At 40.5% G+C, this 57,671-nt stretch carries 46 protein-coding genes and 1 pseudogene (2 of these 47 cut by a window edge); 19 read left to right on the plus strand and 28 right to left on the minus strand.

Translation table 11 applies throughout. The features are described from left to right. Nucleotides 1–627: the 3' portion of a maleylacetoacetate isomerase gene (maiA, locus tag C2M33_RS00540; protein ID WP_105173381.1), read on the plus strand. It extends 3 nt beyond the left edge of the window; 627 of the gene's 630 nt are visible here — the last part of the coding sequence; the start codon falls outside the window, past its left edge; the stop codon is at nucleotides 625–627. Between the two features lie 53 nt (nucleotides 628–680). Here maiA and C2M33_RS00545 read toward each other — a convergent pair whose 3' ends face one another. Then, complete coding sequence (locus tag C2M33_RS00545; protein ID WP_063703665.1) at nucleotides 681–911, minus strand: TIGR02647 family protein; 231 nt, start codon at nucleotides 909–911, stop codon at nucleotides 681–683. A gap of 77 nt (nucleotides 912–988) precedes the next feature. On the opposite strand from C2M33_RS00545, the gene C2M33_RS00550 reads away from it, so the two are divergent. Next, nucleotides 989–1,288 carry a DUF1496 domain-containing protein gene (locus C2M33_RS00550; protein WP_105173382.1) on the plus strand — a complete coding sequence of 100 codons (300 nt, stop codon included), beginning with the start codon at nucleotides 989–991 and terminating at the stop codon, nucleotides 1,286–1,288. Nucleotides 1,289–1,344: 56 nt separating this feature from the next. Beyond that, a complete protein-coding gene (locus C2M33_RS00555) occupies nucleotides 1,345–1,611 on the plus strand; it encodes a VF530 family DNA-binding protein (protein ID WP_105173383.1) in 267 nt (88 codons plus the stop codon). Nucleotides 1,612–1,621: 10 nt separating this feature from the next. Here C2M33_RS00555 and C2M33_RS00560 read toward each other — a convergent pair whose 3' ends face one another. Next, on the minus strand, nucleotides 1,622–3,241 hold the full coding sequence (locus C2M33_RS00560) for a diacylglycerol kinase family protein (protein ID WP_105173384.1): 1,620 nt from the start codon (nucleotides 3,239–3,241) through the stop codon (nucleotides 1,622–1,624). A gap of 304 nt (nucleotides 3,242–3,545) precedes the next feature. Here C2M33_RS00560 and C2M33_RS00565 point away from each other — a divergent pair, with 304 nt between their 5' ends. After that, entirely contained in the window at nucleotides 3,546–4,235 is a 690-nt protein-coding gene (locus C2M33_RS00565; protein ID WP_105173385.1) for an anti-sigma factor, read from the plus strand. Between the two features lie 179 nt (nucleotides 4,236–4,414). Then, nucleotides 4,415–5,512, plus strand: a complete 1,098-nt coding sequence (locus tag C2M33_RS00570; protein ID WP_105173386.1) for a HupE/UreJ family protein — start codon at nucleotides 4,415–4,417, stop codon at nucleotides 5,510–5,512. A gap of 8 nt (nucleotides 5,513–5,520) precedes the next feature. Here the strand turns inward: C2M33_RS00570 and C2M33_RS00575 are convergent, their stop codons facing one another. From C2M33_RS00575 to C2M33_RS00605, 7 genes are all read right to left on the minus strand, one after another. Then, on the minus strand, nucleotides 5,521–6,138 hold the full coding sequence (locus C2M33_RS00575; RefSeq protein WP_105173387.1) for a TetR/AcrR family transcriptional regulator: 618 nt from the start codon (nucleotides 6,136–6,138) through the stop codon (nucleotides 5,521–5,523). Nucleotides 6,139–6,266: 128 nt separating this feature from the next. Further along, nucleotides 6,267–7,670, minus strand: a complete 1,404-nt coding sequence (locus tag C2M33_RS00580; RefSeq protein WP_105173388.1) for an efflux transporter outer membrane subunit — start codon at nucleotides 7,668–7,670, stop codon at nucleotides 6,267–6,269. After that, complete coding sequence (locus tag C2M33_RS00585) at nucleotides 7,670–10,801, minus strand: efflux RND transporter permease subunit (protein ID WP_105173389.1); 3,132 nt, start codon at nucleotides 10,799–10,801, stop codon at nucleotides 7,670–7,672. The genes C2M33_RS00580 and C2M33_RS00585 overlap by 1 nt, the downstream gene beginning before the upstream one ends. 12 nt (nucleotides 10,802–10,813) lie before the next feature. Further along, complete coding sequence (locus C2M33_RS00590) at nucleotides 10,814–11,977, minus strand: efflux RND transporter periplasmic adaptor subunit (RefSeq protein ID WP_105173390.1); 1,164 nt, start codon at nucleotides 11,975–11,977, stop codon at nucleotides 10,814–10,816. Between the two features lie 213 nt (nucleotides 11,978–12,190). Beyond that, entirely contained in the window at nucleotides 12,191–13,279 is a 1,089-nt protein-coding gene (locus C2M33_RS00595; RefSeq protein ID WP_105173391.1) for a 6-phosphofructokinase, read from the minus strand. A gap of 40 nt (nucleotides 13,280–13,319) precedes the next feature. Continuing rightward, nucleotides 13,320–13,763, minus strand: coding sequence for a hypothetical protein (locus C2M33_RS00600; RefSeq protein WP_105173392.1), 444 nt, complete (start codon nucleotides 13,761–13,763; stop codon nucleotides 13,320–13,322). 86 nt (nucleotides 13,764–13,849) lie between these two features. Then, nucleotides 13,850–15,544, minus strand: a complete 1,695-nt coding sequence (locus C2M33_RS00605; RefSeq protein WP_105173784.1) for a cyanophycinase — start codon at nucleotides 15,542–15,544, stop codon at nucleotides 13,850–13,852. Between the two features lie 342 nt (nucleotides 15,545–15,886). Here C2M33_RS00605 and C2M33_RS00610 point away from each other — a divergent pair, with 342 nt between their 5' ends. The 3 genes from C2M33_RS00610 to iadA all read left to right on the plus strand — a co-directional run bounded on the left by C2M33_RS00610 (nucleotide 15,887) and on the right by iadA (nucleotide 21,544). After that, a complete protein-coding gene (locus C2M33_RS00610) occupies nucleotides 15,887–18,814 on the plus strand; it encodes a TonB-dependent receptor domain-containing protein (protein WP_105173393.1) in 2,928 nt (975 codons plus the stop codon). 142 nt (nucleotides 18,815–18,956) lie between these two features. Next, on the plus strand, nucleotides 18,957–20,366 hold the full coding sequence (yfcC, locus tag C2M33_RS00615; protein WP_105173394.1) for a putative basic amino acid antiporter YfcC: 1,410 nt from the start codon (nucleotides 18,957–18,959) through the stop codon (nucleotides 20,364–20,366). 11 nt (nucleotides 20,367–20,377) lie between these two features. After that, nucleotides 20,378–21,544, plus strand: a complete 1,167-nt coding sequence (gene iadA, locus C2M33_RS00620) for a beta-aspartyl-peptidase (RefSeq protein WP_105173395.1) — start codon at nucleotides 20,378–20,380, stop codon at nucleotides 21,542–21,544. A 29-nt stretch (nucleotides 21,545–21,573) separates the two neighbouring features. Here the strand turns inward: iadA and C2M33_RS00625 are convergent, their stop codons facing one another. From C2M33_RS00625 to C2M33_RS00640, 4 genes are all read right to left on the minus strand, one after another. Next, the gene (locus C2M33_RS00625; protein ID WP_063703632.1) at nucleotides 21,574–22,860 is read right to left on the minus strand and encodes a hemolysin family protein; all 1,287 of its coding nucleotides are present in this window, start codon (nucleotides 22,858–22,860) and stop codon (nucleotides 21,574–21,576) included. Between the two features lie 139 nt (nucleotides 22,861–22,999). After that, complete coding sequence (locus C2M33_RS00630; RefSeq protein WP_063703630.1) at nucleotides 23,000–23,692, minus strand: substrate-binding periplasmic protein; 693 nt, start codon at nucleotides 23,690–23,692, stop codon at nucleotides 23,000–23,002. 124 nt (nucleotides 23,693–23,816) lie between these two features. Continuing rightward, nucleotides 23,817–24,926, minus strand: coding sequence for an arginase family protein (locus C2M33_RS00635; RefSeq protein WP_063703628.1), 1,110 nt, complete (start codon nucleotides 24,924–24,926; stop codon nucleotides 23,817–23,819). Nucleotides 24,927–25,215: 289 nt separating this feature from the next. Continuing rightward, nucleotides 25,216–25,995, minus strand: coding sequence for a DUF2189 domain-containing protein (locus C2M33_RS00640; protein ID WP_063703626.1), 780 nt, complete (start codon nucleotides 25,993–25,995; stop codon nucleotides 25,216–25,218). Between the two features lie 145 nt (nucleotides 25,996–26,140). Here C2M33_RS00640 and udp point away from each other — a divergent pair, with 145 nt between their 5' ends. Next, nucleotides 26,141–26,896 (plus strand): uridine phosphorylase, encoded by a 756-nt coding sequence (udp, locus tag C2M33_RS00645; protein ID WP_105173396.1) that lies wholly within the window; start codon nucleotides 26,141–26,143, stop codon nucleotides 26,894–26,896. Here udp and cdd read toward each other — a convergent pair. Both cdd and C2M33_RS00655 read right to left on the minus strand, forming a co-directional pair. Continuing rightward, on the minus strand, nucleotides 26,893–27,825 hold the full coding sequence (cdd, locus tag C2M33_RS00650) for a cytidine deaminase (protein ID WP_063703622.1): 933 nt from the start codon (nucleotides 27,823–27,825) through the stop codon (nucleotides 26,893–26,895). The genes udp and cdd overlap by 4 nt on opposite strands. A 165-nt stretch (nucleotides 27,826–27,990) precedes the next feature. Then, complete coding sequence (locus C2M33_RS00655; RefSeq protein ID WP_063703620.1) at nucleotides 27,991–28,359, minus strand: hypothetical protein; 369 nt, start codon at nucleotides 28,357–28,359, stop codon at nucleotides 27,991–27,993. Nucleotides 28,360–28,699: 340 nt separating this feature from the next. On the opposite strand from C2M33_RS00655, the gene C2M33_RS00660 reads away from it, so the two are divergent. Then, nucleotides 28,700–30,739: an ATP-binding protein gene (locus C2M33_RS00660; protein ID WP_158685543.1), complete on the plus strand. Its 2,040-nt coding sequence runs from the start codon at nucleotides 28,700–28,702 to the stop codon at nucleotides 30,737–30,739. Here C2M33_RS00660 and ppc read toward each other — a convergent pair. Continuing rightward, nucleotides 30,736–33,381, minus strand: coding sequence for a phosphoenolpyruvate carboxylase (ppc, locus tag C2M33_RS00665; protein WP_063703615.1), 2,646 nt, complete (start codon nucleotides 33,379–33,381; stop codon nucleotides 30,736–30,738). The two genes, C2M33_RS00660 and ppc, sit on opposite strands and share 4 nt — an antisense overlap. A gap of 424 nt (nucleotides 33,382–33,805) precedes the next feature. On the opposite strand from ppc, the gene C2M33_RS00670 reads away from it, so the two are divergent. Both C2M33_RS00670 and C2M33_RS00675 read left to right on the plus strand, forming a co-directional pair. Next, nucleotides 33,806–34,552 carry an SDR family NAD(P)-dependent oxidoreductase gene (locus C2M33_RS00670; RefSeq protein WP_105173398.1) on the plus strand — a complete coding sequence of 249 codons (747 nt, stop codon included), beginning with the start codon at nucleotides 33,806–33,808 and terminating at the stop codon, nucleotides 34,550–34,552. A gap of 10 nt (nucleotides 34,553–34,562) precedes the next feature. Further along, a complete protein-coding gene (locus tag C2M33_RS00675; RefSeq protein WP_105173399.1) occupies nucleotides 34,563–35,171 on the plus strand; it encodes a flavin reductase family protein in 609 nt (202 codons plus the stop codon). Nucleotides 35,172–35,186: 15 nt separating this feature from the next. On the opposite strand, the gene C2M33_RS00680 is transcribed toward C2M33_RS00675, so the two are convergent. Next, nucleotides 35,187–36,266 carry a M24 family metallopeptidase gene (locus C2M33_RS00680; protein ID WP_105173400.1) on the minus strand — a complete coding sequence of 360 codons (1,080 nt, stop codon included), beginning with the start codon at nucleotides 36,264–36,266 and terminating at the stop codon, nucleotides 35,187–35,189. 129 nt (nucleotides 36,267–36,395) lie between these two features. Between C2M33_RS00680 and C2M33_RS00685 the strand changes: the two genes are divergently transcribed. The 5 genes from C2M33_RS00685 to C2M33_RS00715 all read left to right on the plus strand — a co-directional run bounded on the left by C2M33_RS00685 (nucleotide 36,396) and on the right by C2M33_RS00715 (nucleotide 42,733). Next, a complete protein-coding gene (locus C2M33_RS00685; protein ID WP_105173785.1) occupies nucleotides 36,396–37,616 on the plus strand; it encodes a M24 family metallopeptidase in 1,221 nt (406 codons plus the stop codon). A 1,802-nt stretch (nucleotides 37,617–39,418) separates the two neighbouring features. Further along, nucleotides 39,419–39,733 carry a hypothetical protein gene (locus C2M33_RS00700; RefSeq protein WP_105173403.1) on the plus strand — a complete coding sequence of 105 codons (315 nt, stop codon included), beginning with the start codon at nucleotides 39,419–39,421 and terminating at the stop codon, nucleotides 39,731–39,733. Nucleotides 39,734–39,854: 121 nt separating this feature from the next. Next, complete coding sequence (locus C2M33_RS00705) at nucleotides 39,855–40,469, plus strand: type II secretion system protein GspG (protein ID WP_158679657.1); 615 nt, start codon at nucleotides 39,855–39,857, stop codon at nucleotides 40,467–40,469. Nucleotides 40,470–41,476: 1,007 nt separating this feature from the next. After that, nucleotides 41,477–42,058, plus strand: coding sequence for a hypothetical protein (locus C2M33_RS00710; RefSeq protein ID WP_105173405.1), 582 nt, complete (start codon nucleotides 41,477–41,479; stop codon nucleotides 42,056–42,058). Between the two features lie 117 nt (nucleotides 42,059–42,175). Continuing rightward, a complete protein-coding gene (locus tag C2M33_RS00715; protein ID WP_105173406.1) occupies nucleotides 42,176–42,733 on the plus strand; it encodes a GNAT family N-acetyltransferase in 558 nt (185 codons plus the stop codon). A 159-nt stretch (nucleotides 42,734–42,892) separates the two neighbouring features. On the opposite strand, the gene ppiC is transcribed toward C2M33_RS00715, so the two are convergent. From ppiC to C2M33_RS00750, 7 genes and pseudogenes are all read right to left on the minus strand, one after another. Further along, nucleotides 42,893–43,171: a peptidylprolyl isomerase PpiC gene (gene ppiC / locus C2M33_RS00720; protein WP_054552145.1), complete on the minus strand. Its 279-nt coding sequence runs from the start codon at nucleotides 43,169–43,171 to the stop codon at nucleotides 42,893–42,895. Between the two features lie 63 nt (nucleotides 43,172–43,234). Next, nucleotides 43,235–43,867 (minus strand): lysoplasmalogenase, encoded by a 633-nt coding sequence (locus tag C2M33_RS00725; protein ID WP_105173407.1) that lies wholly within the window; start codon nucleotides 43,865–43,867, stop codon nucleotides 43,235–43,237. Nucleotides 43,868–43,925: 58 nt separating this feature from the next. Further along, on the minus strand, nucleotides 43,926–44,324 hold the full coding sequence (locus C2M33_RS00730) for a thiol-disulfide oxidoreductase DCC family protein (RefSeq protein WP_158685544.1): 399 nt from the start codon (nucleotides 44,322–44,324) through the stop codon (nucleotides 43,926–43,928). A gap of 2 nt (nucleotides 44,325–44,326) precedes the next feature. Next, a complete protein-coding gene (locus tag C2M33_RS00735; RefSeq protein ID WP_063703587.1) occupies nucleotides 44,327–45,349 on the minus strand; it encodes a zinc-binding dehydrogenase in 1,023 nt (340 codons plus the stop codon). Nucleotides 45,350–45,362: 13 nt separating this feature from the next. Then, nucleotides 45,363–46,769, minus strand: a complete 1,407-nt coding sequence (locus tag C2M33_RS00740) for a TolC family protein (RefSeq protein WP_105173409.1) — start codon at nucleotides 46,767–46,769, stop codon at nucleotides 45,363–45,365. Then, a pseudogene (locus tag C2M33_RS00745) lies at nucleotides 46,762–49,907 on the minus strand (efflux RND transporter permease subunit). Before C2M33_RS00745 ends, C2M33_RS00740 begins: the two are co-directional and overlap by 8 nt. A gap of 6 nt (nucleotides 49,908–49,913) precedes the next feature. Then, on the minus strand, nucleotides 49,914–51,080 hold the full coding sequence (locus C2M33_RS00750) for an efflux RND transporter periplasmic adaptor subunit (protein ID WP_063703581.1): 1,167 nt from the start codon (nucleotides 51,078–51,080) through the stop codon (nucleotides 49,914–49,916). 118 nt (nucleotides 51,081–51,198) lie between these two features. Here C2M33_RS00750 and C2M33_RS00755 point away from each other — a divergent pair, with 118 nt between their 5' ends. Next, nucleotides 51,199–52,143, plus strand: coding sequence for a LysR family transcriptional regulator (locus C2M33_RS00755; RefSeq protein WP_105173410.1), 945 nt, complete (start codon nucleotides 51,199–51,201; stop codon nucleotides 52,141–52,143). Nucleotides 52,144–52,161: 18 nt separating this feature from the next. Here the strand turns inward: C2M33_RS00755 and C2M33_RS00760 are convergent, their stop codons facing one another. Next, nucleotides 52,162–53,193 carry a GGDEF domain-containing protein gene (locus C2M33_RS00760; RefSeq protein WP_063703574.1) on the minus strand — a complete coding sequence of 344 codons (1,032 nt, stop codon included), beginning with the start codon at nucleotides 53,191–53,193 and terminating at the stop codon, nucleotides 52,162–52,164. A gap of 224 nt (nucleotides 53,194–53,417) precedes the next feature. Continuing rightward, nucleotides 53,418–54,266, minus strand: coding sequence for a DUF6279 family lipoprotein (locus tag C2M33_RS00765; RefSeq protein WP_105173411.1), 849 nt, complete (start codon nucleotides 54,264–54,266; stop codon nucleotides 53,418–53,420). Nucleotides 54,267–54,812: 546 nt separating this feature from the next. Here C2M33_RS00765 and C2M33_RS00770 point away from each other — a divergent pair. Then, a complete protein-coding gene (locus C2M33_RS00770; protein ID WP_105173412.1) occupies nucleotides 54,813–55,535 on the plus strand; it encodes a tetratricopeptide repeat protein in 723 nt (240 codons plus the stop codon). Nucleotides 55,536–55,554: 19 nt separating this feature from the next. Here C2M33_RS00770 and C2M33_RS00775 read toward each other — a convergent pair whose 3' ends face one another. Continuing rightward, nucleotides 55,555–56,967, minus strand: a complete 1,413-nt coding sequence (locus C2M33_RS00775; protein WP_105173413.1) for a coniferyl aldehyde dehydrogenase — start codon at nucleotides 56,965–56,967, stop codon at nucleotides 55,555–55,557. 134 nt (nucleotides 56,968–57,101) lie between these two features. After that, a protein-coding gene (locus C2M33_RS00780; RefSeq protein ID WP_233999097.1) for an SLC13 family permease crosses the window boundary here: on the minus strand, nucleotides 57,102–57,671 show its final stretch. It continues 861 nt past the right edge of the window; 570 of the gene's 1,431 nt are visible here — the last part of the coding sequence; its start codon lies beyond the right edge, outside the window — the gene reads right to left on this strand; its stop codon occupies nucleotides 57,102–57,104.

Here is a 57,671-nt window from a genome sequence, read left to right on the forward strand (position 1 = left end):
AAACTTTATAGCTATTTTCGTTCATCAGCTGCATACCGAGTACGCATTGCGCTTAATTTAAAGAATATTGATCACGAATTAGTGACAGTTAATTTATTAAAATCAGAACAGCAAAGTGAAGAGTACCTAGCAAAGAACCCGCAAGGATTATTACCAGCACTTGAAACTGAGCAAGGTGTACTTGCACAATCGTTAGCTATTTTAGAGTGGCTCGAAGAAACCCACCCAGAAACACCGTTACTAACGGGTGATGCGTGGCAAAAAGCTCAGATCCGTAATTTATGTTATGCCGTAGCGTGCGATATTCACCCTATCGATAATTTACGCGTATTAAAGTACTTAGCTAATGATCTTGGTGTTGATGAAGAAGCAAAAACGACCTGGTATAAGCATTGGGTAGAAGTTGGTTTTGAAAGTATCGAAAAGCTACTTGATGAAGCGAACACTTTTTGTGTGGGCAACAAACCAACGCTTGCAGATGTGTGCCTCGTGCCGCAAGTATTTAATGCCTTACGCTTTAAAGTTGATATGAGTAAATACCCTAAAATTGCTGCAGTTTATGAGCAATGTAATAAGCTTGATGCCTTTATTGATGCTGCACCGCAGAATCAACCAGATGCGATTTAAGTGTTACTATGATTAATGTAAAAGGCCCGAATAATTCGGGCCTTTTTTATTTGTTATCTTAGCGCTGAGTTAATCACACTCACATGATTAATTAAATCGAGTCCCAAGTCGGTTAAGTAGCCCCCATCAGGACTATCCGTGATGCCTTTATCATAAAGACGTTTTGCTGCATCTCTGATAGAGCTTTCGGCATCTGAGTGAATTTTAATTCCCTGCATTTGAGAATCGCGGGGAAATTTTGCAAGGAGGGTTAATTCGTCAATCATATTTTTATCAAATTGCATGTGTTCACCTTTTTATTATTTATTCCTTGTCATAAGCTTAGTGTAGTTATGCAAATCTGCCCAACGGGAGACGTAATTTGTTAAAGAAAATTTTAATTCTAACTACATTGGTTATTTTACTATTTTTGAATAAATCAATGGCGAAAGAAAAACCCCTCGTTGTGATTGATGGTCAAGAAACGCTGAACAATCACAGAGTATGCTGGTACGAAAATAAGCGCTATACCGAAGGTGCGTATATCGTCGTTGGCGAGATGACGTTAATTTGCAGCGCCAAACAGCCTAATTTTTCAAACAGTGATTTGGCATGGCTAAGACTCAATGCAAATGGTGAAATTATTTATCCCAAACAGGCTAAAACGATTCATGTCAATTAGCTTAACGTTCACAGATAGGTTACTATTGCGCGGTTGCAAATAACCTAAGATTTATCATGGACAATCAACCTAATAATCCGTTGCATGGCATTAAGCTAGCTGACATCGTTACTAAACTTGAAAAAAAGCTTGGTTGGGATGGTATGGCAGCGCATGTCGATGTACGCTGCTTTCAAAATGATCCGAGTGTAAAATCGAGCCTAAAATTTTTACGAAAAACACCATGGGCGCGCGAAAAAGTTGAACAGTTATATATTGATACTTTTATCAATAACAACGCGGCTGATGACGGCTCGTTCCAATGGAAAAGCATTAAGAAATAACGCAAAAGCGCTATCCTTCAGCGTCAATCACCGAAAGCGATTTCGGTGATATCTCTACTTCAATTTTTTCCGCCGTTTTCACCTCACCATCTATTACATAACTTAAGCCAGCATCTGCACTCACTGTTACTCGTTTTGCGTTTGTGTGGTGGCTATTAATTGCAAAACTAGTTTGCGTAATACTCGAAAACACTAACTCAGCAATACTGAGTGTACTCGCTTTAGAGTCCGCACTGGGTGTTAACCAATTTACATCAAGTAAACCATCTTGATGATCTGGCTGCCCTGCAGATTGAGCAAGTAAGGTAGTAAATGGCGCAGCGTTGGCAATGATTAAACTTGCGGTATTAATTGTTTGCGGTTCGTTATCATCAAGCGTAACCAGATAATCTTGCGCCTCATGCTCACCTAATGCTTGCCAAAACCCTTGTAAATACGCAAGTTGCCCTGATTCATTTTTTGCATCACGATGGGCTTTTTCAATCATCTTTTGTTCAAAACCAATGCCTGCAAGTAATAACATACGCTCACCATTGCACACAGCGGTATCTATTCGACTCGCCTGCCCTTCAATTATCAGTTCACACGCTTGTTCAACAGGAATAAGTTTCGATTTAATCCCCATTAGCACATGCGCCAGTGCATTGGCGGTACCAAGGGGAATAATCCCCAGCTTACAGTCTGTATTAACAAGTACACTTGCAACCTCTGTTACTGTGCCATCACCACCACAAGCAATGACTACATTAGGGTTCAATTCAAGTGCTTCTTTGGCTAACTCAGTACCATTTACCTGTTCCGACGTTGTATAAACAGTTAAATCATAATACTCAGATAAGCGGGATGTAATTTGCTTACGTTTTGCTTCCCACAGTTTTGTGCCAGAAACCGGATTAGCAATAAGCACCGCTTTATTCTTTATTAATAAGTCACCACGGCGATGACGTTTCACAAGATGACGCAGCTGACGTTTATTTAAATTTGCAGTTTCACGTGTCTCTTTAATTTGCGCCAGTACTTGGTGCACATCGGCATCTTTGTTTTGGCTAAGTAAGTAAGCAGCCATCACAAAGACAGAGCGCCCTCGACCAAGGGCACAATGCACAACCACCCTTCTATCTTCTTTAACTTGGTGATCAATCCAATTAATTGCTTGGTGTAATTGCGCGCTTGTTGGCACACTATGATCAAGTACAGGGATATTTAAATAGCGAATATTCTCTTGGGTAGAAGACCACTCAAGACCATCAAATTCACACGTCACATCTAAAATAGCCGTGATACCCATCTCTTTCATGGTGTCTATATCTGAAGGAAATAAACGACAAGCTAAAAATAAATGCTCATTAATTTGTTGCAGTGGTGGCACTTTGTCATTTTTTCTTGACCACGCATTATAAAGTTGCGCGCCAAGTAAAAAGGGAATGAATGCCCACCGTATGTAAATGGGGATGACACCATTTTCTCGTTTTCTAAAAATACGTGCGATATTAAAAAAGTATGCGCCACTGACTAACAGTAACGACAATGCAGTCCAATAAAAGAACAGCGCAAAATACACTGTTTCAACCCGAATAGCTGCAATTATAAATACAATCGCTAGTGCTAAGTAACTAAATGCTGCCCACATAATCACTCCTTGTTATTCTAATTGCATAGTACGTTGCAAATTTCACTCCAGTAAAACTGGCTTATTTAACCTTGCTGGCTATTTAAAATCAGTAACTTAGCGTTCATTTAAAAACCTATACTTTAAGTTTAGGACATTTTTTCACAACTTTATGAATAACTTACAATTATTTACACAAGGCACGATTGATAAATTTGCCAAGCTGTTTTTCCCTGCTAGTCTAAATTAAAAGCAAAAACTAAGAATCACAGAGTTTGAGTGTCGCTTTTGTCAAAAACTTAAATCAATTCGAGCCTAATTCGTTATGAAATACGATGACCAAACGCTACTTAATTTACTTGCAGCAGAATACGTTCTAGGCACATTACATGGCCATGCCCGTGATAGATTTAGCCGCTTAATGCGCACCTCTCCTCGAGCCCGATACGCAACATCATTATGGCAAAGGCATATAAAAAATTTAGAAAACGCGATTGAATCTAACCCACCCGATCAACAAGTGTGGGATAAAATCACAAAACGAATTGACCCCATATTTTTACCAACACAGAAGAAAGCAAAAGACCCTAACTATGGAATTGTTAAGGCTTGGGGTGCAATTGCCACAGCAGTCTGTATTGTATTGGTGTTAATTACTTGGCAACCGCAAGAGTCATTTAGCGATAAAATCACTCATTCAGTGACATTTTATGATTCATCTAATAAGCCACTTTGGAATTTAGATATAAGCGATCACAGTATTTTACTAAAAGCAGCTAGTGATAGGATTATAGAAACTAATTATGACTACCAGTTATGGATCCGTTTAAAAGGCTACCCTAGCGCCATCCCTATTGCTTTATTACCTAAAACAGACAGTAAAGAAATTGCCCGAAATGCATTATTTAAACCGCAAAATATTGCGTTACTGGCGATAAGTCGAGAACCGATTGGCGGTTCACAATCAGTCTCCCCAAGTGAAATTCTTTATACAGCTGAACTTAACGTCAACTAACCTTACAAAGCCAAAACACTCATTATTAAAACACGAGCAAAGCCACTATTTCTAAGACAGATGACCTAGCCGTTAAACCTGTGTACTTGCTATAGTAACAGCCCCTTTTTACTTATCTTAAAAGAAATGCGGTCATTCGAGCATAAGACTTGCCCGCCTGTATTATCTTAGGAATAAACATGAAAAAGTCGTTGTTGTTTACGCTATTTCTATTGATTTTTAGTTTTACCAGTTATGCCCACCAGCAAAGTACCGCTTACCTTACTTTAGAACAACAAACGAGTCATACACTTTCACTCACTGGCTCTTGGCAAGCCTCTGTGACTGACCTCGATAAAGCGATTAACTTCGATAAAAATCAAGATAATGTAATTACATGGCATGAAATTACCTCTCAGCAGCAAGCAATTTTTAACTACCTAAATAGCCATTTTAATGTTTTACAGCAAGAACTAAGCTGCAAGGTTGCTTTTAAAGGTGAGCTCAGCGTGAATAACCACTTTAATCAGTCGTATATCCATGTGCCACTACAAGTTGATTGTCCATCTGATAGTTCTATAACAGTTAATTACACAGCCCTATTTGATATAGATGAGCATCATCAAGCAATTGCCGCCATTGCTAAATCAAGCCGCGTATTTGAACAAAATACGGCAAAACAAGTTATCAACTTTAAAGAGCAAAGCTTCACCACAACGTTTATTGAATATGTACATCAAGGCATATTACATATTTGGATGGGCACAGATCATATTTTGTTCTTAATCGCGCTATTGCTGGGCTGTGTGTTAGTACGTAAGCAAGGCGAGTGGCAACGTGTCGAGTCTAAAAAACAAATCCTTGTTGATACTGCGTGGATCATCACCGCTTTTACGCTTGCTCACTCAATGACCCTCACAGCAACTGCAATGAATATCATATCGCCAAACACCCGATGGGTAGAATTAGGTATTGCGCTTTCAGTATTATTTGCTGCAATAAATAATATTTGGCCAATGATTGTCCGTTTAGGTTGGATCACCTTCTGCTTTGGTCTATTGCACGGTATGGGATTTGCGAGTGTGTTAGGTGAGCTTGGCTTATCAAATGAATACCAGCTAATGAGTATTTTAGCGTTTAATTTAGGGGTTGAGATTGGTCAACTGGTTATTTTAGCTATTTGTTTACCGCTACTAATGCTCCTTAGAAATAACCCCTGGTACAAAAAAGCCATTATGCCAGCAGGCTCAGTGCTAATTGCAATTATGGCAATCCAATGGTCTATAGAGCGCTTTTAACAAGCGCTTTATTCAAACGGTAACAACAAGGTTTTCATTGCCGGACGCAACGCTTTATGTAACTCATTGATATTAAGATCTGGGTTTAACATCTTACGCAACAAGAGCCCCCCCATGACAGAAAACATCACTTCAATACGAGCATTTACTTCTTCAAGTGCCGTTCCTTGTAACGGCCCTCTTTCACCTACTAATAATTCGCGCATTGAATCACGGGCATGGGTATCTGAGCCACGTAGTAAGTTAGCTACTTTTTCATTACGCGCAGCTTCGGCCAACATTTCTAAATCAAGTGCACCTTGATTTAAATCGGTATGGCGCTCAACACCTCTGTCAAGACCATCAAGCAACACAGTAACGCGGTCGCCTGGTTTATCAGCAAACTCTTTAAAAATTGAGAACATTTCTTCCATATCACGTTCTACAATCGATTCTATAATTGCTTCTTTACTGGCAAAGTAATTATAAATATGGCCAGCGCTCATGCCTGCAGTTTTAGAAATTTCAGCCATTCCTGCGCCATGATAGCCTTTACGTCGAAAACAATCCGCTGCGGCACAAAGCACTTGATTACGTCTTGCCTCAGCAAGCGCAGGATCATTGTGTCTTTTCGTTTTTTGCGTCATGGTTTCTCCAAGCTTTACTGACTAGGGTTAACTTTAATTTAAACAAGGTTTACAGGATCTTAATCTTTGAGGAGAGTCAAAACAACTAAGAACCTGCAAAACCTTAAATAAATTATGCTTTTGCTGATTTATTGCACAGATTTTTGTGCATTCCAGCCGCCACCCAGTGCTTTATACAAATTAATTTGGCTCGCCAGATACGCTTGCTTACCCAAAATTAACTGTTGTCCTGCACTGTACCAATTTCGTTGTGCATCCAATACTTGCAAGTAGCTGTCGGCACCCTTTTGAAAACGCGCATCCGATAAAGTAAAAGATAGCTCATTACTTTGATACAAGTCATTCAGGGCATCTAGCTGATGCATATAACCTTCACGATCAGCAAGGGCATCAGAGACTTCTTTGAATGCCTGTTGAATGGTTTGCTCGTAACTGGTTATAGCCATTTCTTGCTGAGCTTTTGCAACATCGAGATTAGCTTGATTACGACCCATGTTAAAAATGGGCAAGTTTACCGAAGGCACAAAGCTCCAAGTTCCAGAACCTGAATCAAAAAGATTACTCAAGTCAGCTGAAGCTGTCCCCGCATTCGCGGTTAAACTGATGCTTGGATAGAATGCCGCTTTTGCCACACCAATGTTTGCATTGGCAGCCAATAAATCATGCTCTGCAGCTTTGATATCAGGTCGCTGAGTCAATAGCTCAGACGGTAACCCTACTGGCACATCAGGCAAACTAAGTACATCATCAATACTTTCACTTGGTAATAAATCTGCAGTGACGGTTTTACCTACTAGAAAATCGAGGGCATTTTTATCGCGCTTAAGTAAACGCTGATAGTTTGCAATATCGACCTTAGCGGTTGCTACTGTGCTTTCAAGTTGCGATAGCGTTAACTGAGAAGCTGCACCGAGGGCAAATGTTTTACGGGTTAGCTCTAAAGACTCCTGCTGAGACTTTAAAGTCTCGTTTGCAAGTGCCAAAAGCTCTTTGTCCGTCGCATAGTTAAGCCATGCATTCACTAATTCGGAGATCAAACTAATGCGCACACTGGTTAAACTGTACTCGGCCGAATATAGGTTTTGTAATGCTTGCTCTGATTGGTTGCGTACTTTGCCCCAAAGATCAATTTCGTAAGCGGTTAAGCCAACAGTCGCTGAATAATTTTCAGAGATATTTGCTTGACCAGTACCAGATAAATCTGCCGGAAGACGCTGACGAGTACCCGATGCATTTAGGTCTATGCTTGGGTAAAGCGCTGAATCTTCAATCTGATACATTGCTCTAACCTGCTGCACATTCAGTGCAGCAGTTTTAATATCTTTGTTGTTTTCCAGTGTGAGCGCAATCAGCTGTTGCAGCTGCGCATTACTGAAAAATGACTGCCAATTCAGCGCATTGATATCGCCCGCTGTACCTTGGATATCATAGTTTTGAGCAACGGGTAATTCACGTTGCTCCATATCTGGCGCCATATTACATGCAGATAACATAAGTGCAGCAACAGACACTGAGATTAGTTTAGCTTTCATTATGCCTGCTCCTCATTAGTTGATTTTGTTTTGCCTGGGAATACTCGGCGCACCAGTACAAAGAACAGCGGCACAAAAATTACTACGATGGTCGATGACGCAAGAGTACCGCCAATAACAGCAATACCTAGTGCGTTTTGTGCACCTGAGCCTGCACTTGATGCAATTGCCAGTGGTAGTACACCACACACAAATGCCATTGATGTCATAAAGATTGGACGTAAACGTAGACGAATAGCTGCTACCGCGGCATCGACAAGTTTCATACCTTCATCCATTTTATGAATAGCAAACTCTACAATTAAGATGGCATTTTTTGATGCCAGACCTATGGTGGTTAATAGACCCACTTGGAGATAAATATCGTTTGATAAATTAAATACAAATGACGCAATCGACGCACCAAATACACCAAGCGGTACAATTAGCATAACTGCAGCAGGAACTGACCAGCTTTCATATAACGCCGCTAAACATAGGAATACAACCAACAATGAAAGTGCATAAAGTAATGGCGCTTGACCACCACTTAAACGTTCTTCATATGAAATTCCTGTCCATTCGAACGATACGCCCGGTGGTAATTTCTTAACCATTTTCTCAACTTCAGCCATCGCTTGACCAGTACTGTAGCCTGGAGCAGCAGCACCTTGGATTTCCATCGCTGAAAAGCCGTTATAACGCTCAAGACGCGGTGAGCCATAAGTCCAATAAGAATGAGCAAAGGCAGTAAATGGCACCATGTCACCATTGGCGTTACGTACATACCACTCATCTAAGTCTTCTGGTACCATGCGTGATTCTGGCGTACCTTGTAAGTACACTTTTTTCACACGACCACGGTCAATAAAGTCATTTACATAGCTACTACCCCAAGCCGTTGATAACGTATTATTGATATCTGCTTGAGTTAGGCCTAATGCTTCGGCTTTTGCTAAATCAATATCTAGCTCTAGCTCAGGTTTATCTTCTTGACCATTCGGGCGCACACCTGATAACACCGGGTTTTGTGCAGCCATGCCTAAAAACATGTTGCGTGCTTCAAGTAGTTTTTCGTGACCTAGACCAACCCTATCTTGTAAGAACAAGGTGAAACCGTTTGCAGTACCAAGCTCAACAACCGCAGGAGGTGGGAAAGCAAACACGAACGCTTCTTTAATCGTTGAGAAGTACCCCATGGCTTTACCCGCAACCGCACCGACAGTTAAATCAGGACGCTGACGTTCATCCCAGTGTTTTAAACCCACAAAGCCGATTGCCGCGTTTTGACCAGAACCTGCAAAGCTGAAACCTGTTACCGTAAAGATAGACTTAACCGCTTCTGATTGTTCTTCTAAGAAGTGATGTTCCATCTTTTCAACAACTTTTAAAGTTTGCTCTGTTGTTGCACCGGCAGGTAAGCTTACTTGGTTAAACAAAATACCTTGGTCTTCATCTGGTAAGAATGCCGATGGTAATTGTGAGAAAATAAACACCATGCCACCGACGATTAAACCGTAAATAAGTAAATAGCGTTTACTGTGCTTGATCATGCGAGACACAAAACCTTGTGTACCCGAGTTCGTTCTGTCAAAACCACGGTTAAAGCCAAGGAAGAAACGACCAAATAAAGATTTATCGTTATGTACATGACTTGGTTTTAGCATCGTCGCACACAAAGCTGGTGTTAAAATCAATGCAACAAGTACTGATAAACTCATCGCAGTTACCAAGGTAATTGAGAACTGGCGATAAATAACCCCTGTTGAGCCAGGGAAGAACGCCATAGGCACGAATACTGCCGACAGCACCATCGCGATACCAACAAGGGCACCTTTGATTTCATCCATTGATTTACGTGTTGCCTCAAGAGGAGATAAGTTCTCTTCAGTCATGACACGTTCAACGTTTTCAACCACGACGATTGCATCATCTACAAGTAGACCAATGGCAAGTACCATCGCAAACATGGTTAAGGTATTAATTGAGAAGCCAAACACTTGCAAGATAGCAAACGTACCAAGCAATACAACAGGTACTGCAATAGTCGGAATAAGTGTTGCTCTGAAGTTCTGTAAGAATAAGTACATTACCAAGAACACCAGCACAACAGCTTCGATTAGAGTGCTGACAACTTTTTCAATTGAAAGCGAGACGAATGGCGTCGTATCGTAAGGAACAACCGTTGTTAAACCTTCAGGGAAGAAAGGCTCAAGCTCACCAAGGGCCGCTTTTACGCCATCAGCTGTATCAAGTGCATTAGCACCACTGGCAAGCTTAACACCTAAACCTGATGCCGGTTTGCCGTTAAAACGCGCAACAACACCGTAGTTTTCACCACCTAATTCAACATCAGCAACGTCACTTAAACGAACAACTGAACCATCAGCATTGGTTTTTACAAATATATTTCGAAATTGCTCAGGTGTTTGTAAGCGGCTTTGTGCAGTTACCGTTGCATTTAATTGTTGGCCACTTACTGCTGGCAACGCACCTAATTGACCTGCTGAAACTTGCGCATTTTGAGCACTGATTGCAGCACTAATATCAGCAGGAGTTAATGAGTACTTCAGTAATTTAGCTGGGTCTAACCAAATACGCATTGCATATTGAGAGCCAAACAGCTGCACTTCACCTACACCGTTTACACGAGAAATAATATCAAGCACGTTTGATGAAACATAATCACCAATATCGATGTTGTTCATACTGCCGTCTTCAGATACAAAGCCTACAACCATTAAGAAGTTACGAGCCGATTTTGCAACCGAGACACCTTGACGTTGTACTTCTTCTGGTAATAACGGTGTTGCAAGCGACAATTTGTTTTGTACTTGAACCTGTGCAATATCAGGGTCTGTATCTGCACTAAAGGTTAAGGTTAACGTCGCTGAGCCGTTAGACTCTGAGGTTGACGACATGTAGAGCAAGCCATCTAGCCCTTTCATTTTTTGTTCAATAACCTGTGTAACCGTATCTTCTAGAGTACGGGCCGACGCACCAGGGTATGTGGCTTGAATACTAATTGCAGGTGGTGCAATTGATGGATACTGCGCAACCGGCAAACTTCTAATTGCTAAGATACCTGCCAGCATAACAACGATAGCAAGCACCCATGCAAATATGGGCCGATCAATAAAAAATCGTGACATTAAGTTTCTCCGTTACTGGCTGTTAGCTGCTGATTCTGCAGGCATTGCATTGACTGGTGCACCTGGGCGGATTTTCTGTAAACCTTCAACAATTAACTTATCGCCATTGTTTAGGCCGTCTGTCACTAACCAGTTTGAACCAACAGTACGATCAGTTTTAAGCACACGTGCTTCTACGGTATTGTCTTTGCTTACTACCATGGCAGTAGGCTCACCTTTTGTGTTTCTGCTTACGCCACGTTGCGGTGCTAAAATCGCATCACTTTTCACACCTTCAACAATCACTGCACGAACATACATACCAGGCAGCAGTAATTTTTCAGGGTTAGGAAATTCAGCACGTAAGGTTACTGAGCCTGTGCTTGGATCAACAGTCACTTCAGAGAATTGCAATGTACCTTTATGTTGATAAGTACTGCCGTCTTCCATCTTTAATTCAACTTTTGAATGTAAAGCGGCATCTTTATCAAGATCACCCGCAGCAATGGCTTTTTTCAAACGTGTTAATTCACTGCTTGACTGGGTTAAATCAACATAGATTGGGTCTAATTGAGTAATGGTTGCTAATGCTGTTGCTTGATTAGCACTCACAAGGGCACCGGCAGTGACATCTGATTTACCAATTTGACCACTAATTGGCGCTAACACTTTGCTGTAGTTTAAATTGATTTCAGCGGTTTTAAGCTGCGCTTGAGCTGTCAGTAAGTCAGCTTTTGCACCTTTGTATGCTGCATCTGCTTCGTCGTAATCTTGTTGGCTTACTGCTTTGATACTCAATAGTTCTTTATAGCGTTCAGCTTTTGCTTTTGCATTAGCAATACTTGCTTGTGCTTTTGTGATAGCCGCTTTGCTAGTCGCTACTTCAGCTTCAAAAGTAGATGGATCGATTTGATATAAGGCTTGGCCCTTTTCTACTTCAGCACCTTCAACGAACATACGTGATTGAATAATACCGTTAACCTGTGGGCGAATTTGCGCGATACGTGAAGCAGCCACACGGCCTGGCAATTCTTTAGTTAACGTAAGAGGTTTGCTTTGCATCTCAATAACGCCAACAGGTACAGCTTGTGCTGCCTGCGTTTGCCCTTGAGCCGATTCAGATTGGCCGCAGCCTGATAATAAAACAGCACCAGCCAAAGCTGACAGTGCAAAAAATGGAATGCGAGAGCGCTGCATGTGTAGTTCCTTAGTTTAGAGTGAACGATCATTCTAAACTAAAAAAGGCACAGATCAACCATCTTTAAAGAACTTTACATTAAATAAAAAGCTTGCTTTAACGCATGAATTTTGTGCAATACATAAATTGCTAATTGAATTATTGCGAAGATTACTGAGAAAGTTGTTTTAAAACTATTAGTTATGCGAATTGAAAGTATATCAATTCGCAGATTATTCGCCTAAACACATGCCCATAGCGCGGGCACTTGTTATTAAAGAATGATCTAAAGGAATGACGCGATATTCTGAAGTAGCTTCTTTTAAACTGATTGGTTTAATTTCACCGTCTTTACTGACAGGGATAAAACCAAACTGACCTTTCTTTACTAGCTCGAATGCCTGAACACCAAACTCTGCTGCAAGTACCCTATCGAACGCATTCGGTGTACCACCCCGCTGAATATGCCCTAACACAGTGACTCTTACATCAAGATCAAGCGCAACACGTATCTGCGAAGCAAGTTGCTCAGCAATGCCACCTAGTACAGGGTTTTCGTAGCCACGTTCATTTGATTGTTTACTAACAACACCACCAGCAATAGGTTTAGCTCCTTCTGAAATGACGATATTGGCAAATCCATGACCTTTATCAAAACGTGACGTTAATTTGGTTTTAATCGCTTCAATATCGTAAGGAATTTCTGGAATAAGTGCGACCTCAGCACCGGCAGCAATAGCAGAGTGCAAACAAATCCAACCGGCATCGCGCCCCATTACTTCTGTCACAATCACCCGATTATGACTTTGCGCTGTTGGTATTAACCGATCAATGGCTTCGGTAGCTGTATCGACGGCAGTCTGAAAACCAATTGTGTAATCAGTGCCATATAAATCATTATCAATGGTTTTTGGTACGCCTACGATATTTAAGCCATGCTCAAATAAATGCTGAGACACTCTGTGCGAACCATCACCACCTATATTTATTACCGCATCAAAACCAAGTTGCTTTATCGTACTGATCAGCTCATCAGAGCGGTCAATAAACACTTGTTCGCCAGCTATTTCAGCAGGAAATGCGGTAGGATTCCCTTTATTAACAGTTTCCAGAATTGTTCCACCACGAACATGAATACCAGCCACCACTTCACTGGTTAAGTGTATAATATCGTTTGGCTTTTCAAGCACACCACAGTAAGCTCTTCGGCTACCATACACCTGCCAATTACCATCATGCTCGGCTGCTTTAACCACCGCTCTGATCACCCCATTAAGCCCAGGGCAATCACCCCCACTTGTTAATAGCAGTAATTTTTTCATTGTGTTACCAACTTCGTTCACTGATTAATTAGAGATTAGCTTATATGTTGAACTTTCGCGTATGACTTACATCAACTAAAACTGGTTTTTTATGCGTAGAAAAAAGCGCAACAAATAGCACTAGTAATACATACTTAGGCAGACTAGTCAGTAAAGTGGTGTTATTAATATTTGCAGAAAAGGTGTTAACAGCAAAATATAAATGCAGCGCTAAAAATGGTGTCAGCAATATAAAATATGAATACGCTTTGTCTTTGAGATACAGCGACTTACTTATTAATAAAAACACCAAAAGTAACGCTAATAAAGGAAGACCTAAAGTAACGATATCAACCATTGATAAAGCAAAGTTAGGTGACAATCCATAAAGCGGGGAAAGTACTACTGTAGGTATCGCTATAGCTGCACCATAACCTATGACTGGTATAGATAAATAGGCAAATAAACAGCCAAAAATAAATAAAAGTAGTACGTTATATTTCATAACTCCATTCCATGGTTTGTTCATTATTAGTTTTACGCTAACTAATAATGAACAAATAATCCACTACTTTTTCAGTACCTTAACTGCTAAAAGGTCTTAACTTTAAAAGCTAGGTTTTCTACTGCACAGCCTGTACTACTCGTATTTACACGGTAATAATGAGTATTGTCAGTGGCATTTAAATCCAATAAAAACTCATCATGCTGGGCTACTGCCTGTTGCTCTTGGGTTAAACACATAGCTTGTACAAGCGAACGTAATTTAGCATCTGAAAAAATAGTGCCAAAACGCTGCATCGGCAGTGGCGGAATTTTAATATTAGGGAGTGCATTATCAACAGTTCGTTTAGCGAGATTAAAGCCATCCTTTGTTACATCAATAACTGCACCTGCAGGCCAATAACTAATTGCTCCGCTATTTTTAGTGTCTGATTGAACATGCACGACACCGCTTTTACCAATCACCGTCATTAATGAGGTTTTACCTGCTCGAATTGATACAAGGGCTGTGGTTTCATCAATGCCAAAACCATTCTTTTGCTTTGTATCTGCCAGTAATCTAGCCAAACGCATTGTTCTGTTACGCTCGCTAAAGTGTGTATCAAGAACACCGTACGTAAAACTGCCTAGTCCACCTTGTTTTTCATAAGTGAGTGAATCTGCTGAAAGCTTATCACCACATTCATTATCACAGCGTTCACTTGGCGGTGATACCGCAAACGCACCTTCTCTCATTGCAGCTAAACTTGTGCCGTTTGTGATCATTGGTACTGAACCATAGGCATTTTTACCACCACTTTGCACCGCAGTGCCTGCGCTAGTGCCTACAAGTAATGGCCTTTGTAAAATTGCATGAGTCCAAGGGTATTGCTTACCCTCTTCATCAAAAAGAACTTTTCTGGTTAAACTTTGATCGCCCCCGTTAAACATAATCCCCGTGGCATTTTCAATTAGCTCAACTAAATGATCTACCCCTTTATCACAAAGCGCTTTTTCGGCCTTAGTTCGATCAGGGTAAATTGTCTCACGATTAAAAACGCCCATGGAGTCACTACGTAAAGAATCCAAACTCTCACATTGCTTACTGGTTATCGCTTTTGCTAAGGCAGGAGTAAGAGGTAACCAGCTTGATTCAACACCATTAAAGTTTAATAACCCTTCATAAAAGTCAGCTGATTCATATGGGTCTCTGCTTGAAGCCGTAACCGCTAAAATTGTTGGTGATTCGGTGGTTGTTTTTAATGAAGCAACAACAAAGTCTAAAATATCATTGGCTGCACGTTCGTTATTATCACTAGTACTAACCTGCTCTTTTTGGCGGGTAGAATCTATATTTAATACAGCGACTTCAAGTGAGTCTACGACAAAGTTGTATTCTGAATCAGTGAGTTCGTTTAGTAACTTGTTATCTAAATCACGCCATGCCCATAAAATATCACTTTTAGTGATCAAACCTGACTTTTCACGTGCAATCTGTGCTAATACCTTAAGCGTTTGCTGACGATTTTTTTTATTCTTGGTTGGCCAATTTGTCTTTATTGTAGATAAAGCATCATTATTCAATCGATATTGATTATTCTGTTTACCACTAATCTGTTTACTCGAAAGACAGTTTCTAGGGATCATACTTGAGCAGGTGGTCAAAGCACCGCCGACTAAGACCAGCGTTTGCTGTTGTTCATTTGCATAGACTTTGCTGCCAAATGATGCGAAAAACAAACCAAATACCAAAGAAAAAGCTGAAGTTTGATATTTAGTCTTTTGCTCCTTAAGGATGTTCATATTGTTACACTCTTGTAAAAAAATATTAGAAAATTGCTTGCGCAGCTTTTTGTTGCTTGCTATAAAAAAAAGGAACATTTAAAAACGCGAGTAAGCTAGCACTGTATCGCTAGCTTTGTCAAAAGACCTTACGGATTGGAATTATGTTGAAAACGCATTATCGCTTTGCACATATTTCTACTCTCCACACTACCTTTCGGAGTGGTTTGACGAGTAGCCACACCTCACTTCCTGTGAGGGGCTAGTTGTGTCTATAACCCACTGCCCTGTCTAAAAAATTATAACAATTATTCAAAACGTCACGGTTTTGCCGTGTGTTTTTTAAGACAAAGGTAAATCAATATGTTTCGTCAGTTATCAATTGCTGTAGCAATCAGTGCTGTGCTGAGCCCAGTACAAGCTGTGTATGCTCAAAACGACCAACAATCAGAAAAAATTGAACGAGTAGAAGTAACAGGATCACGAATTAAAGGGGTTGATTTAGAAGGAACCATCCCGCTTACAGTGCTTGACCAAGATGCAATCAAGCGCTCAGGAGCGAACACTATTCATGAATTATTAAAAGATTTATCCGTTTTTAAAGGCGGATCCGGTACCTTTTCAACATCTGAAAGTGGTGGTACATCAACCTCAACGCCAGCGGGTCAATCCGCTGCGAGCCTTAGAGGTATGGGTCCTTCTGCAACATTAACGCTGATTAATGGCCGCCGAGTTGCACCAAGCTCGTTCGCAGCAGGCACTGAAAACTTTGTCGATGTGAACTCAATTCCACTTGCTGCAATCGAGCGCATTGATATTTTAGCCACTGGCGCATCAGCAATTTATGGTGCTGATGCTGTCGCTGGTGTTATTAACTATATTCTCAAAGATGACTATCAAGGAGCTGAAGTAAACACTTCTTACACCAATAGTTTTGACAGTCATGACGAAGGTAAGAAGCAACTTAACTTAGTCTACGGAACCAATATCGGTGAAAGTAACTTAACGGTATTTGCTGATATTTACGACCGCAATGCCTTTAAAGCGACCGACAGAAGTTATACCGCAACACCTAATCTAGTGAATGGTTACTCATATTTACCGAAACTTGAGAACTCACCAAACATTTATTATTACAGCAGCCGAGATGGCAATGAATTACCAGCGCCAAACTGTAAAACAGAGCTAGTCACGACTGAGTATGGTGAGCAAATTTGTGCTTATTATGCTAACCAAGATGATTACCTAGAAACCCCATTTGAAAGCCTTTCAACTGGCTTTATGTTTAACAGCACCTTAGGTGATTTAGATTGGCATACCGATTTCTTCTATAGCCAAACTAAATCAAAAGCCTATTCATCACCTGCACCAATCAATCAAATAAACGATGATGATGGTCCGTTTATCATAGAAGATGCGCTATTCATTTATGATAACGCTGATGGCAGTAACGACCTTATGGACCAGCTTTATATTGATCCATTTACCACTCAAGCAGGTCGAGATGTTTATGGCTTTGCATTTGATGCACGTTTTAATTCACCGCGTACTGTTAAAGTTGAAACTAAAAACTTTCGCTTAGTCAGTAGCCTAGCTGGTTACATTGGTGATTGGAGTTGGGAGTCAGGTGTAACATTTTCTCGTTCTAAGTCAGAGCAAGAAGCGATTGATGGTATTTACAACCGCTACCAATTTCATGCTGCAATCACTGGTGAATTATGCTCTGACGGTTCAACGGCTACATACGATGGAACACAGCTCAATTGTGCGCAAGGTCAGTTAATGCCATTCTACAACCCTTTTTTACAGGGTGATGCTAATAATGATACGGTGCTTGAGCTTGCAAAAGCAAACCCTAGTAGAAGTGGTGAAAGTACAGTTTACGGATGGGATTTAAACTTTAATGGCGACTTATTTACATTTAATGAGTTACCCATTTATGCTGCATTTGGTATTGAGGCTCGCCGAGAAGAGTTAAAAGATATTCCGTCTTTAGACTCTCAAGCGCGTGCTGAAAATGGTTATTTAGTTGATGTTTTTGGTTTTGGCTCGAGCTTATCAGAAGCAGACCGTACGCAATACGCTGCATTTGTAGAGTTGAATATGCCAGTTACTGAGCAGCTAGAACTGCAAGTTGCTGGTCGTTACGATCATTACGATGACTTTGGTGGAACGTTTAACCCTAAAGTGGGTTTAAGCTACCGCCCTTCAGATTCTCTAATTATTAGGAGCTCTTGGTCAACGTCGTTTAGAGCACCTTCATTAACTCAAGCTGGCGTAAAATTACGTACCACACAATCAAGCTTTGATTGCGGCGCAAATCAGGCAGTTGCAGACTTATACTGTATGGGTGATGGTACAGAAGTCAGTGTTAACAGCCTAGAACTTGGGAACCAAGCACTCAAAGCCGAGGAATCTGAAGCGCTCAGCATTGGCTTTGTGTGGAGCCCATCTGTAAATACCAACCTCACTGTCGATTATTGGCATTTTGATCATGAGCAAGTCATCGATACCAATATGACTGCCGTACTAGATAGAGCAATTACGGATGCTTCTCTTCGTCACTGTGGCTTAGTACCACAAGGACAACAAGGTATTTCGTACGAGCAGCAGCTGTGTGAAGTAACCGATAATGCTGGCCTTAATATCGAAAGTGATGGCGCAAATCTTTCAGAGATCCTAACAAACTATATTAGTGAGTTTAACCCGCGCGAAGATGAGCTATTCCTGCCACTATTTAGAGACCATGTTATTCCACTGGAAAATACCGGCACACAAACCTTAGCGGGTATCGACTTTAAATTCGATCATCGTTTTCTTTTTGCAACAGGCAACTTAACACTCGCTTTCGATGGTACACACTATTTAGAGTTTGAGCGAAACAAACCCGGTTCAGATGCAATCGAAAAGCTAATCGGCACTTATCGCTACCCTGAAAATGTAGGCAGATTCTCTATCGATTGGGATGCCGAGAGTTATTATTTAAACCTAGGCGCCAATTATACCAGTAGCTATGAGGATGATATTGAAGGGCTGCGTGGCCGTGAAATAGATGAGTTAGAAGAACTTGGCGAGCTTAATGATGAATTAAAACGCGATGTTGATGACTGGCTAGTATGGGATTTATCTGCCGGATATTTTATAAATGATGCATTATCAATCCGTGCTCGTATCGATAATATCTTCGATAAAGAACCCCCTAAACTGTATGGTTCAAGTCGAGGTTTTGATTCTATAAACCATAATGCTTATGGCAGTCGCTATACGTTAAGTTTGAGCTATCGCTTTTAGCAAGGTATGGGCGGCTTAATAGTCGCCCACACTTTTGAGCTTACGTTATCTTAAACTGACGACTCTCAGTATTAATCTTTCTTAGCAAGGGCTACAATACCTTGCTTATCTTATAAACGTCGAATGACATTTAAGTGACTTTATGAAAAACAAACAGTTTGCGATGCCAGATGCGAGCATCATTTTGTTGTGCGTCGCAGTTATCGCCTATTTTGCCAGCCTATTTATAACCCCCGGTGTGTTTAATGCCGAAAAAGATAGCCATAGCGTTGAATTATCACAATATCAAACAGCCTCAGATCATACCCCGCCAGCATTTTTTGCAGAAGGTGGTGAAATTGGCCTAGCTAATGTGTTATTTGAAGGGTTAGTCTCAGGTGATAAGTACGGCGCAGCGATTGGTGTAATGGCGTTTATTTTAATCACTGGCGGTGCGTTTGGGATTATCTTAAAAACCGGTGCGATAAATAACGGCATAATGGCACTCATTAATAAAACACAACATATAGAGTGGGTATTCATTCCTCTCTTGTTCGTGCTTTTCTCTTTAGGTGGTGCAGTTTTCGGCATGGGTGAAGAAGCCATCGCCTTTTGTATTGTGTTATTCCCGATTATGAAACAGCTTGGCTATGATGCAAAAGTTACCGTGTTAACAACCTATGTTGCCACACAAATCGGTTTTGCAACGTCGTGGATGAACCCCTTTAGCATCGCTATTGCCCAATCCATTGCAGAGATACCTGTCTTTTCTGGCGCTGGCTTCAGAATGGTTGCTTGGCTTGTTTTTACTTCATTTGGCCTTGTATTTACTATTCGCTATGCCAACTCTATCAGAGCAACTAAACATCAATCTAACCAACACAAAGACAGTGCAATAAATTTAGATAACGCAGATAAACTAATCTTACTTACTTTTATTGCTGGCATTATTTGGGTTATTTGGGGCGTGATGGCTCGGCAGTATTATATTCCTGAATTAGCAGCGCAATTCTTTTGCCTTGGTATTGCTTGCGCTGTAATCGCTAGCCTATTCAAAAAACAAACTGCCAATGAAAGCGCAAACGCATTTAAAGAAGGTGCCCAAGAGCTCTTACCTGCAGCGCTTTTGGTTGCTTTGGCAAAAGGCGTTATTTTAATACTTGGCGGTAGCGATTTAACGTCGCCTTCGACCCTTAATACCTTGCTATACTATAGCGCAAGCAGTATTTCGGTTGTGCCCGATTATATCGCTGCATGGGGCATGCTATTATTTCAAAGTATTTTTAATTTCTTTGTTTCGTCAGGTTCTGGTCAAGCAGCCATAACAATGCCGCTAATGTCGCCGCTCGGTGATTTGTTAAATATCTCACGTCAAATTGTGGTGTTGGCATTTCAGTTGGGTGATGGTTTAACGAATATTTTTATTCCTACTTCTGCTAGTCTCATTGGCTGTTTAGGTATTGTTAAATTAGATTGGAGTGAATGGGCACGTTTTATTTGGCGCTTCACTTTGGCTTTGTTTGGCCTTGCCAGTGGTTTTATTTTTCTCGCACACTTTATTAACTATCAGTAAAAGATTTAATTATGTTAACACTTATAAAAGGCGCAGACGTTTTCGCCCCCTCACCTTTAGGCATTCAAGATGTTCTTATTGCTGGCACAAAAATAGTTGATATACAGCCTGAAATAACTATCGATACCTATCAGGGGATTACCACGGTCGATGGCACTCATTGTATTTTGGCCCCGGGGTTTGTGGATTCACTCGTTCATATAACTGGCGGAGGCGGCGAAGCTGGCTTTGCAAGTAGAACACCAGAAATGAACCTTACTGATGCAACACTGCATGGTACAACTACTGTTATTGCAGCTCTTGGCACTGACTCAAGTAGCCGAACTCATAGTAATCTTATTGCTAAAGCAAAGGCATTGAAAGAGCATGGACTCAATGTTTATTGCCATACAGGTTCCTATCATTTACCTGCTAAAACACTCACAGATTCAATCACCAGCGACTTAATGTATATAGATGAGTTTATTGGTGTGGGAGAAGTGGCCATATCTGATCATCGCAGTAGTCAACCCACAGTACAACAGCTGGCAGAGCTGGCTGCAGAGGCAAAAGTGGCTGGCATGTTAAGTGGTAAAAAAGGCACTGTCAGCATCCATGTTGGCCCTGTTGAAACGCATTTATCGTTACTACACGAAGTTGATAAGCTTACCGATATTTCGCTGGCACAATTTTATCCAACACACATGAATCGTAATATTGATTTGCTAAATGCAGGCATACAATTTTGCAAAGCCGGTGGCACTATCGATTTTACAACAAGTACAACTGAGTATGATCTTGCCCATGGTGAATACTCTGCCGCACATGCACTAGCCTATTGCCTTGAGAATAAAGTCGACCCAACAAAACTAACCATGAGCTCTGATGGCCATGCAAGCCTTCCTATTTTTGACAAAAGCTTTAATCTGCTTGGCCTTGAAGTCGGAAAAGAGTCTACATTGCATGGCTCATTTGTAGAAGCGGTGCAAAAATTTAACGTTTCGATTGAACACGCTTTAATGGCGATTACATCAAACCCTGCTCAGGTACTGGGTATTAATAAAGGTGTAATTAAGCAAAATGCAGACGCCGATCTTGTGTTACTTGATAAAACAACGCTTGCGCCAACAGAATGCTGGTCAAAGGGTGTTCATATGGTGAGTAAAGGCAAAGCAATTGTTAAAGGGGCATTTGAATAAGGCCGCAATATGCGGCCTTAAACACTAACCTAAACAGATTCAGAAATACGAGTAACGAGTAGTTGCTCGACTTTCACTCCTTCAACATCGACCACTTCAAACTTATAGCCACCGTAATTAATAAACTCAGCACGTTTTGGCAGGCGTTTCATGGTGTAAATTAAAAACCCGGCGACTGTTTCATAATGAGATTGATCTGGGAACTCTTCAATTTCGAGTACCTTGGCAAGCTCAACAACTGGGGTTAAACCGTCAACTAACCACGATGAATTGTCACGTTTAATGATTAATTCTTCACCCTGATGGGTAATTAAATCACCCATAAATCCTTTCATTAAATCTTTAACAGTAACAATACCCACCATAAGCGCATATTCATTAACCACTACGGCAAACGGCTCTGCCGCTTTTTTAAAGGTGTTTAACGCTTCAGAAAGGCTTAATGTTTCTGGCAAATAAAAGATGTCACGGCTGATCAATTCGTTATCTATTTCAGCGGTTTGCCCTTTTAGCACCTTGCGAAGGATATCTTTTGATTCAACAGAGCCAATCAGTTTATCTAAGCTACCATCACACACTAAAAAGTGGTTATGAGGGTGCTCAATAATCTTAGTCGCCACTTCTTGTGCATCGGCTTTTACGTCAAAAAACACAATTTGATCACGAGGCGTCATCACACTTGATAAGAAACGCGCTTCTAAGTCGAACACATTACCAATTAATTCATATTCTTGTTGCTGTAAGCTGCCGTATTCTGCCCCTGCATCCATCATCGCGACAATATCTTCTGTCGTAACAATGTCTTCTCGCTCTGCGGGTACTTTAAATGCTCTAAGTACCAAATTGGTAATGCCATTAAAAAAGACCACAAAAGGAGTTAACGCAAAGGTCACCCAACGCATAATAGACACCACGTTAACTGCAACAGCTTCTGGCATTATCATCGCTAACCGTTTTGGCAATAAATCAGCAAATAAGATAAATAACGAAGTAATACTAAAAAACGAAATTAGAAAACTGATTTGACTCAGTAACGGGCCTTGATAAATCATCCCTAGGATCTGTTCAATATAAGGCGATAATGCCTGCTCACCGACAATACCACCCAAAATGGCAATTGCGTTGAGGGCAATTTGAATCATGGCAAAAAAAGCCCCAGGCTGTTCTTGCAATGTCAGCACCGCTTGGGCTTTTTTATTGCCCTCGTCCACCATCACTCGTAATTTGATCTTACGTGATGCCGCTATGGCTATTTCACTCATAGCAAACAACGCACTAATCAAAATTAAAATCATAATAATGAGTAAGTCACTCATTGTAGCTCCTAAAAATTAACCGCATTCAGAGTGTTGAATGCAAACAACTTTTTGCTCGTTTAGGCTGGCTAGAGTTTGGCGAGAATGGACAAAAAGCAGCTGATTATAGCCGCTTTATAACATTCAACAAGTGCTATTTTTAATCGTTATCAGCAAAGCCTTTGATTAACTTTTCAAGGATAGCGGGATTAATGTTTTTATTACACGCAAAGTATAACTGTGGTGTCCCAACGGGCAGTTTTAATATAGGTTTTAAATCTTCAAGCGTTTTATCGCCATCACGTTCATGTTTAAACTGTTCATCACTGAGGATGACTAAATCAATGCTTGAGCGTCTGCTTTTAAGTACATCGTAAATGTTGTCAAAGCTATCAAGTAAGATCAGCTGATTACGCTCATCAAAGCCATTGTCTTTTAAATAGATGTGTGAATAGTTATTTTTTAAAACTGCAATTCGGTATTTTTTAGCTTCATCTAAGTTAGCTATTTTTACTTGATCAGATTTAAATGAATAGAATGACGCCGAAAAACCACCAATTTGCGCTACCCAAGAGAATTTATCCTCGCGCGCAGGAAGCCTTGCCATAGAAAAGATACAAGTACTGCTGTCTCTTAATGCTGCGTTGTACGAAATTGACCAAGTGTTTACTGAAATCTCATATTCCACGCCACTTTTAGCTAAACCTGATTTTACTTTATCAACCACAGTGCCGGTTAATACACCGTTTTCATCTAGGTATTGAAAATTAGGGAAGTTTTCGGTCACTACAGTAATTGCTGCAAAACATGGATGCAGAAAAAGCAGCAATGACAGGGCTAAAATTGTGCGCATAGTGAGCGATACCAAATAAATTATAATTATTTTTTATAATAATATAGCTCGAAGTTGTGGATATTGAAATATTATTTAGTGAAAAGGAATGAGCGAAAACGGGCTGTTTCCGCTCTACAGTCAATTACTTATTCATTGCATTAATTAAAAACGCTGAGATTTTAGCACCTTCTCTTAGCGTTGTTTCAGAACTTGTTTGACCAATTAATGAACTGTCCGTAAATGGCGCAATTTCCATCATATCAGCACCTGTAATTGGGAACTCGTCAGCCAATGCAACTAAAATGTCTAAGGCATGCTCTGGTGTTAAACCTCCTGCTTCTGGTGTGCCTGTCGCTGAAGCAAAGCTTTCATCAAGTGCATCAATGTCAAAGCTCACATAAAGCTCATCAACGTTATCAGCTTTAAGCTGTGCAATGACTTCTTCGGCAACCGCTTTAGCACCACGCTCGATAATTTCGTGTGCCCAATGTTGCTTAACACCAAAGGTATCTTCCCAATGTTGCTTTGGTTTGCCACTTGAGCGGATACCAAATTGAATCAAGTTACGTGGTGCTGGTAAGTATTCAAGAATATGTGTACACCACGAACCAAAGCATAAATCGATACCTAAACGCTCTACTAATAAATCGGTATGAGCATCAAAATGAATGATGGCTGTGCGTTTGCCCGCATCACGCTTTGCTTTTAAGTAGGCTTTAGTCAGCGGGTAGCTTATTGAATGGTCACCACCAATGCCGAAAATGCCCTTTTCTGGGTAATTTGCATAAAAGCCATCACATACATCTTCAGTGATAGACAAAGGCGATACATGGTATTCGCTGTTTTCATCAGCATAGAGTGCTTTTTGACAGTTTGTGATGGTCGCATCGTTAAGGTATTTATCATGCAGTAAATGTGGGATCACACGTACATCGCCTAAATCAAAGGCACGCGCTTGTGGCTGCTGATCAATTAAAGTAGAGCGTAAAAATAGTGGGCCCCAGTTAGCACCACGTAAAATACCACCACCACAGTCAGAGCTAATACCTAAAATCACCGCTTTGTGCTCAGAGTCAGCCAGTGTTTTGAGAGACTCTTTCCACAGCACATCAACATTATCTGTTTGACCATATAATTTAGTACGTAATGCATCTTTACGCTCTTTTGCTGTATTTACAGTAAATACGCCATCTCCTGGAGGACAAAGACACTGACTTAGTTTTTCGTGGAATGCTTTTTGTGTGTTACTCATCTCTACTCCGCTGATCATTGTCTGCATATTCATGCGTAAGCAAAAAACTTACGCAATCAGGATTGTATTGTGTTTAGTTCGTTGTGTCTCAATAAACACCTAACAAACAAAACATATAACATACTGATATTAAAGAGTTATAATTTTAATGCAGAAGAATTTAAACTGCTCTAGTTAAATAAGAGCGCTGTATTTTGGCAGGTATAACATGCGCGAAAAGAAAGTCAAATTTTACGGCAACCCACTCGGTTGCCGCATTAGATTTATATTCAGACAGAGTGAATACTCATTATTCGTAGCCTCTTGGCTTCTTAGTTTTGATCACCGCAATATAGGCATGCCAACTGGCATAACTAAGTAACGGCATGATTACGATAAATCCGGCAGTGCCTGTAATAAAGCCGACAAACACCAAACACAAAATCAAGCCAGCCCAAACTATCATGGCACCCGCATTTGTTTTAACGGCATTAATAGACGATATTACCGCAGTCATAATATCAACACGGCGCTCCATCATAATTTGCGGTGTGAAAGCAGAGATAGCAAATACAGCCACCAGTAAGATACCCCCTACAATACTACCGAGTGTTAAAAACGCCGATAGCTGCTCAAAACTGGGATTAACAACATTTGGATATAACGCATGAATAAGCGCTGCTAAGCGCATCCAGACGATCATAATCACCATTAATAACACGGCAAAGCCCCACTCACCTGCAGGATTCCTAAACATTGATTTCAAACTGTGCATTAATGTTGGTTTATGGCCTTTCTCAAGTTCCCAGGCAACATCGTATAGGCCGGCAGCAAAGGCAGGGCCAATGAGCGCAAAACCAACCACCGCAGGCAAAATAACTAAGTGTGTATCAAACTGATAAACAAAATACATTATCGTTGCAGGTATCAGCGTAAAAATTAATCCGTAGACTAAACTAAGTATGGGCGCATTCGCGATATCTTTAAATGCAAGTGCTAACCAATGAAAAGGCGCACTCATTGAAATGTGTGAGCTTTCTAAACAACGTGCAAACTCATGATGTTTACTCATAGAAGATGAAGCAGGCATAATATATCCTCTTTTATCGTGACATCTTTAGGTTTAGGTTATCTGTGCAATTCTTGCAACATTCGTAATCTAATAGGACATCTGTCCTGTACTTTGAACACATATGATTAAAGTATTACGCTTTAGACAAAAATAAGGTTTAATAATGGAAAAGGTATTTCACTTAGGGCTTACTCGTCAGGACTTAAACGGCGCAACCCTTGCGATTGTCCCAGGCGATCCTGACCGCTCAGCACGCATTTCAACTCTTCTCGATAACCCAGAATGCTTAGCGAAGACCCGTGAATTTCATGTATACCGTGGTGAACTTAATGGCCACAGCGTTGTTGTTTGTTCAACTGGTATTGGTGGTCCATCAACCTCTATCGCTGTTGAAGAGCTTGCACAGCTAGGTATTGATACCTTTTTGCGTATTGGCACGACCGGTGCAATTCAGCCACACATTAACGAAGGCGACATTTTAATTAGCCAAGCCTCTGTACGTTTAGATGGTGCAAGCCAGCACTTCGCTCCTCTGAGCTTCCCTGCAGTGTCTGATTTCTTTGCCACTCAAGCGATGGTCAATGCGTGTGATAAATTAGGCATTAACTTCCATATTGGTATTACTGCATCAAGTGACACCTTCTACCCAGGTCAAGAGCGTTACGATACCTATTCAGGTTATGTACCACGAGCTTTCCAAGGTAGCTGCGAAGAATGGCAAAAGTTAGGTGTGATGAACTATGAAATGGAATCAGCGACTCTGTTTACTATGTGCGCGGCACTCGGTTTGCGTGCAGCGTGTGTTGCAGGTGTATTAGTAAATCGTACTAAACAAGAAATCCCTAATGTTGACCACGGCGAGATTGAGAAAAAATCAGTCGCCGTCGTCATCGAAGCTGCAAAACTATTACTTAATTAAACGTTACTTAGTTTCGCAATATAGTGCTCAAATGCTGGTGGGTTTGCAAAGCTTGCCAGCACACTTTTAGCCACCTCATACTGATTTTCTGCGCCTTGCGTTTCGAGTAAGGTAATCGCTTTTACACACTTATCATCAAAAGTTAAGCCCGCAAGGTAAAACTGACTCAATGCACTTTGTAGTGGAGATAGGCTTGGACTATACGCTGCATTTTCGGCATAGCTGCCGTAAAAGTCACCTTCATCAAAAGTCGTTAATTTCACCGCACTAAAATTACCTGTGTATGGCACGTATGCATTGAGTGCCAATGCAACAAGTTTAGGGTCATCAATCGTAAGATCAGTAAATTGTTTATCACTTTGCTTATGTGAGAATAAACACGCTTCATTACCTAAATCTTTTGGGCCAAATGAATAAGGGAGTAACTCGTGCAAATTAAAATCACGCTCTGGTAATAAAATTTCCAATGAATCTGCGGTGCTCAATTCATTCATAAATTGGCGGCAGTAACCACAGGGTGCATCACTGATTGCGATCCTTTGCACTGCTTGCGCACCATTAAGCCACGCATTATTAATCGCTGATTGCTCAGCATGAACGACTAAACTTAATGCTTGATGAGAAAACTCAACATTCGCACCAAAATAGAAATTTGTTTCGCCTTGCTTGTTTAACCCTACTGCAATCGCGCCCACATAAAACTTTGAAATTGGTGCGACAGAAAATAAACTTGCGACGGGTACGCAGGCTTTTAGTAACTCAAGTTGACTCACTTGAAACTGCTGACAAAGAGAAGAAATATCTGTTTGAGATAAGATGCCACGTTGCTTTTTAAGCTGGGCAAATAGCGTGTTTTTTTGTTGTTCATTGAAGCTAAACGTCTCTGATTTTAGAGCGTTTTCGCTTGCATCAATCCTAGTTGCTGTCATAACAAATTATAATTATTAATTGGCTAAACAGTTTAAAAGGTTACGTGGTGAATTACTAGGTTTTGCGCTTAATCGTCTCGATAATTAGCACAGCAAAAGCTGATAAATCACCGTATTTGTAAGCTCAGATATACACAAAATTATGAGCCATGCTAGTTCGACGATTTATTGACGAACTAGCCAGTTTTTTGCCTTGTTAAAACATTCAAAGTTTTCTGCTTGCAGGTTATAGCGCTTTGCTTTTTGCACAAATAAGTCGTGCATAAAACCATCAAAGCTAACTACAATAGCTAAAACCGCTTGTTTTAATGAATTAGCGATCACAGGCATGATGGTAAACAAATCAGCCGGTGCAAAATCATGAGTCAATTCAGACACATCAACAAGAATTTTTTCTGACCCATATAATACAGAATATTGGTGGGCAATTTGATAAAAATTAATCACATCCTGTGCACTTGCAGTCCCTCTTAACGTCATCATAACGAGTGACGTCGATGCATCATATGTAATGCAAGTAGACACGTTTGGCATAAGTTACTCTAAAAAAGCGTGGGTATTGATTTTTGGCTTAACAGTAGCTGAATCAAAAAGCTGGGCTATTTTATTGATATCGCCCCCCTAGTCAATACCTAGCAAAAAAATAGGTATGACCAGTCATTAATTTCAGATTTTAGGATTAGTTTTAGTTTAATTACTTGTTAGCTGAATTCATCTTTCGTTTACTTTATACACAAGTATGAGTTTTCCTTTCCTAGATTAAGCTTTTTCAGATAAACCTCTATTTAGTTAAAATTTATAATATTTAGCGTTATTTAGGCAGCAAAATGGGTGAGTGTTTTTTGCACTCATTTATGAAATGGATTGGTGTGTCATGAAAACGCGTTTGGTTTTACTATTTAGCTTTATGCTGTTGATTTTTATAAATACAACAGAATGTAATGCAATGCCGACAGATGAATTTGAGGAGCTCAGAAACTCTATCAGACTCAGCTATGCAGACTCACCTCTTGACGGGCTAAAGTTTGTCAATGCACTGATTGAGACCACCGACCTTACATTAGAACAAAAGATTATTGTTACTAATTACAAAGCGTGGTTTTTACTTGAAACAGAGCAATTAGAATCCGCCATGGAAACCATTGTTAAGTATATGAATATGGTTTCACAATCCAATGAAAAAGACTTGATGTATGGCTATTTCAATATTTCTGGGGGCATTTATGCGCGCCTTGGCCTGTATGAAGAGGCCTTAGCCTATTACCGCGATGCGATGCCGTTTGCACAATCTCGTGATGAACGTTTGATCTACCAAACCGAAAACAATATTGCACTGATTAAACTCAACCTAAAGCGATATGCTGAGGCTGCAATTGCATTTGAAAAGTATCGTGACTATGCACATAACAATAAGCAAACACTCAATGAATCGTTTGCAAGTAATAACTTAGCCCTTGCTTTGATTGGCCTAAAACAATACCCAGAAGCACTTAACATTATCAATCAAGCTATGCGTTTACAAACTCAGTTTGATTACACAACGCATCTAGCGGCAAGCTTAATCTTAAAAGGAAAAGTATTACGTTTTCAGGGCTTATTAGCCGAGTCTGAGAGTGTGCTTAATGATGCGTTTAAGCTTATTGAAACGAAACAACTTGAGAGTGAACAGCTCAATATTATTCTTTGCTTAGCGCAAACTTACGAAGCGCAAGGCAACACTGATAAAGCGCTCGATATACTCGCCTCTGTCGAATCATACACGCTCAACCACGCTCACTTTGAAACCCAATTATCCATCGCAAAATTAACAGCTGAGCTTTATGAGCAAAAACAAAGCTATGCTGAAGCACTAAGTGCTTATAAACAATACTCTTTGATCAATGAAGCTATTTTAACGAGGCAAGCAAAAGTTAATTTAGCCAAAGCACTAGCTGAAGCTGATGTGGCGAGTAAAGAAGTTCGAATCTCAGAATTAACCCGTGCTGAGCAAATTAAAGCAACTAAAGCAGATGCATTTAAAGACCTCACCATAGTTGTAAGCATATGTTTAGTCGTAATTTTATCTGGCTCTTTCATCGCTATTAATAGTATCGATAAGCAAAAACAAACCCTTGCAAAAACCTTAGAACAACTAAGCGATACGCAAAATCACGTCATCGAAATTGAGAAAATAGCGTCTCTCACCGCACTTGTATCCGGTATGGCGCACCAGTTAAATACACCTATCGGCACTATCGTCACTGCCAGTTCATTAATTGATGATTATATGGAAGGTTTAGAAGAAAAGTTTAAAGCGCGTGAACTATCCAGTAAACATTTTCATAAATTCATTACCGATACCAATAGTGCAAAAGAATTGGTGATAAGCAGTATTAACCGCTTAGCCGGGATTGTTGAAGAGTTTAAAGCGTTGAATGTATCAATACATCTCGATAAACCAATGAGTAAAATTCAATTGCCTAGCTATTTAAAACACCGCTTAGCCCCCTATAGTAAGCACTTAGGGAAACAAATCGAGTTTAAAATTCATGGCGATGAAGTGGCCATTACCTCCTACCCAACTATCTTGAGTGATGTATTAAAAACTTTAGTGATTAACTCCTGTGAGCATGGCTTTATTCATTCAGATCAGGGGGTGGTCGAAGTAACTATAAAAGCCTTTACGCATGTGGTTGAAATTACCTATCAAGATAACGGTGTGGGTATCAATGATGAGATCTTGCATGAAATATTTACGCCATTTTATACAACAAATCTGGGTGGTAACCATCTAGGGCTGGGCTTAAACGTGGTATTTAATGCGGTTAAATATAATCTTAGAGGGAAAATAAGCGCCGAGTCATGTAAACACGGCGCTCGTTTTGTGATTAGCTTGCCAATCGATGCAAGGTTAATCGATGACACTAGCTATTAGCCGGTATTACGCATACCCGCAGCAATACCTGTCATAGTGATCATTAATGCATTATCAATATCACCTGCTGAGCTTTCGTCTGCTTCACGTGAACGACGCAGCAACTCAACTTGTAATAAGTTAAGTGGATCTGTGTACGGGTTTCGAAGCGCAATTGACTCTTTGATCCAAGGTTGATCAGCAAGTAAGCTCTTCTGTGGGCTTAGTGATTGAACAAGCTCAATCGCTTCGCTGAGCTCTTGACGTAGTTTTACACCAAGTGGCTTATATTGCTCTGTTACCAATGCATCATCGTAATGCGCACTTAACCAACTATCGGCTTTACTGAATACCATTTCTAGCATCTCTAAACGAGCACGGAAGAATGGCCATTTTAGGCTCATTTCGTGAAGTGTCTCGATGCCATACTTATCTAGCGCAGCTTTAAGACCGGTTAACGCACCTAACCAAGCAGGTAGCATTAAACGGTTTTGGCTCCATGCAAAAATCCATGGAATAGCACGTAGGCTCTCTACGCCACCGTTCGGATTACGCTTCGCAGGGCGAGAGCCTAGTGGCAATTTAGAAAGCTCTTGCTCTGGCGTTGCCATTCTAAAGTAAGGAACAAAATTTTCATCATGGCGCACAACTTGGCGGTAATGCTCACACGAATCAGCACTGATCAGTTCCATAACATCACGCCATTCGCTCTTCGGCTCTGGCGGTGGTAGCAGGTTACTTTCGAGTACAGCACCAGCGTAAATATTTAAGCTTTGTAGAGCAACAGCTGGTAAACCAAACTTAAAGCGGATCATCTCACCTTGCTCTGTTACACGCAGACCACCTTTTAATGAACCTGGTGGTTGTGAACGTAGTGCTTGCGCAGCTGGCGCGCCACCGCGACCAACCGTACCACCACGGCCGTGGAATAAAATAAGTTCAATACCACGCTTTTCAGCTAATTGAACAAGTTTATCCATTGCTTCATATTGTGCCCAACCAGCAGCCATCATACCTGCATCTTTTGCAGAGTCTGAGTAACCGATCATGACATTTTGTTGGTTTTGAATATGACCACGGTACCAGGTGTTATCAAGTAAACATTCGATAACATCTTTACCATTATTTAAGTCGTCTAATGTTTCAAATAATGGTGCAACCGGTAAGTTAAACTTACAACCACTTTCTTTAAGCAGTAACTGCACTGCCAGCACATCAGATGCAGTGCGAGCCATCGAAATAATATACAAACCAAAAGTTTGTGCATCTTGCGCTGCAATTACATCGAATGTATCAAGCACTTCTTGTACTTCTGGGCTTGGTTGCCAATGTTTTGGAATAAGCGGACGGCGCGAATTTAGCTCAGCAAGTAAGAACGCTTGTTTGTCTTCTTCTTGCCATTGATGGTAATCACCTAACCCTAAATAACGTGTTAGTTCAGAGAAAACATCACCATGACGCGACGAATCCTGACGTACATCGAGTTTAGCAAGACGCAGACCAAAGCTATTTATACGACGCAGCACATCAAGCAGCAAGCCATCGGCAACCACTTTCATGTTGGTCTTAATAAGCGAGCGATAACACACTTCGATTGGGTGCTTGATTTGTGCAATATCTTTGATTAAATCTTCAGAATCGGTGCGCTTTTTCTTAATTTTTGCACCTAAATGGGTCACTGTTTCAGCAATTTGATTCTTTAGATTTTTAAGTACGGCACGATAAGGTTCAAAGTCTTGACCTGCAAGTTCAATAAGCTCATCACTTGCATCCGACATTGATAACTCATTGCTTAGCGTTTCAATATCACGCGAATACAAATCAAGCGCCATCCAACGACCGTGATCGAGCACTTGTTGAGTCACTTCAGCGGTAACGAACGGGTTACCATCACGGTCACCGCCCATCCACGAAGTAAACTCAATTGGGCTGTAATCAATCGGTAATTCTAAATCAAGCTCAGCTTTTACATCGTCGCTAAATTCACGTAAGAAGCGAGGTACTGCATGCCATAAGCTATTTTCTATAACCGCAAAGCCCCATTTAGCTTCGTCGATTGGCGTTGGGCGTGAACGACGAATATCGTCGGTATGCCACGCTTGGCTTATTAGCTGAGCAATACGGTTTAATAAGTCAGCACGCTCACTAGGTAAATTGTCTTTACGCTCGAGTGATGCAAGACAATCACTCAATTCAACGTGTTTGTTAATCATAGTACGACGCGTCACCTCTGTTGGGTGTGCGGTGAGTACAAGGTTTATGTGGAGTTTTGAGAGTGTTTGTGCCAAGTGATTAGGATCAACCTGACCATGCTTTGTTGCTGTTGCTAACGCTTTTAATGTTTGAGTGAGAGGGTTTAGTTGGCAAAAACCAACATCATTAAAGCGTGAAACGGTATGAAATTGTTCTGCAACATTAGCAAGATTCAAAAAATGATTAAATGAGCGTGCAACCGGTAATAGTTCTTCATCTGTGAGAGCGTGTAGTACATCGATAAGCGCTTTTCTGTCGGCTTCGTTACCACTACGTGACGATTTAGATAAAGCACGAATTTCTTCTACCTTATCTAAAATGGCTTGTCCTTGTGCATCTTTAATGGTTTGACCCAGCATTTGTCCAAGCATACTAACATTACCGCGAAGTGCAGCGTATTGTTCACTCATTCTCATACTCCTTTCTTTTACTAAGTTGAAAGTACTTACTGCACAGTATTTAACCTAGCACGAACGCAGCTAAATACTGATCCTTTTTATTAATATCATTGTCGGCGTTAATTTAATAGATCGAATTTTCTAACAAACTCGTAAAAAAGAATAACCAATCTCTCAACATAAAAGTGTAATAAATACGCACTCTAGTCCGGTTTATCGTTTGACGCTTAATACAATTGGTAAAATGGACTTACCAATTTAAAAGACAAAAACCGCATAAATTAAGGCATCGCTACTGTGAGTTTGGTCAAATTTTTATCCGTCTTTTTTATGTGTATTAATTGTGAGAAAAGAACAACAGCGTAATTTTTACTTTATTCACTGATGAGAATTTCAACGAAAAAAAATTTTAATTATTTTTACTAGTAGGTCAAAAATGCAGCTTTATATAGTGTGTGGTGCAAGCAGTGAAATAGCGAAAGCTTATTTCACTGCGCTAAAAAATCATATCCATTGTGGTCATATTGTCACTATCAGTCGCGGTGAATTTAAGGCGACTATTGATGAAACAGCAAACAATGAGATCAGCCACCAGCATTTTAAAACTGATTACTCAGATAAAAGCTTAAGTGGCATTGCTAAAGAACTAGCCAGTGGCCACTATGATTTAACACAACTGATGATATTTAATGGCCTACTGCATGATCCAGAGCACGTACCTGAACGTAAACTTGAACAAATATCTGAGCAGCACTTTATAAACAGCATGCAGACAAACGCCCTACTGCCAATTCGCTGTGTGGCTTTATTCTCAACGCTTTTAAAGCCGCAAGTAGCTACGGTTATCTGTGCGTTGAGTGCACGTGTTGGTAGTATTAGCGATAACAAGTTAGGTGGTTGGTATAGCTACCGAGCGTCAAAGGCGGCATTAAATATGTTATTTAAATCTGCTGCGATTGAACTTAGCAGACGCTATAAAAAATGCCACTGTGTGTTATTTCACCCAGGTACCACAGATACGCCATTATCAAAGCCGTTTCAGGCTAATGTGCCCGAAGGGAAATTATTTACCCCAGAGTTTGTTGCCGAGCAGCTGTATTCATTGATAAGTGATGCTGACTATTTACAACAATCACCCAGCCCATCCTATTTTGACTGGCAAGGAAAACCCATAGACTGGTAACAGGACAATTATGCATTTAACAAAGCAAGCCATTGCAGATTTAGAAAGCCGCTACCGCGCCCATTTAATTAATAGTTTGTCGGGATTTAAAAGTGCTAACCTAGTCGGCACACAAGATAGTAACGGTCAAACTAATTTAGCCATTGTGAGTTCAGTATTTCATCTTGGCGCACATCCCCCTTTGGTCGGCATGATCATTAGGCCTCATTCAGTGCCTCGCCACACCCTAGAGAACTTACTAGCGATTAAGCAATATACGATTAACCATGTGAACAAAGACATTTACAGCAAAGCGCATCAAACATCGGCACGCTACGACAAGGACGAGTCTGAATTTGATGCAACGGGGCTTACTACTGAATACCTAAATGACTTTACAGCGCCTTTTGTAAAAGAAAGTAAGCTTAAATATGCGCTTGAGCTGAAAGAACACCACCACCTTGCCATCAATGGCACTGAGCTGATCATAGGTGAAATAACCGATATCTATTTAGATGAGGCGTGTTTGCAAGAAGATGGCTTTGTCGATATTGAAGCCATTGGTACAGTCGCAGTGAGCGGGCTAGATAGTTACCATGTAACTGAACGTTTGGCCCGCTTAGCGTATGCTAAAAAGTAACTTTTGATTTAAGCACTAGATTATAAATGGCTTAGGCGCATGGGTTAACACCTCAAAACCAGATTCGGTGACAACTATGTCATCTTCTAGGCGCACACCACCATAGCCTGGTATATAAATGCCGGGCTCAATGGTGATCACATTACCAACTTCAAGGCTGTAGTCTGTCAGTGTGTTGATAAATGGTACTTCATGCAAAAATAGCCCTAAACCATGCCCAAGGCCTTTACCCGCGTATTCGCCAAAACCTGCATCAGCAATCACCTTGTTTGACATGGCATTTAAATCTAAGCAATTAACGCCCGGTTGAACCATTTCAAGTGCCGCATTTTGCGCATCAAGAACAGTATTATAAATACGGGTTTGTTTTTCTGATGCTTCGCCAATAATGTAACTACGAGTCATATCAGAGCGATAGCCATTTACAACTGCACCAAAATCAAGGGTTACAAAGTCACCTTGCTTTAAAACCTGATCTGACGGGTTACCGTGCGGCAAGGCTGAGCGCTCTGCAAACAGCATGATGGTGGCAAACGACATTCCTTCTGAACCAAGCTTTTGCATTCTAAATTCAAGCTCTAAGGCTAGGTCTCGCTCAGTTACACCCGGTTTAAAATAAGGCAGCGTTTGTGCTAATGCTTCATCAGCGATGGCCGCAGCAGCTTTAATTTGTGCAACTTCCCAGCTATCTTTAACGCGTCTTAGTTTTTCAATTAAACCGTTTACCGCAGTTAATGTGTGGCCGCTTAGCTCATCTGCCACACCTTGCCAAATGGCTACCGTGACATAACTTGCATCAAATGCGACATGGCTGTTTGGGTTAAGGTGTCTATTGATACAATGGCCAAGAGTTTCGTTGTCTCTGTCTCGACAAACAACTTCAAACCCTGTTGTTTCAGCAATTGCACGTTGGTGGTATCGGTAATCAGTGATCAACACACACGCATTTTGAGTAATTAATGCATAAGCAGCATTACCGCTAAAACCACTTAAGTAACGAATATTTTCATGACCAAGTACTAACATGGCGCTGTAACCTTGTTGTTCTAGCAAGGCTTTAAATTCAGCTTGTCTTTTTAAGTAATTAACTTGCATTGTCGCTCCTTATTTTTTGCGCATGCTAACAGTTATAGCCACAAATACGAATATTATGCGATTAGTCGCAGTGAGTTTGCATCAGCTGTTTACTCAAGCCACAATGCACAAAAAACCAAGGAGTACACAATGACAACATATGGTATTGGCACACAAACGCCAGAGCAGGCGCTTGACTCTTTGTCAGATATGACAACAGATTTAACCCCTATTCAAAATGACGAGTTTCATGCGCGTATCGCAAAAGCACAAGCGTATATGCAAGCAAACAATATTGATGCAATTTATTTAAATGCAGGCACTAACCTAGCCTATTTTACAGGAATGCGTTGGTACGCAAGTGAGCGTTTAGTTGGCGCTATTTTACCTGCTAAAGGTGATGTGCAATACATAGCGCCGTTTTTTGAAATCGGCAGCTTAAATGATTTTATGGTGATTGACGGCCCAATTCGTGGTTGGCAAGAGCACGAAAACCCTTACCAATTGTGTGTTGAAGTACTGTCAGAAATGGGCATTAGCAAAACAGGCACCCTTGGTATTGATGAAAGCGCACAGTTTTTCATCTACGACGGTATTAATAAAGCGAACGGCGATTACAGCATTGTTAACGCACAGTGCGTTACAGCTCACTGCCGCATGCACAAATCAGCCAATGAACTTGCCTTAATGCAAAGTGCTATGGACATGACTTTAGAAGTACACAAAGCAACGGCAAGTATGCTTTATGAAGGTATCACCACCACTGAGGTTGAAGCCTTTATTAAAAAAGCCCACCAAAAAGTCGGCGCGCCGGGTAACTATTTTTGTATTGTGCTATTTGGTGTTGCGTCGTCTTTCCCGCATGGTGTTAAAAACCCGCAAACCCTTAAAAAAGGTGATGTGGTACTGATTGATACTGGCTGTAAAGTACATGATTACCTCTCTGATATTACCCGTACTTATGTATTTGGTGAAGCAACCGAACGTCAACGCATGTTTTGGCAACACGAGAAAAATGCCCAACTTGCTGCTTTTGCTGCCGCAAAAATTGGTGAGCCATGTGGCAAAGTAGACGATGCTGCAAGAGAGTATCTTGCCGAAAATGGCATGGGGCCTGAGTATCAAACACCCGGTTGCCCACACAGAACAGGCCATGGTATTGGTTTAGATATTCATGAATGGCCATACCTTGTGGGTGGTAACCCTACCCCACTCGCAACAGGTATGTGTTTTAGTAATGAACCTATGATTGTCGTACCTGATGAGTTTGGTATTCGCTTAGAAGATCATTTTTATATGACAGACGAAGGTCCGCGCTGGTTTACCGAGCCTGCTCATAGCATTGATGACCCATTTGGCTTAGCTAAATAAACTTAATTCAATACAAAGTAAAAAAGCGCCAAAGGCGCTTTTTTGTTGTTTAAGATTTACGGGAAAAAACTCTTCTTTGCATAGAAAAAGATTGAGTAACATGGCTCTGTAATAGAGTAACAACTTTAGTTGTAACTCGTTTCTGCCCCAAAATGAGTTAGGGTAAACTCTCTAATGGCTGCTTTTAGCGAAGCTGCCATTCAACGTATTTAATGTATAAATAATCAATTCTCGTTATGCAGTTTAAGTGGCTTCTCGTTAAAGTTTTCATAAATATTTAAGTTACTAATATACATGCTATTTTTTATGCGTGTTCTCGTAATGTAATTCTCTTCATTCTCGAATAAGTAAATTCTCGGTTATAGCGTAGCCTCAACAATTGTAAATCCTTTTAGCTATGTGTAAGTTATTAATAATTTGATTATTAAAACCGTATTTTGATAATTCTGGAAATTAACACATAGAGTGTTAACTAGAGTGTTAACGGGAATTCTCGGTAATACGCTGTTATAACCCCTGTAGTATCAGTTGAACACCATGACTATTTGCAAGAAATGTAACTCCAAAATATTCCCGAAAGCTGTTCGTTCTGGTAAGTATGTTGCGTACTTTTGTCCTGTATGTGGTATTCAGCAGAAGCGATTTGGATTAAACGAACTATATATTTTGGTTGTTTGTATTTTTCATCTATGGGCAATTGCGTTTTTCAATTATCACTTTAATTCTGGCAACATAACTTGGTCACCAATTATGTTGGGTTTAATTGGGGTTTCAGTTTGTGCATTTTTAACTTTATTGTTTAGTTTGTTTAAAATAATTACCAATAATGGTGGGAACTGGAAAATTATCAATATTATGTCTTTTTCAGTATTTTCAGGGGCAATAATTCTTGCAGCATCACAGGTGTGGGGGTTATAACAAGGCAATAATGGATGGGGCGCTTAAAGCTTGGCTGGCGCTCATTCTTCGCTAAGTGTAACCAAGCAAAATCCGCCCATTATTCGGGCGTTACAGAATAAATACTATAACTCATTTATGCACATTAACGAGTGAGTAAATTGCAAAACTTGCGCATTGCTTCTGCCCCAAGACGTGTTTAGGCGAATTTTAAAAGAGCGAACATCGGCCGTTCACAATTGCTTTTCTATTTCGTCAAAGTCTATTGCTCGCATAGTCAAGAAAACGACCCAATCGCTCGTTTTTATCCTGAGGTAAAAGCGAGAACTCCTAAATTTTAATAACACTGGCCATTAGTTAGCAAGTTTGTTAAAAATAATCTAATAAGAAAAACGAGCTACGTTGTGGTAGAAAAACGCGCGATTAGCTCGCTATAAACATGTTATATGCCTATGATATTTTTGAGCCGTTCTACAGCTTTGGTGTTTCTTCTTATAAGTTTTATCATGCTATATGGTGTAGGTGAGCGCTTTTTAGGTGCATTATGGATGCTCTATAAGTTTTATGGGAGCAATGGAGAAGGGATTTCGCTTGGTGTCTCAGTGACACTTACTACTTACCTTGTCTCATTTGGTTTAATAGCTGTTTCAAGAGTTCTGTTCACCAAATCTGGTGATAAGGTTGTTTTATCACTATCCAAAGTTACGGGCTACATAGTGTGGTCTGGGCTAATACTTTTAACTATTTTGCTTGTTACACCACTAGCTCACCTTTACTCGAGATAGCGGCATATAACAAAGCAAATTAAAAGTGCGGACAAAAAACAGTTGGCTTTGTTCGTGCCTCACAAATTATAGCCAACTATTTTTAGCCGTTTATTTGCGGCGTTAGCTGTACAGGGAAATATGGTTAATTCATCGAACTTCAGAGACAAAATCATTACTGAAATCTCAATTAAATATGTTTGGGATGGTTCATTGCATTCGGCAATGATCACAGTAAGTGACCAAAACGGTCTCGGACAAACTTATAAATTAAATGGTCTACTTGAGTTCAATATATATGATGACTTTGGCACCATGCATATTTCTCAAGTAAAAATGGTTAATATTGGTGAGCAAATTTATCTTTCGCTAGATCCATTTGATGAGTTAAATGGAATTGCTGATTACGATAAAGACAATATTTGGTTCCAATTTACAAGTATTGAGATGTGTTAAAAGTACAGCTAACAAGTTACTCAAAAGGACGCAAAACGCTTGGCTTGTGCTTCTTCGTCGCTAATTTTAGCCAAGCATTTATGCGCCCATTAGTAAGGCGTTAGGCAATATGGTAACTTTTATGCAAAAAATTAAAATTATGGCATTAATTATTATGATTTTAATTTCAGGTCTTGCAAAAAGTTCGAGTAGGGAGCTATCGCCTGAAGAAAAAGCTTATCTAGACATTGAAGTTTTGTCTCAAGCAGTTGAGCTTTATCATAGTGAATTTGGCAGTTTTCCAACTAATGAACAAGGCTTAGATTTATTAAGTCAGGAAGTATTTGTTAGTAAAAATTTTCCTTGTAAAAAAGAAAAACTTATCAGTAAATTACCTCTAGATCCTTGGGGACGAGACTATTTATATCTTGTGCCAGGTATAAACAATCCAGAAGGCTTTGACATATGGACAAATGGGAAAGATGGCCTCCCTGGAGGTACTGGTGTAAATAGGGGATGTGGGAACTGGGATGATCTTAAATGCGGGTTAAAAAAACAAAATAGTCCTTTCAAAATTGTTTTTTTGCTGCTAATAATTGGCTTTGGAGTGGGTATTCCACCTTACATTTTTGGTGTTTATTTAGCTTACAAAAAAGTAAATTCAATTAAAAAGTCACTGTTTGGCTACCATTTGGGAGTATTTTGTTACCTTATTGTAGCGGTATTATTGGCTGCAATTGTTCCAAGTACTCTTTAACTAAGTGAATTATTGCCTAACAAGCCAAGTCAGTCGGATTCGTAACATTGTCGCGCTTTTTTCTCACCCGCTCCGCGGGCAAAAAGCCCGCCACTGCTACTCACCGCTGCTTGGAGCGTTATATTGCATTTTAAGTTTGTGAAATGAATTTAGTTAAGTGATCTACCTTGCCTATATCTTCTGGCTCATTATGCTTTGTTTCGCCATTCCAAACATTTGGTCAGGGTTAGCTACAGTTAGCTTTTTAGCCTGCATTGTTGCAGTTATTAATGACTCAATTAAAAGTTATAAAATTTACCGAAAGGGTCAAGTCTCAGCTATACGTAAGTGGTTGGTATATTTATATTCACAGTTAGTAGTAACTTCTATGGCAATAATCATGCTCTATTATGGTGTAGTTGAAATATAACAAAACTAATTAAAAGAGCTGACAAAACTCAGTTGGCTGAAGTCGCATCGCTCAAGATTATAGCCACTAAATTTTGTCGATTAACAAGGGAGTTAGTGCACAATTAAATACATCATACTGTTAAGCATATTATTTGTAGCCGGCTGTGATACATCTTATGGTCTAATAGTTCCAATAACACCAAAATATGAAGGTGGCTGGGATTGCGCTATTGGTGAGTTAGAGACAATTGGCTTGTCTGGTAAAGTCGTAGAATCAAATCAGTTACTCGTAACTGATTTGGCAACAAATGAGTATGCATTTACTGCAGCGTCAAGTAGGTATAGTTCATTGGAGCTATATTCTATGCAAGTTCACACTGCACCCGAATGTGAATTAGCATTAAACTCTTTCAGCAAAATGCAGGCGTTCATAAAAGTATTAGAGTCAAATTGCTCTTATAAAGCTGAGTATTTCAATGCTTCGTTCCAGTGCAGATTTAACAAGTAAAGGCACCCGACATCAAAACCACCGCTTCGCTGGGTTTTTCCGCCGACGCTATGCTAGAAAAACGCCTGACTCGCTCGCTATAAACAGGTTGTGCTACAAGGAGAGTTAAATGTATAAATTTACCACTATTTTAATATCGTTGTTGTTTGTGACGTCGTGCGCATCAACTTCCCCACAGCTTAATTCAGGTACTCCTGTTAATATTTATGGTGTTTCTTCGTTATCACCTAAAAATGGTAGTTGGTCTGTCATTACGTCTACGGGGTATCAGCTTACTCTCGGAACTAAGCTGAATGATGACAGCAGTGGCATTATAAATTTGTCACTCTATCAAATTCCCGAGTTTGCCTCCGATGAAGAATTTCTGTCGCATGTAGTCAAACATCGAGCAAACTCCCCGGATATTGGCAGGTTTGCTCTTGTGGAAAACTCAGAAGAGTTGGTACAACTTAATGGTGCAACGTGCATCAAGCACAAAACTATTTCTCAAGATAACAGTGCTAAAGTCGGTGGCAATAAAACAGCCGTAATGCTGATAGAGTATCTTGGATATAATTGCATACACCCATTTAAAAAATCTATTGGTGTGCATACGGAATACTCTCTACGTCACTATAAGGGTAAAGAATATCCTGAATTAGCTCAAAATGCAGAAGAGTTTTTTAGTGATATACAGTTTAAAGCGTTCTAGCAGCAAAACGAAGCAATCCAGGGCTGATTTAAAAAAACTGGCTTGTGCTCATTCGTCACAAATTATAGCCAACTATTTTTGCCGCTTAAAACGGCGTTTTATTTCAAGGAAGACTAAGTGCAATTTCCAGAGCTAGAAACATCTCGTTTAATTCTTAATAAGTTATCAAAAAGTGACGGACAGGCTTTACTTGATATTTTCACTGATGAAAACGTTGTTAGATATTACGATATCGATGTTTTTAATTCAGAAAAACAATCATTGGAGTTAATTGATTTTTTTAATCAACGCTTTGCTGACAAAGTAGGTGTTCGTTGGGCTATTCGAGTTAAGAGTTCGGGAAAACTGATTGGTACGTGTGGATTTAACTCAATAAACTTGAAGATGAAAAATGCAGGTATTGGCTATGAATTATCCTCAAAGTATTGGGGGCTTGGCTATGCTTCCGAGGCTGTTAACACGATTGTCCAATTTGCATTCTCTAATGACCAACCTTTAGGTGAACTCTACCGGATCCAAGGTGACATTATGATTGGCAATACTGCTTCTGAATCAGTGTTAAAAAAGCTAGGTTTCAAAGAGGAAGGAATTAGGCGTTCAAGTGGTTTCTGGAAAAACGAATTCCATGATTTAAAGTGTTTTGGTTTAATAAAACCTGAATTTAAAGAAATATAACAAGTTAATTAAACTAAAGACTTAAAATAGCCCTTTGAATTACAAACTATAAAGGTCTGATTTTGGGCAAAGTGAGTTAAAACCACAAACTTTAACTCACTAATAATATATATTAAGAGCTAACGACGTCCCTTATTAGTTTTAGGCAGGCTTTAAACTTTACGTTCTGTAAAGCACTTTAATTACATGCCAACCAAAGCGTGTTTTCACTAAATGTGGCTCTAAGATTTCGCCGCTAAATGCTACTTTGTCAAACTGTGGCACCATTTGACCGCGTCTGAATTCACCCAAATCGCCACCTTTTTTTCCCGACGGACAGGTTGAATATTTTTTAGCTAACGTCTGAAACTTCGCACCTTTTTTAAGTTGCTTGATGATGTCTTCAGCTTGTTCTTTGTGCTTAACAAGAATGTGCAGTGCATGTGCTGTATTTGCCATGGAAAATCTCGAAAATTAAAACGCGCGTATTTTATCACGGCAATCAACACTGAGCCACTGCGGCTATTTATGTTTACTTGTTGCCTGCAAAAACCCTGTCACCAAACAAAATTGTGCAATGTAATACGTTATCATTATTGCGATATCTGCATGCACTATTTCTAAATAAAAGCGGTTAAGGCCAAGAATAGAGTCTGATATAACAAACACTGCCCCACCTAACACTAAAAAGCCGTTAGATTTATCCGTCATCCAAGTAAGGCTTGCCATTATGCTAAGTACCAACATATAGAAAATCACCGGAATGAGCATGTCATTCAGGTTTGGATAAAATAAGCAAAAAACAATGATGGCCAAAAATAGATAAAGAAGTACAACGTCTAGTCGCCAGTTTTTAATTGGCAACATGGTAATGATATAAAAGGCGTGACTTACAAAAAATGCCGCTAAACCACCAATAAAGAGTTGCCCTGTATCAAGGGCTAGCAACACATCACCTAGTGCTGAAAAACTAAGAGCGAATAATAAAGTAATAAAGGTACGATTTTGTAACTGACTACGCCCTTTTAACATCATCACAACCAACAGGCCGATTGGTAATGTTTTAAATAGCGCCAGAATAGGCTGAGTTAATGATGGTATAAAGAGCAGTAAAGCAATGTAAACCGAGCTTAGGATTAGAAAGAGAATGTTCATATTCTTATTATTGTTATTTGTTCCCAATAACGAGAATAGCAAGTTTTACTCTAAATGTTTATAAAAAATGCTGCTTTTGTTTTTCGGTCAGTAACTTACACTGTGTCAGTTTGACAAAAAAACGATAACGATGACGGCCAACCCAATCATACATACGATCGCGAAAGCCTTTTGGCAGCAGCTTGAACAGCTTAACCAAAGAGAATGGAAAACCTAATTGAGTTGCGATAAATAACACAGCGTCACTTTGTTTATATAACTGGTTATTATCAATCACTAACATTGAAGAGAGTGGATCGTCAATTTGATGCGCCTTTAGTAAACGTTCACCTTTATCGCTTTGCATGGGGCATAACTTAAAGGTTATTTGCTTATCAAAGCGAACAATAAACTGAACACAAAAATGGCACAGATTGCACTGACCATCAAACAAGATGACTGGGCAGTGAGTTTGCAAGATTAGCCGCTTACTTGCACAACTTGTTTACCGGTAAAGCCACCAGCAAGTTGTTTATTTAAAGCAGCTGAAACAGCCTCAGCGGTAAAATCAACGGCATGAATTTGCGGTAATTTGATCTCACCACGGGCTGCATTATCGAGTAATAAGTTACCCATAAAGCTCAATTTTTGTTGCGCACATAAGCTATTTGCAAGCCAAGCTCCACCTAAGGATACAATGCCAATATTTGGTGCGCGTCTAAACATAAGTTCTTGTTCAAACTTAGGTAACTCATTTAAACATGCAATACGGCCACAAAAGCGCATTAGCTCAACGTTACGAATGGTGGTATCGCCACCAATACAATCAAGCACCGCATCAAAGCCTTGCGGGCCTAATTCACGGCGAATTTTATCTTCAAGTTTTGGGTCTTTGTAGTCAAACACCACATCAGCACCTAATTGCTTAAGTAACTTATGATTGTGTTTGCTGGCAGTGGTAAACACGGTGGCACCACGTTGCTTAGCAAATTGAATAGCGAATTGACCAACGCCACCCGCACCTGCATCAATAAACAGTGAATCCCCTTCGCTTAGCTGCAACTTATCAAGGGCAATTAATGCCGTCATACCTGAACAAGGTAAGGTTGCAGCATCTGCCGGTGATACGTTATCCGGCACAACCGAAACCGCATAGTTTGGTACCGTTGTGTATTCAGATAACACACCTTGGTCGCCAAGGCTGGCGTGCCATACAACACGTGCGCCAACACCTGGGAATACACCTTTACTTGCCTGAACAACCACACCAACAGCATCGTGACCTAGTACATGCGGGTAATGCCATTTACAAAAACCTTGTTTTGCAAAGTTAGCATCACCATGATTTAAGCCCACATATTCAACTTTAACCAAAAGCTCATTGCCTTCAGGGCTCGGTACTGGCACAGAAAGTTCAGATAACGCTATGGCGTCATTCGGCTCAATCAGTGCAAGCGCGCGCATTGTTGACGGAAGATCTGTAGTTTGTTGAATATGTGACATTTAATACTCTGGGTTAAAGGTTGTTTAGTTCAAAGCTCCAACGACCATTAAATGCTTGATAAGCACTTACTTTGGCCTGTAATGAAGCAATTGTTGAATCAACAGCGTTCTCTTGCGCTATTAAAACATCCTGTCTCGCATCTAACAACTCTAAGTAAGGAATTTGTCCTTCTTGATACATTGCTTGTGCTTGACCAAATGCTTTATTCGCATAATTAAAACGTTGATCAGCATAACTTAACTGTTGCTGCTGTTTGACTAGCCTTTGTAAAGTAAGTTCACTATCGCTAATGGCTTTTAATACTTTACTTTGATAGTCACTGTAAGCGGCTTCACTTAAAAATTGCTGCGCATCACGCTGCGCTAATAATGCAGGATAGCTGAGTAATGACCATTCAACTTTTGGCGTTACTTGCCATTGTTGCACAGTATCTTCTAAGCCATTGCTAGTTAAGCTCACCACACCTGCAAACCCTGCCAGACTAATATCTGGTAGTAATGCTTTTGAGGCAGCAACACTTAGCGAATAAGACTGACTAAACTGATATAAAGCACTGGTGATATCTGGTCTGAGAGCCATTGCTTCACTGGCTTTAGTAAACGATACGCTAAATTCATGGCTAAATAACTCAGGCTCTTCAACCAGTGTTATATCGCTTGCAAGTCGCCCTGTTAGCACCGCAAGGGTTGCGAGGTCACGATATTGCAAATAGCTAAGCTCAGGAATAAGCGCTTGTTGTTGCTTTAACTGCGCAAGGGTACGATTAAGGTCAAGCTCATTTGCAACCCCCTCTTCTACTCGCGCTTTGAGCACATCAATACTTTGCTCGAGTGCCTCGATTTGCATCTCAATGATAGCTTGCTTTTGCACATTACCTTGATAGCTGACATAGCCTTGCACCACAGCTGAAACCACTTCAACCTGTAATGCTCTTAACTGCTCTGCTTGGTTTAGTGCTCCTGCATTAGCAGCATCGACAAGCGCGGTAATACGACCAAACAAATCAAGCTGCCAATTAACATTAACGCCTGCGTTTGATTGGCGCGAAATTGCGCCATCTAAGCTGCTGCGTTCTGCGCCTACACTTAGGCTGCCCTGCGGATAATAATCCGCACGGGCTACACCTAAACGGGCAATGGCTGCATCAAGTTGAAGTTGACTGGTTTTTAGGTCGTGATTCATTGCTAAAGCATCAGTCACTAAATTGTTTAACTGCGCTGAATCTAAACGGCGCCACCAGTTATTTTCGCTCGCACCTTCGTTTTGTTCACCAATTTGTGTATCGCTAACAAATTGTGTCAAGCTCACTTGCTGCTCTTGCATATCGACGCTTTGTGCGCAGCCTGCCAGTGCTCCGGCTAACAGCATTGCACTAACTAGTTTGCCGTGTTTAAAGAGTGCATGAAGAGGCTTATGCATCGTGTTGCTCCTTCTGCGATTTTTTTGTGACTAACATATAAAATACCGGGGTGAACAATAAGCCGAACACAGTTACACCAATCATACCTGAGAACACCGCGTTACCCATGGCATGACGCATCTCAGCACCAGCACCTGTTGCTAAAACAAGGGGTACAACGCCTGCCGTAAAGGCAATTGATGTCATTAAAATTGGGCGAAGTCGTAAGCGACACGCTTTGATGATAGCTTCAAGGTGAGACATCCCCCCTTTATGCTGATCTCGTGCAAACTCAACCATCAAGATGGCGTTCTTACTTGCTAGTGCAACCAGTACGATTAATGCGATTTGCGTGAAGATGTTGTTGTCATCACCAACAAACCACACACCTAACAAGGCCGAGAAAATCGTCATAGGCACAATCAAAATAATAGCCAGTGGTAATCTTAAGCTCTCGTATTGCGCCGCAAGTACCATAAATACAAGCAATACAACAAGTGGGAAAACATACACCATGGTATTACCCGCTAATATTTGCTGATAAGTTACTTCTGTCCACTCAAACTCAATACCATTTGGTAATGTCTCTGCAAGGATTGCTTCAATCGCATGTTGCGCTTGATCAGAGCTATACCCTGGTGCTGGGCTACCATTTAATTCAGCTGTAGGATAACCGTTATAGTGCATTACACGATCTGGGCCTGTTGTTGGTGTGACCGTTAATACAGAGCCTAATGGCACCATCTCACCCATGCGGTTACGCACTTTAAGATTCAAAATTTGCTCAGGATCTTGGCGGTAGTCAGCATCAGCTTGTGCATTAACCTGATAAGTACGACCAAACAAGTTAAAGTCATTCACGTACATAGAACCTAAGTACACTTGTAAGGCATTGAATACTTCATCAAGTGGAATACCTTGGATAAGCGCTTGCTCACGGTCAATGTCGATATCCATTTGTGGCACTTGAATTCTAAAGCTTGAGTAGAGGCCCATTAATGCTGGGTCTTGCTGCGCTTTAGCAATGGTTGCTTGTAAGCTATTAAAGAGTGCTTCAAAGCCTTTATTAGCACGGTCTTCAATTTGTAGTTTAAAGCCCCCCGTTGTACCTAAACCTTGAATTGGCGGTGGCGGGAATACCGCAACAAACGCTTCATCAATACTGGCAAACTTTTGATTTAACTGAGCCGCAATTGCCATTGCCGACATACTCGGATCTTGACGCTCTTCAAAAGGGGCAAGCGGAGTAAATACAATGCCGCTATTAGGACTATTTGTGAAACCATTCACCGATAGACCAGGAAACGATACTGTGTTTGCAACACCCGGTACTTGTAATGCAATTTTTTCCATTTCTTGCACGACTTCTTGGGTTCTGTCTAAGCTTGCCGCATCAGGCAACTGTGCTACAGCCACTAAATATTGCTTATCTTGCTGTGGAATAAAACCACCGGGTACAGCATCAAACAATTTAACTGTGCCACCGACAAGTGCAACATAAGCAACTAAGACAATGACACTCATACGAATTAGTTTTTGTACCAGCTTTTCGTAGCCATTAGCGCCTTTATCAAACAAGCGGTTAAAAGGTTTAAACAGCCAATTACCGAATACACGGTTTAATAACTTAGTTAAACGGTCTGGTTTTGCATCATGACCTTTTAATAGTAACGCCGATAACGCAGGCGATAGTGTTAGCGAGTAAACGCAGAGATAACCGTTGAAATAGTAATGGTTAATGCAAATTGCTTATAAAATTGACCAGATAAACCCGTGATGAATGCCGTTGGAATAAATACCGCACATAGGACAAGTGCAATGGCGATAATTGGTCCTGTTACTTCGGTCATCGCAACTCTTGTTGCTTCAAGTGGTGATAAACCTTGCTCGATATTACGCTCAACGTTTTCAACCACCACGATGGCATCATCAACAACAATACCAATGGCAAGTACCAAGCCGAATAGCGATAAGGTATTAATCGATACACCTAACCATTGCATAACCGCAAACGTACCAATCAAAGACACTGGTACTGCAATCAGTGGGATTACCGATGCACGCCATGTCTGTAAGAACACCACGACAACGATTACCACTAGCGCGATTGCTTCTAGTAGCGTTTTGATAACAGCATCGATTGAGCCGCGTACGAAAATAGTTGGGTCATAAACAATGTCGTATTCAACACCTGCCGGAAAGTCTTTTGATAATACTTTCATGGTTTCACGTACTTGATCAGAAAGCTCAATCGCATTTGACCCCGGACGTTGGAATACCGGCATAGCAAGGGCTGGTTGACCATCTAACATCGCTCTTAAAGCATAGTTGTCTTGACCTAATTCAAGGCGTGCCACATCACTTAGGCGTGTAAGCTGACGTTGCTCACCCACTTTGATGATCACATTTTCAAATTCTTCTTGAGAGTTTAAACGTCCTTTAACATTCATTAGAATTTGAAATTGATTACTTTTCGACGTAGGCTGCGCACCTAAACTACCCGCAGCAACCTGTTGGTTTTGCGCGCGTAATGCATTTACTACATCCATCGCTGTTAAGTCACGTGCAGAAAGTGCATCTGGGTTAAGCCAAACACGCATTGAGTACTGACCACCACCAAACATACGAACATCACCTACACCCGGAAGACGTGCAATTTGGTCTTTGATATACAAATCAGCATAGTTCGCTAAGTAAGTTGTATCATGCGTTTTTTCTGGTGAATATAAATGCACCACCATGGTTAAATCTGGTGATGATTTTTCAGCTACAACACCTAAACGCTGAACTTCTTGTGGTAAGCGTGGTAGCGCACTGTTAACACGGTTTTGCACTTGAACTTGTGCACGGTCTAAATCAGTGCCTAATGCAAAGGTTACCGTCAACGTCATGCGGCCATCACTGGTTGCTTGCGAAAACATATACAACATGTTTTCAGTACCATTGATTTCTTGCTCAAGCGGCGTCGCCACTGTTTCAGCAATTACCGTTGGGTTTGCACCCGGGTAACTTGCCGTCACAACAACTGTCGGCGGTACGACCTCAGGGTACTCACTCACTGGCAATTGAAATAACGAGATTGCCCCTGCGATGAGAAAGATAAGCGACAGCATCGCTGCAAAGATGGGTCGCTGGATAAAAAAGTGTGAAAATTTCATTTTGCCCTACTGTTTTGCAACCAAATCTGAGTGATTATTTGAAAGAGTGAATGCAATTCCATCGCTATTAATAGTGACTGTGTTTGGTGAAATTGGCATACCTGGGCCAACACGCGCCGGACCATTCACAGCTATCACATCGTTTTCATTTAGACCCGATGTAATCGCGCGTAAGCTGCCGTAACGCTCACCCACCGTCACTAATTTATATTCAAGTACATTGCCTTCACCCACAGTGAGTACAAAGCGATTCTTTAAATCAGTCCCAATTGCACGCTCAGGCACGATAACTTTTTCGCTTACTTTATCTGCGGCAAGCTTAATACGTGCGAATGAACCTGCACGCAGTTGTTGCTCATCGTTTTCGAACACCGCACGCACTCGAAGAGTACCGGTAGTTTGATTGATTTGGTTATCAATGAAGTTGATTTTGCCATTGAAGTTAAAGCTGGTTTCACCCACTTTTTGCATCACAACGGCTTGTTCACTTTGCGCAGTTACATCAGCAAATGACTGATTCCACGTACGCTCATCAATATCAAAATAAGCATACATTTGCTGGTTTGAGACAATGCTTGTTAACACGCTTTGACCAGCAAGCACGTTGTTACCTTTGGTGATATTCGCACGCGATACAACGCCATCAATGGGTGAACGCACTTGGGTAAATGCTAAATCAAGCTCTGCGGCAGTAAGCTCAGCTTGTAGCGCTAGCAATTGCGCTTCGCGTTGTCTTAGTGTTGATTTACGAGACTCAGCTTGCTCCGTTGAAATTGCTTTACGCTCAGTTAAGCGCTCTGCACGTTTTGCTTCACTTTTAGCTTGCTCAAGTGCCGCCTTAGCACTTTCGATTTGCGCTTTTAAGCTATCGACTACGGCTGCAAAAGGACGTGCATCAAGGGTGAAAAGCAAATCACCTTCTTTAACGCTGTCGCCTTCTTTAAAGTTAATTTTATCGATGACACCCGAAACACGTGGCATTAGCGCAACTTCTTGTGGCGCTTCTAAACGCGTTGTATAGGTGTGCCAATTTTGTACTGGCTTTACAAGTACTTGTGCTACATCGATAGGTTGTAAATGCTGTTGCTGCGCTGCTTGGTTGGCTTCTGTGCCACACCCTGCAAGCGTTAAGCTCGCAATGGTCACAGCCACTGCAAGAATAGATTTGTTCATCACGACTCTCCTGTTAATAGATTGGAGACAATGTTACGGAACTAATTAGCGGATAAAAATGATAGATTTTTAAATTCTTTAATGCCAGAATGGCACCAATAAAATTTAAGGAACTGCTATGGATACCACCAGCCGTTTATTAATGTTGCTTGAAGTGATTGAACGAGGCTCATTTGCTAAAGCTGCAGAGTCTAGAAATATTGACCGTTCTGTCATTTCAAAACAAATTAGCCGTCTTGAAGATGAGTTAGGGGTGCGTTTACTCAATCGTACCACGCGATCTTTTTCGTTGACTGCCGCTGGCGCTGAAATGGTAAAAAAGGCAGCCGAACTGAGAGATTTGTTATCTGATACCGTAAGACTTGCAGAGAATTACCACCAAGAACCCCGTGGTACGTTAAAAATTACCTCATCAAGTATTATCGGTAAGCGTTATATTCAGCCAGTCATTAACGACTTTCAAAAACGTTTCCCGCAAGTTGAAGTAGAGCTTCGTTTAGACGACAGACTGATTGATTTAGTATCAGAAGGCTATGATTTAGCGTTTCGTGTTGGCGAACCAAAAGACTCATCATTTATTGCCCGTAAAATTGCTCGCAACCGTATGTTATTGCTGGCATCACCTGAATTTATTGAAACTTACGGTATGCCAAAACAGGTTGAGGATTTAAAAGAGCTACCTGCTGCGAGCTATTCAAGCCCAAGTAAACGCATTAGCGGTATTCGTTATCGTAATGCCAATGGCGATATTATTGAGCAAAATATTAAAAGTGTTTTTCGTGCAAATGATGCCGAAGTACTGTTAATGAAGGCTATCTCAGGCAATGCATATGTTTTGGCACCGGCGTTTATTCTTGACGATGAAGTTAAACGTGGCGATCTCGTGCCTATTTTAACCGATATGGAATTACTCGATTACAGCGCGGTGTATGCGGTTTACCCACACAGAGACTTACCAGTCAGAACACGTTTATTCTTTGATGCTATGCGTGAATACATAGGCAAAGATATTCCTGTATGGGAAGCAAACATCCCTGACTTTGACACTATGTACAAAGGCTAACTTGCGAAGCTTGAGTAGCTAACTCGCTTTATTTTGTTGGCTTAATTCATACGCCGTTACTACTCTATTTCGGCCTTGCTGTTTTGCTTGGTATAGCGCATCGTCAGCACGCTTAATAAAGTTTTTCAGGGTTTGATTTGGCATGTAGCAAGCAACACCAATACTAATGGTCAAATTAATAGCTTGCTCATCAATGTTGTGGATGGTTGTTGCTAAGTGCTCGCGCAGCATATCTGCAAATTCATAGGCACTTTGCGGGTCGCTCTCAGGTAAGAAGATAGCAAACTCCTCACCGCCGATACGAAATACGTAGCCTTTACTAATGCGTTGCCTAAAGAAACTGGTGACTTCAATGAGAATACGATCGCCCACATCGTGGCCATACTGATCATTAATATTCTTAAAGTAATCAAGGTCTAGCATTAAAATAAACAAGCCATTTTTGTTTTTTAGTTCAACTTCAAAATAATGGGTCATCGCCAAACGGTTACCTGCCCCCGTTAAAGGATCAAGTAATGCTAAGTTTTCGAGCCGCTTACCATATTCTGCACGACTATTCTCAAAAGTATGAGATACCGCCCAGATACTGATGTAGGTAAACGAAAAATTAAGCAAAAAATTAATACTATTAAGAGGCTCAAGACTTGATTTGGTTAATAGGATCCCGCCTTGCAGCAGAGCAACGACCAAAGACAATACTTTGCCGTATTGTTTACCTAATAATAAATAAAATAAAACCGGTAATGAGCAAGTCCAAATAAACAGCAAGCTTTTAATATTGCTGAGATACGTGCCCAATGTGATTAGTAGCGTTAAAAACACGCATAAGGTAAGCGACTGCCAAAGATGGCCATTGCGTTTTCGAGTATAAAAAAAGATATAAAAACAAAACGATGCAAAAACGACTTCTAATGCCCCAAGGACAAAAAAGTCATTAATAAAAAGATTAAAACCGGCGAATATTCCAGCCAATACACCCAAACAAAAGCCCATCCATTTAAGAACGTTATTTCGTAAAGCTTGAGTGCCTCTTAGCGCCCCAATATCCATCCAGTTTCTCGTTATTGTTGTCGTTGCTTAATTTTAACGCGAAATAATAAATTTAGGAACAAGTTATTAAGTAAACTCGTATAAAAATGCAATCGTTTACATAAACGCCAGAAAAACTAATACTTTTTAACTTTTATTTTCAAATAATAAAATGTGTTGCGAGGTACAAGATGCTAAGAAGCAGCGGTTTTAAAGCGCTTCCAAACACAGCGAGCACCTAGCAGCTAATCATTAATTAAGTCACTGACCTCTTCAATTAACTCATCAAACTCATCGCGTACGTTACGACGCTGTTTTTCGGTTAATGTAGGTTTTAGCTCCAATAGTAAGTTAACGTAGTTATCGAGATTTTTATCATCGGCGGCAACTAACTCATCGCTCATAAATGCAAAACGGTCATTAATGATAACAGCGAGTTGACTATCAAAATCTGCTGGTTTTTGCTTTTGCATAAATAGCGCTTTTAATGTATCTAAACGCTTTTGCTTGTACTGCATCCATAGCAAGAATGTACTGACTCGCGTATTTGATGAGTTCTCTATCAGTGTTTTTTGCTGTGAAGAAAGCTTAGTACCGAACCACTCTTTGTAGTTTTCAAGGTTTTCTTCTAAACGTTCTTTTCTATGTTGCTCTGGCGTTTTCTCTTCGTGCTCTTGGTATTCATCGTTAATGTTTTCTTGCAGTGCTGCAACAAACTCAACTCGCTGTTCATAAGAAAGAGCGTTTGCTAAATCGATAAGTTCAGGCTCGATTTTATCAACCAGCGTTTGCCAATGCTGCTTTGCTTGTACAAAGTGTGCTTTAAGTTCGTTATGGTCAACTTGCTTATCTAACATAGTCTTTAAGCTTTCAAGATCACGTTTGTATAAAGGAAGTTGTGTTTCTCGATGCCAATCGCGGCTGCTTTTAACAATATGCTCAAATTTGTCAGCTTGGTCACTGTTGAGATCGACATAATCATCAATCCAAAATCCTGATAACCAACCTAAATTATTGTAAGTAAAGCTAGGAGAACACCCCGCTACTGTAAACAATAAACTAAATACGATTAGATACTTTGATAGCTTTTTCATTGTAGTTTTTTAAAATCCTGTTTCAAAACAAAGTAAACTTACCACTAAGAACAAAAATTCAGCAACTGCAATTAAATGAAATTAATTATCATTTAGGTGTTGACGAACGATTAAACCTAAGTAATAATCGTTATCAACAACTTGGTTCGCTAAACTATTCTCACAGCAACATCATACTGTTAAAGGCTTTGATGCTGTTTTGCCAAGTTAGTTCAAGACGTAACTCTTGATTGTCGTCTGTTTCCTCGACCCAAACATAGACATAAAACGTTACACTTTACTTGCTACATTGCTCATATCGGTGACGGTAGATATGACACGAAAAAGCCCGCTACGGGCTTTTTTTATTTCTTTAATTTTTCTGTAAAATCTGTATCTTAAGCCTACTTGTTAATTGCAAAGCTTGCCGCTGTCTATAAATTGGGCATTTGCAGCTGTTGGGTCTAAACTAAAAGTGATGTTTTGCTCAGTGGCTGTTTGGCAATGCATTTTATCAATAGCTCAATGCTTTGTTATTGATACCTAACACACATTTGGAGGCAGACTATGCTCAAGCCTAATTTTAAATCACTATTGCTCGCTAGCACGTTAATCTTGTCACCTTTAGCAAATGCCAGTCTTGAAGATGCCCAATTAGCGGCAAATGAAGGTCGTTTTGAAGAAGCGCTTCATGAATTTAATTACCTTGCAGACAAAGGTTATGCCCCTGCAATGTATGAGCTTGCTAAAATGTACGAAGGTGGCTTTGGTGTGCAACGCGACTACCGTAAAGCAGCAGAGTTGTACGAAAAGGCAGTAAAAAAAGTACATGCTGATTCAATGTTTGCATTAGGTGTACTTTATCAAGAAGGTAAAGGTGTCAAACTTGATAAAGAAAAAGCCATTTCATTATATGAAATGGCATCACAAAAAAATCACCCAGCAGCTCAGTTTAATTTAGGGGTTATGTACGCCAATGGCGAAGGGGTAATTCAAGATTACCGCACAGCACTCAGCTGGTACCAAAAGGCGGCAGCAAATAACTTTACTCTTGCTCAGTTCAATATGGCATTGATGTATTACGAAGGTTTAGGAGTTCCTAAGAACCTCGAGAAATCATACATTTGGAATACCATTGCGGAATACAACGGCAACATGGATGCAAGCCATAGTCGTAAGCTTGATGAGCGCAATATGATGCCAGCAGAAATTGAAGCTGCTAAAGAAAAAGCAGACGCAATTTATGCAAAAATACAGGCTGGTTTATACGCACCTGACGGGCGTTTATAAGTAGGCATAGTACTTGCGCTTAACGGCGCAAGTACATCCATTTTAATAGTTTTATCAGCAACTTATTTTGCTTTAACAATAAGCTGGTACGTGGATTAAACTTACCTGATACTAGGGTATTTCGTGCATGGCTAAATGTTTTAAAGCCTTCAATGCCATGATAGTGCCCCATCCCTGACTCACCAATACCGCCAAATGGTAACTGGTCTGCTGTTACCTGCATCAATACATCGTTAATTGCCAATGTACCACTTCTGATTGCTGAACTTAACTTGCTGATTTTGTCTTTATCATGGCCGAAAAGATACAAGGCAAGCGGTGATGAGTCGGCATTAATTGTGTCAATCACTTGCTGCAGAGATTCATAACTCACAATTGGCAGTAAAGGACCAAAGATCTCATCTTGCATGACCCGCATATCATCATTAACTTGCGTTAAAATATGTAACCCCATGCGATGTTTGAGTTCATCAACTTGATGCCCTTCTATTGGCTCGAATACTTGAGCCCCTTTGTCTTTTGCATCCTGCAAGGTTACAATTAAACGCTGATATTGCCTATCAGAGACAATCGAGGTGAGGTTCTTACCTTCAACACCTTGTTTGAAATGCTTTTTATATAGCTCACTGAGTTGTAGTACTAACTGATGCTCAAGCTTTTTGGGCACAAACACATAATCAGGCGCAACACATATTTGCCCTGCGTTGTTTAACTTGCCAAATAACAGAGTTTTTGCAGCCTCTTTGATATTCACATCATCAAGAATTACCACCGGTGATTTACCGCCTAACTCAAGGGTAACTGGGGTGAGGTTCTTACTGGCCGCTTGCATCACTTTACGCCCTACTGATGTAGAGCCCGTAAACAGTAAATGAGCAAAAGGTAAATCGCAAAACGCCGCCGCGGTGTCGGCTTCGCCTTCAACAATAATACAGTGCTCAGCAAGTGCATCTTCCATTATCTGCTTAATAACAGCATTGGTATGTGGGGTGAATTCGCTCAGTTTTAACATCACGCGATTACCCGCGGCTAATGCGCTAATAGCCGGTACTAATGCTAATTGAATGGGGTAATTCCACGGCGCAATAACACCCACGACTCCTTTAGGCTGGTAATGAATATGTGCCGATGAAGGCCATAAACTAATACCTACACTGCGCGATTCGTTTCGTGACCATTTAGGTAAGCGCTTGATGATGTCAGTTAATGATTTTACCGTTGGCAGTAAATCACCGAGTACCGTATCGAATTCAGTACGGTAACCAAAGTCTTTGCTTGTTGCTGCAACTAGAGCTTGCTCATTGTCTATAAGGCGGGATTTTATCGTTTTTAACAGCTTAATACGCTTATCAATCGCTAAATAAGGGTCTGCCAAAAAGGCGTTATTGAGTTTTATAAATTCGCTCTGTAATTGTGCGTGTATATCAGTCAAAACATCATCTCTTGATAAACGATTTTAGCCACTATAACGAGCTAAATTTATCTGAGCAACTTTATAAATGTAAAAACAGCGCTCAAAGTGAGCGCTGTTATTGGTTGGAATAGGTTGAAAACTTAAAGGCTTAACTAAAAGCCAAAGACCACTGCGGCAATAGTCATGGTCACTAATGTGATCATCGCAATAGCAATTATGTTCAGTGCAAAACCAGAGCGGATCATATCGCGCATTTGTATTTGCCCAGAGCCAAACACGATCGCATTCGGCGGCGTCGCAACTGGCATCATAAACGCACAGCTACATGCAATAGCCGCTGGAATAACCCATACAAGCGGTGTACCAAATACTGACTCAGCAACTGGGCCTAATAGTGGTAAGAAACCTGCCGCTGTGGCTGTGTTACTGGTGATCTCAGTTAAGAAAGTAATAAGGGTTGCAACTGCAAGTACACTTAATACCAATGGAATTGCACTCGCCCCTTCAATCATGTGAGCAATGTATTCAGCAAGACCTGAAGATTTAATTTGCGCAGCCAGTGTTAAACCACCACCGAATAATAGCAACACGCCCCAAGGTACTTTAGCGGCACTTTCCCAATCAAGAATACGCTCACCATCACCTTTGTTTGCTGGTAACACGAACAGCAATAATGCAGCTGCAATAGCAATACCGGTATCAGAGATTTTCAAGCCTGAAAA

Origin of the sequence: Pseudoalteromonas sp. T1lg122, assembly GCF_002964825.1 — a bacterium.
GTDB lineage: Bacteria > Pseudomonadota > Gammaproteobacteria > Enterobacterales > Alteromonadaceae > Pseudoalteromonas > Pseudoalteromonas gelatinilytica.

Excerpts from the sequence above, each read along its gene's own strand:
- C2M33_RS00675 (WP_105173399.1), top strand. The coding sequence starts at position 34,563 with ATGCATTTAACAAAGCAAGCCATTGCAGATTTAGAAAGCCGCTACCGC.
- C2M33_RS00600 (WP_105173392.1), bottom strand. The coding sequence starts at position 13,763 with ATGAAATATAACGTACTACTTTTATTTATTTTTGGCTGTTTATTTGCC.
- cdd (WP_063703622.1), bottom strand. The coding sequence starts at position 27,825 with ATGACAGCAACTAGGATTGATGCAAGCGAAAACGCTCTAAAATCAGAG.
- C2M33_RS00570 (WP_105173386.1), top strand. The coding sequence starts at position 4,415 with ATGAAAAAGTCGTTGTTGTTTACGCTATTTCTATTGATTTTTAGTTTT.
- C2M33_RS00575 (WP_105173387.1), bottom strand. The coding sequence starts at position 6,138 with ATGACGCAAAAAACGAAAAGACACAATGATCCTGCGCTTGCTGAGGCA.
- C2M33_RS00700 (WP_105173403.1), top strand. The coding sequence starts at position 39,419 with ATGGTTAATTCATCGAACTTCAGAGACAAAATCATTACTGAAATCTCA.
- C2M33_RS00655 (WP_063703620.1), bottom strand. The coding sequence starts at position 28,359 with ATGCCAAACGTGTCTACTTGCATTACATATGATGCATCGACGTCACTC.
- C2M33_RS00635 (WP_063703628.1), bottom strand. The coding sequence starts at position 24,926 with ATGAGTAACACACAAAAAGCATTCCACGAAAAACTAAGTCAGTGTCTT.
- C2M33_RS00750 (WP_063703581.1), bottom strand. The coding sequence starts at position 51,080 with ATGAACAAATCTATTCTTGCAGTGGCTGTGACCATTGCGAGCTTAACG.
- C2M33_RS00770 (WP_105173412.1), top strand. The coding sequence starts at position 54,813 with ATGCTCAAGCCTAATTTTAAATCACTATTGCTCGCTAGCACGTTAATC.
- ppiC (WP_054552145.1), bottom strand. The coding sequence starts at position 43,171 with ATGGCAAATACAGCACATGCACTGCACATTCTTGTTAAGCACAAAGAA.
- C2M33_RS00725 (WP_105173407.1), bottom strand. The coding sequence starts at position 43,867 with ATGAACATTCTCTTTCTAATCCTAAGCTCGGTTTACATTGCTTTACTG.
- C2M33_RS00765 (WP_105173411.1), bottom strand. The coding sequence starts at position 54,266 with ATGAAAAAGCTATCAAAGTATCTAATCGTATTTAGTTTATTGTTTACA.
- ppc (WP_063703615.1), bottom strand. The coding sequence starts at position 33,381 with ATGAGTGAACAATACGCTGCACTTCGCGGTAATGTTAGTATGCTTGGA.
- C2M33_RS00685 (WP_105173785.1), top strand. The coding sequence starts at position 36,396 with ATGACAACATATGGTATTGGCACACAAACGCCAGAGCAGGCGCTTGAC.
- yfcC (WP_105173394.1), top strand. The coding sequence starts at position 18,957 with ATGAAAAACAAACAGTTTGCGATGCCAGATGCGAGCATCATTTTGTTG.
- C2M33_RS00585 (WP_105173389.1), bottom strand. The coding sequence starts at position 10,801 with ATGTCACGATTTTTTATTGATCGGCCCATATTTGCATGGGTGCTTGCT.
- C2M33_RS00735 (WP_063703587.1), bottom strand. The coding sequence starts at position 45,349 with ATGTCACATATTCAACAAACTACAGATCTTCCGTCAACAATGCGCGCG.
- C2M33_RS00590 (WP_105173390.1), bottom strand. The coding sequence starts at position 11,977 with ATGCAGCGCTCTCGCATTCCATTTTTTGCACTGTCAGCTTTGGCTGGT.
- C2M33_RS00760 (WP_063703574.1), bottom strand. The coding sequence starts at position 53,193 with ATGGATATTGGGGCGCTAAGAGGCACTCAAGCTTTACGAAATAACGTT.
- C2M33_RS00630 (WP_063703630.1), bottom strand. The coding sequence starts at position 23,692 with ATGCGCACAATTTTAGCCCTGTCATTGCTGCTTTTTCTGCATCCATGT.
- C2M33_RS00670 (WP_105173398.1), top strand. The coding sequence starts at position 33,806 with ATGCAGCTTTATATAGTGTGTGGTGCAAGCAGTGAAATAGCGAAAGCT.
- C2M33_RS00710 (WP_105173405.1), top strand. The coding sequence starts at position 41,477 with ATGTATAAATTTACCACTATTTTAATATCGTTGTTGTTTGTGACGTCG.
- udp (WP_105173396.1), top strand. The coding sequence starts at position 26,141 with ATGGAAAAGGTATTTCACTTAGGGCTTACTCGTCAGGACTTAAACGGC.
- C2M33_RS00705 (WP_158679657.1), top strand. The coding sequence starts at position 39,855 with ATGCAAAAAATTAAAATTATGGCATTAATTATTATGATTTTAATTTCA.
- C2M33_RS00660 (WP_158685543.1), top strand. The coding sequence starts at position 28,700 with ATGAAAACGCGTTTGGTTTTACTATTTAGCTTTATGCTGTTGATTTTT.
- C2M33_RS00605 (WP_105173784.1), bottom strand. The coding sequence starts at position 15,544 with ATGAACATCCTTAAGGAGCAAAAGACTAAATATCAAACTTCAGCTTTT.
- C2M33_RS00755 (WP_105173410.1), top strand. The coding sequence starts at position 51,199 with ATGGATACCACCAGCCGTTTATTAATGTTGCTTGAAGTGATTGAACGA.
- C2M33_RS00580 (WP_105173388.1), bottom strand. The coding sequence starts at position 7,670 with ATGAAAGCTAAACTAATCTCAGTGTCTGTTGCTGCACTTATGTTATCT.
- C2M33_RS00640 (WP_063703626.1), bottom strand. The coding sequence starts at position 25,995 with ATGCCTGCTTCATCTTCTATGAGTAAACATCATGAGTTTGCACGTTGT.
- C2M33_RS00680 (WP_105173400.1), bottom strand. The coding sequence starts at position 36,266 with ATGCAAGTTAATTACTTAAAAAGACAAGCTGAATTTAAAGCCTTGCTA.
- C2M33_RS00740 (WP_105173409.1), bottom strand. The coding sequence starts at position 46,769 with ATGCATAAGCCTCTTCATGCACTCTTTAAACACGGCAAACTAGTTAGT.
- iadA (WP_105173395.1), top strand. The coding sequence starts at position 20,378 with ATGTTAACACTTATAAAAGGCGCAGACGTTTTCGCCCCCTCACCTTTA.
- C2M33_RS00595 (WP_105173391.1), bottom strand. The coding sequence starts at position 13,279 with ATGAAAAAATTACTGCTATTAACAAGTGGGGGTGATTGCCCTGGGCTT.
- C2M33_RS00560 (WP_105173384.1), bottom strand. The coding sequence starts at position 3,241 with ATGTGGGCAGCATTTAGTTACTTAGCACTAGCGATTGTATTTATAATT.
- C2M33_RS00625 (WP_063703632.1), bottom strand. The coding sequence starts at position 22,860 with ATGAGTGACTTACTCATTATTATGATTTTAATTTTGATTAGTGCGTTG.
- C2M33_RS00555 (WP_105173383.1), top strand. The coding sequence starts at position 1,345 with ATGGACAATCAACCTAATAATCCGTTGCATGGCATTAAGCTAGCTGAC.
- C2M33_RS00610 (WP_105173393.1), top strand. The coding sequence starts at position 15,887 with ATGTTTCGTCAGTTATCAATTGCTGTAGCAATCAGTGCTGTGCTGAGC.
- C2M33_RS00565 (WP_105173385.1), top strand. The coding sequence starts at position 3,546 with ATGAAATACGATGACCAAACGCTACTTAATTTACTTGCAGCAGAATAC.
- C2M33_RS00545 (WP_063703665.1), bottom strand. The coding sequence starts at position 911 with ATGCAATTTGATAAAAATATGATTGACGAATTAACCCTCCTTGCAAAA.